Origin of the sequence: Streptomyces sp. NPDC006261, from assembly GCF_040613515.1 — a bacterium.
In the GTDB taxonomy this organism is placed as follows: Bacteria; Actinomycetota; Actinomycetes; order Streptomycetales; family Streptomycetaceae; genus Streptomyces.
Genome location: NZ_JBEXSI010000047.1, coordinates 1 through 54225, shown reverse-complemented (window position 1 = coordinate 54225; position 54225 = coordinate 1). Strand labels below are relative to the sequence as shown.

The following is a 54225-nucleotide window of genomic DNA, read 5'->3' as shown; positions in this document are numbered from 1 at the left end:
CCTTCGGCTACCTCACCCCGGCCGAGACCAGGCAGCGACATCAACACACCCTCGCGGCATAACGAACGAGTGTCCGAGATCACGGGGAAACTTCATGCAAGCCCTTAGGCCCGTCCTACGTCCACGCGCCCGTGCTCTGGGGCAGAGGCCTCTTACGAAGCCTGTTGATCACAACTAAAGACAGTCCCTAGCGGCCCTTCCGCACGAGGTCGGTGATGCGCTCGCCCTCGCTGATCGTGAGCGGGCCGGCCCCCTCCGTGTCGTCGCCGATCCCCAGCGCAGCCGCCAGCGTGCGGCCGTGCAGGTCGAGGGTGGCCTCGGTCAGGGTGGTGAGATCGGCCACGGCGGCGCGGGCGCGGGCCCATCCGGTCAGTCCGATGCCCGCGGCGACCAGCACGGCAGGCCACCACACCGCGGTGAGCAGGAGGTAGGGCACGGCCCAGGTTCCGGTGGCGACGGCGGCGGCGAACGCCGAGTGCGCGGCGGTGAGATCGGTCCGTGCGGTGTCGGGGAGCACCAGCCAGAGGCGGGACCAGCCGTAGGTCAGATCGAGTCCGTAACGGTGGTACGCGATGGACTCCACGGCGTGGATCCGATCGCCCATCCAGGTGGGTCTTCCCGGCTCGGCCATGGCCAGCCGGGTGATGCGCTGGGCCGCGGTGTCGATCCGGTCCTGCCGCTCGCGGGTGCGGGTGGCCGGGCTCACAGCTTCCAGCGCCCGGCGTTCCTCGACGAGCCGGTGCCACCGCGCACGCCGGCGCGCCGTACGCTCCGCCGCGACCGAGGCGAAGGGGCGGGGCCACGGCCCCAGCCAGACCCGCCGGGTGACCGCGGCCAGCGCCTGCACGACGAAGCCCACACCGGAGGCGGCCGCCAGTACGGCTACGACGAGGAGTGCCTGCGCGCCGCTCGGCAGGTCGGCGATCTCGGCCATGGCGTCCTCGGCCCGCCGGGTCAGCAGTGCGACATTCCACGCGTCGACATGGCTGAGGTTGACGGACAGCCACACCGCGCCGAGGAAGAACGCACCGGGCAGCACGAGCAGGCTGATCCACCGGTCGGCCAGTGTCTTGGCCAACTGCTGGAAGAAACCGCCCACCTGCGCTACCCCCGCTCCATGGGCCGGTCCATGACCGCGCAGCGCGGGATGGCGCCCGCCGGTGGCGGTACAGCCGTCCGGTCGCAGGCGCCGTCCGGGCAGCGGAAGTGCTCCTGACGGGCGGTGCCCGGCCCGGCTCCGGGCAGTCCCGTGGCGAACGTGCGCAAGGTGGTCTCGCGGTCGGTGTTCAGCAACTGGCCCAGCAGGGTGAGCACCGGGCGCCGGGCCCGCGCCTCGGCCACAATCCGTTCCAGCAGTTCCTGACGTGCCGCGGTGTGGAGCCTGGTCTCGCCGATCAGTGCGTCGAACTCCTTGCACAGCGTGGTCAGGGCCGATCGTTCGGCGTCCATCAGGGCTCCCCCTTCCGTCAGTTGGCCGATAGTCTCATGGGCGATGTCCTCCGACCACCGGCTTGATCCGGAGCAGGCAAATCACCAGGCGGTCGACCTTCTCAACCGGGCCACCCGAGCCGGTGACACGACCCTGCTCACCCGCTGTGTGCCGTTATTCCGCAGCATCCTCGCCCTGACACCGCCGCACCATCCGCACCGTGCCACCCGCCTGTACAACCTGGCCGAGACCCACCGGGCGCTGTACGCCCTGACAGGTCGGGAGGACGACGCCGACCAGTCGATCGGCATCGGGCGACAGGCCGTGGCCGCCCTCCACGTCGGCGACCCGAACTCCGCGCTGATCCTGGGCAACCTCAGCCTCACCCATCTCCTGCGGTTCCAGCGGGTCGGGCACCCGAACGACCTGGAGGGGGCCATCGAGTACGGGGAACGGGCCGTCGTCGCGACCGGCGCCGACCTGAACATGGCGTTCCACCTGGCCACTCTCGCCACGGGTCTCTTGCTGCGGTACCAGAGGAACGGGCACCTCGCGGACCTGGACCGGGCCGTGAACGCGGACGAGCGCGCGACGGCCGTCGCCACCGTCGACTCCCCGCACAGGCAGACCATCCTGACCGACCTCGCCGCGGGCCACCTGCTGCGCTTCGAGAAGACCGGGGACCGCACGGACCTGGACCGCGCCATCGACACCGGCGAGCACGCGATCGCTGTCATCCCCGCCGACTCCCCCAACCGGGCGACCACCCTAACCAACCTCGCCACCAGCCACCTGCGGCGCTTCGAAAGGACCGGGAACCGCACGGACCTGGACCGCGCCATCGACACCGGCGAGCACGCGATCGCCGCCGTCCCCGCCGACTCCCCACACCGGCCAATCATCCTGACCAACCTCGGCACCGCCTACTGGTCACGGTTCGAACGGGTGGGCCGACCGTCGGACCTGGATTGCGCCATCGAGTTCGGGGAGCAGGCCGCCGCCGACACCGGTAGCCCGTTTCGCGTGACCGTCTTGTGCAACCTCGCCGTCGCCCATCACGCCCGCTTCGAGCGGACCGGGAACCTGGTGGACCTGGACCGGGCCATCGGCCAGTACGAACAGGCGGCGGCCGCCGCCCCGGACGACGCGCCCGACGGGGCGGCCTACCTGTCCAACCTCGGCATGGCGTACCACGCGCGGTTCGAACGGCTCGGCGAGGTGGCCGACCTGGACCGGGCCATCGGCCACCTCGGCCGTGCCGTGGCCACGGCACCCCAGGGGTACCACCAGTTCGCGACGTTTCTGTCCAACCTCGGTGTCGCGTACCACGCGCGCTTCGAACGGCTGGGGGACGTGGGCGATCTGGACCGTGCCGTCGCGTACTACGAACAGGCCGTCGCCGCGACGCCCACCGACCACCCGGATCGCGGGCTCCGCCTGTCCAACCTCGGTGTCGCGTACGACGCGCGCTTCGACCGGAACGCACACCCCGCCGACATGCACCGGGCCGTCGAGAGCCTGCAAAGAGCCGTCGCCGCGATTCCCGCCGATCACCCGCTCCGCGCGACCGCCCTGAACAACCTCGCGGCGGCCCTGCGGGGACGGTTCGAACTGCTGGGAGACCTGGCCGATCTGGACCTGGCCGTCGCGCATCAGGAACAGGCCGTGGCCGACACGCCCACCGACCACCCGGATGTCGCGTACCGCCTGTCGAACCTCGGCCTCGCCCACTGGTCCAGGTTCGCCCGCACCGGGGAGTCGTCCGACATGGAAGCGGCCATCGACGCCGCCAGACGCGCGGTGGCCGCGACACCAGACGACCATCCGGACCTTGCGATGCGCCTGAACAACCTCGGCAGCGCCCTCAAGCAGCGGTTCTGGCACAACGGCAGCCTGCACGACCTGGACCGGGCTCTCACATATCAGGAACAGGCACTGTCCGCCACACCGGACGACCACCCGGCCCGGGCCATGTACCTGAACGGCCTCGGGGTCGCCTACCAGGATCGGTCCCAGCGCAGCCGTGCCGCGACCGACTTCGACCGCGCCGTCGACCTCGTACTCCTGGCGGTCGCGGCCACACCCGCGGACCACCCCGACCGCGCGCTGCGCCTGTTCAACCTCGCGCGGGCCCACCAGACACGGTACGAGCACTCGGGCGACCCGGCCGACCTGGACCGCTCCGTCGACCTGACGCGGAAGACGGCCGCTGCGGTCCCCACCGACCACCCGGAGCGCCCGCGGTATCTGTTCGGCCTCGGCTATGCCTACCGGCTGCGGTTCCAGCGGACCGGTGACGTGTCCGACCTCGACCGGGCCGTCGACGCCGCGGAACAGGCGGTCACGGCCACCCCCGGCGACCATCCCAACCGGGCGGCACGCATCTACCTCCTCGGGACCTGTTACCGGAGGCGGTGGAGCAGCGGCGGCCCCCTCGACCGGTCGCGGATCGTCCGACTCGCGCAGGATGCACTCGCGGCCACGACGTCGCCCCCGCACGACCGGGTCCGCGCCTGCTGGGCGGTGGGCCGGCTCGCCTACCTGCTGGACGAACCGCACACCGCCCGGCTGCTGTTCGACACGGCGGTGGAGCTGCTGCCGTCGGTCGCGGCTCGGGAGACCTCGTCGGCGGACCACGAGCACCGCCTCGGCGCGAACCACGGACTGGTCGGCGAGACGATCGCCGTGCACTGTGCTCTCGACGACCCGGGCGGCGCGGTCCAGGCCGGTGAGCTGGGCCGGTCAGTCCTGCTGGCGTCCCGGCTGGCGCTGCGGACGCCCCTCGCGGACCTGGCGGCGCACCCCGCACTGGCCCGTCGCCTGAGCCGCGTCCGCGACGCCCTCAACGCGCCGGATCCCCCGGCCCTGGCTACGCCCGACGGCCAGGACATCGATCACGTGGACCGGCGCAGAAGGCTGTGGGCCGAGCACGACGCCGTCCTGACGGAGATCCGGCACCTGCCGGGCCTGGACCGGTTCCTGCTCCCGCCGACGTGGAGCGAGCTGCGCACGACCGCCGCCGACGGGGCGGTCGTTCTGCTCAACGCCGGACTGCAGAGGTGCGACGGCATCGTCGTCACCGCCGACGGGCCCCCGCTGCTGGTATCGCTGCCCAACCTGCGGCTGGCCGATGCCGAGGCGTGGGCCGCCGAGTTGACGGGAGCGACGCACGACGCCGGGTCGTTCACCGGCGAGTTGCGCCGGCAGCGGGTGCTGACTGAACTGCTCGGCCGACTGTGGGACACGGCGGTCGAGCCGGTCCTCGACGCAGTCGAACACCGGCTCCGTCGGGACGACGGAGTACTCCCCCGCGTGTGGTGGATGCCGACGGGGCCGCTCGCACTGCTGCCGCTGCATGCGGCCGGGCACCCCGACCGGCCCGGGGCGCTCGACCGGGTGGTCTCGTCGTACACACCCACCCTGCAGGCCCTGGCCCGCTCCCGGGGACGTCCGGCCGCGACGGTCCTGCGCCGGCTCACCGTCGCCCTCGACCGGACCCCGGGCCTGCCGGACCTGCCGGCCACCGCCGCCGAGGCGGCGAGCCTGCACGCGGCCCATCCGGACATGCCGTTGCTCACCAATGAGCAGGCCACCGCCGCCCGGGTAACCAGCGCGCTCCCCGAGGCTAGCTGGGCGCACTTCGCCTGCCACGCCGGCACCGACCCCTACGCGCCCTCCGAAGGCGGGCTCCATCTCCATGACGGTGTGCTGTCCATCGCGGAGATCGGCCGCCGCGACCTCCACGAGGCCGAAATGGCATACCTGTCCGCGTGCTCCACCGGACACGTCGGCCGGCGGCACGCGGACGAGTCCATCCACCTTGCCTCCGCGTTCCAGCTGGCCGGCTTCCGGCATGTCGTCGCGAGTCTCTGGCCGCTGGACGACCGCGTCGCGGCCGGCGCGGCCGATCACTTCTACCGGCTGATGCCGGACACACCGTCCGCCGATGACGCGGCGACCGCGCTCCATCGCGTCATCCGGCACCTGCGCGCCGAGCATCCCGGTCGACCGCACCTGTGGGCGTCGCTGATCCACAGCGGGCCGTAACGGCGTTCTCCCCCGGGCACGGCCGGCGACGAACGCCCCGCATTCGCACAGGCGTAGTCCTCACGTGCACCCCACAGGAAACGGTCGCACTCCGTCGGGGAGGGGTCCGGGCTCGGGGTCGCGGTGGTGGGGGTGGCCGTGAGGGCCGAGCCCGCGTGGACGTGGGCCTGGCGGTGGGGGTCGACGCGCCGGGAGCCATTGCCCGCGAGGCACCACCGCTTGAGGTACTTGCCCACCCCGGGCTCGGTGAAGCGGACCCCGTACAACTCGGCCCATCTGGCCCCGTGTCCACAGCTGTGCGGGAGTGCAGGCCTGCGGTTCTGTGGCCGAGAGTCTGTCCACCGCCGTCATGACTCACCGTCACCACCGAATGTGAGACAGAGCCGAACGTTTTACAGTCCCCCGCCAGGGCATCCGCGACACACCCGACTTCGACCGCCTCGCCGCCTGGGACGCCCTGCGCTCCCGCTTCCTCTCCCTGCCCGCCGACCCCTGGACCGCAAGGGCAAGGGCTTCGCGCACAGCGGCTGACCGGACGGGCGCCCTGTGTCACGGCAAGCTCGCCGTGACACAGGACGCCGTGGATGTGTCGCGCTCAGGAGATGTTGGGCGGCAGGGAGGAGCGCACCTTCCGAGCCGCAGCGACCAGGTTCTCGAGGGATGCGCGGACCTCGGGCCAGCCGCGGGTCTTCAGGCCGCAGTCGGGGTTGACCCACAGCCTCTCCGGCGGGATGGCCTCCAGCCCCTTGCGGAGCAGGGCGGCCGCCTCGTGGGTGCTCGGGACGCGCGGGGAGTGGATGTCGTAGACGCCGGGGCCGGCCTCGCGCGGGTAGCCGTGAGCGGACAGTTCGCGGGCGACCTGCATGTGGGAGCGGGCTGCCTCCAGACTGATGACGTCGGCGTCGAGGTCGTCGATCGCCTGGACGATGTCGCCGAACTCGGCGTAGCACATGTGGGTGTGGATCTGGGTGTCGGGCCGCACGTCACTGGTGGTGAGACGGAACGCCTCGGTGGCCCAGGCCAGGTAGGCGGGGCGGTCGGCGGCGCGCAACGGCAGGGTCTCACGCAGGGCGGGTTCGTCCACCTGGATCACCGAAGTACCGGCCGTCTCCAGGTCGTTCACTTCGTCGCGCAGGGCGAGAGCGACTTGGCGTGCGGTGTTGGCGAGCGGCTGGTCGTCGCGGACGAAGGACCAGGCGAGCATGGTGACCGGGCCGGTGAGCATGCCCTTGACCGGCCGGTCGGTCAGGGACTGGGCGTATGTGGTCCAGCGGATGGTCATCGGCTCGGGGCGGGAGATGTCGCCGGCGAGGATAGGCGGGCGGACGTAGCGGGTGCCGTAGGACTGGACCCAGCCGTGCTGGGTGGCAAGGTAGCCGGTGAGCTGCTCGGCGAAGTACTGGACCATGTCGTTGCGCTCGGGCTCGCCATGGACGAGGACGTCGATGCCGGTCTTCTCCTGGAAGGAGATGACTTCGCGGATCTCGGTCTCGATGCGCCGCTCGTATCCGGCGGTGTCGATGCGGCCGGCGCGCAGGTCGGCGCGGGCGGTGCGCAGCTCGGTGGTCTGTGGGAAGGAGCCGATGGTGGTGGTCGGCAGCAGGGGCAGGCGCAGGTGGGCGTGCTGGGCGGTCGCTCGCTGCGGGTACGGCTGCGAGCGGCGGCCGTCGGCGTCAGTGACGGCCGCGGCGCGGGCGCGTACCGCCGGGTTGTGGGTGAGGGCGGATCCGGCCCGGGAGGCCAAGTCGGCGCGGTTCACGGCGAGCTCGGCCGCGATGGTGTCGGTGCCCTCGGTGAGACCGCGGGCGAGGGTGACGACCTCAGCCGTCTTCTGGCGGGCGAAGGCCAGCCAGCGGGCGACCTGCGGGTCCATCTCGCGTTCCGCCGTCGCGTCCAGGGGGACGTGCAGCAGGGAGCAGGAGGCAGCCACGTCCACCCGGTCGGCGAGGCCGAGCAGGGTGCCGAGTGTCGACAGCGACTTCTCCATGTCGTTGATCCACACGTTGCGGCCGTCGACGACTCCGGCAACGAGCCGCTTGCCGGGCATGCCGCCGGCGGCGGCGAGGTCGTCGAGGTTGGCGGCACCGGCGCCGGTGAAGTCAAGGGCCAGTCCGTCGATCGGTGCCTTGGCCAGGACAGGGAGGGCGTCGCCGAGCCGGTCGAAGTAGGAGGCGACCAGGAGCTTGGGCCGGTCGGTGAGCGTGCCGAGGTCGCGGTAGGCGCGGGCTGCGGCGTTCAGCTCGGCCGGGGTGCGGTCCTGGACGAGGGCGGGCTCATCCAGCTGGACCCACTCGGCACCGGCGGCCCGCAGGTCGGCCAGTACCTCGGCGTATACCGGCAGCAGCCGGTCGAGCAGTGTCAGCGGCTCGAAGTCCGCGGCGACACCGGGGGCGGACTTGGCCAGCAGCAGGTAGGTAACCGGGCCGACCAGCACGGGGCGCGCGGTGAGGCCGAGCGCGAGGGCTTCCTTCAGCTCGGCGACCTGCTTGGCCGAGTCGGCGGAGAAGGCGGTGTCGGGGCCGAGTTCGGGGACCAGGTAGTGGTAGTTGGTGTCGAACCATTTGGTCATCTCCAGCGGCGCGACGTCCTGGGTGCCGCGGGCCATGGCGAAGTAGCCGTCGAGCGGGCTGGCATCGACAGCGGTGCGGTGGCGGGTCGGGATGGCGCCGACCATGACGGTGGTGTCCAGGACGTGGTCGTAATACGAGACGTCTCCGGTGGGCACCTCGTGGATGCCGGTGTCGGCGAGCTTCTGCCAGTTGGTGCGGCGCAGGCCGGCGGCCGTCTCCTTGAGGGCGTCGGCGGTGACCCGGCCCTTCCAGTAGCCCTCGATGGCCTTCTTCAGTTCACGGTTCTGGCCTTGGCGGGGGTAGCCGTACACGGTGGCCCTGGCGGCCGCGGCTGCGGACTTGGCTGTCACGGAACTCTCCTTCGCGAGTGTCTCTCCGAAAGACCCGGGACGACTCGTAGGACGCGAAGGGATGGCACACCGGGCGGACCACGCCGCAGTGTCGTCGCGTGTGCCTGCCTGATATGTACGCCGACCCGCCCACGAGGTCACCGAGATCACCGTGCGCTCACGCACGGGCAGTGGCAGGTCTTCGGACTCGCGGGCACGTCTGCCGGGGGCAGACACCTACTGGCCGTCGCTTCCCAGACCCGTCTGTCGGGTCCAGTGCGTATGACGGCGGTCGTTCCCGCTCACCGCTGCGGGGCAGTCCCGGATTCCCACCGGGTTCCCTCTTACGACGCGCCTGCCTGGAGGACAGGGCGAACCAGCTGCACCCGCCACCCTAGGCGCCGAGCTCGGCTCCGGGCCAACACCGGTCACATGCCGGACGGTGAGATGAGACACCCGCCCAAGCCCCGGTAGCGCCGGGAACGGAAACGCGGCGGAGCGCGGAGCGGTTCCTCAGTCCTCGCTCCACGCCCGCCTCCACAGGAGCCCGGGCCCCTCAGCCCCCGGTCGTATGTGTGGAACCCCCGGCCGGTCTTCCGTCCGAGCATCCCGGCCTCGACCATCCGCTGGAGCAACAGCGGCGGCGGTACGTACAGCGGCTCCTTGAACTGCTCATACAGCGACTGGGCGCGATGGCGGCGACCGTGTCCAGACCGATGAGGTCGGCGAGCTTGAGCGGGCTCATGGGGTGGGCGCAGCCGAGTTCCATGCCGACGGGTGCGGGGCGGGGCGATGAGGGGATGCGGAGCGGGCAGCACGACCGGCACCGTCGGCGCGGCCGGGGCGTCGCCGACCGGCCGCGGGGACTATCCCCGCAGGCACCGAGTCCGGTTCCTGCTGCTCAGGTTGCGGGGCCGGTGAGCGGAATGGTCGCGGTGATGGTCCCTACTCCGCCTGTCCGCCGGGTGATCTGGATGCGGGCGATCTGACGCACGATGCGCCGCCTCAGTTCCTCCAGCCGGCTGGCTCCGGGGCGCAGTTCTGACGGGGACAACAGCGGCTGCGGCCGGGCTGCCGTCTCGTAGGGGCCGGTGACGCTGATCGTTACCTCGTACCGGCCGAGTGTGCAGGTGAGTTGGCAGGAGGATCCGGGCGGGCTGCGTGTCAGAGCGTCGGAAGTCAGTTCCGAGGCGACCAGTAAGGCGTCGTCCACTCCGCCCTGGTGTGCTGCGCGGAAGTGGGCGTCGGGGGCACAGAGCAAGGGGTGGAGGGCGAATTCCACTTCGCTGCGGGCATGTGCCGCCGAGTCCGGCCGACAGGTGTCCCCTCCGGGGTCATCCGAGGCGTCGGCGGACTGGGGGTCGGTCGGATCTCCATCCGCAGGGCTCATGCCCCCCGCCTACCCTGCCCCGCCGGACCATACCGAAGAAGCGCGGGGGAAGTCCTTGAGACGCAGACCCGCGCGTCTGCCTGTCCGGGTTCGTGAGCGGATGGCCGGCCCCGTCGTTCACGACGACGAGCTTGCAGGTTCCCCGCCATGCCTTCCCCAGCACTGCCATGAGGACGGAACGGAAGGCCCGAGCTGAGGGATGCTCACGCGCATACGGCCGGCAGCGGTTCGCCTTGGACGTGAGACTCACCATGGCGGTGTCATGATCGTTTGGGGATACTCCCTTGATGACGACTCATCAGCCGCAGCCCGGCGCGCAGGGCCCGCTTCCGGTGATTGCCCCGCAGGGTGACTTCGACGAAGACACCCTGGCCCCGCTGGAAGCGCGGATCAGGGAAGCCGTGCACGCCCACGGCGGGATGATCCTGGACGCCGGCAACATCACCTTCGGCGACTCAACCTTCCTGCGCCTGCTCCTGGCCACCCACCAGGGAGCCGACCTCCGCATCGTCGCGCCCTCCCCCGCGGTCACACGGCTGATCAGCATCGTCGGCGCCGACCAGGTGCTGAACATCCATCCCACCCTGGAAGCCGCCCGCAACGCCTGACCGACGCAACTGACACCAGCCGGTCGGCCAGCGTGGGCACCTGGTGCAGGTGGCAGAGCGCCCAACGAAGCCAGAAGCAGTCGAGTGTGGGGGCAGTGGTTCGGGGTACTCACCTGCCGGTATCAGCCGTCAGGGCTGAAGGACAGGCAGGTTGAACCGATGAGGCGTTCGGAGCTGGGGCGTGAGGTGGAGTGGGTGGTTGTGGACTGCCCGCCCCGGGACATGCCCCGGCGGTTGTGCCGGGTCCTGGCCCGGGGTCTGCCCGCGGACGGAGTGACGATGTCGCTGCTCACCGACACCCCGTCGCGGCAGATGTTGTGCGCGTCGAACCAGATGGCCACCGACCTCGAAGAAGCGCAGTTCACCGTGCAGGAAGGCCCATGCATCACCGCAGCTGAAATAGGTGACGAGGTGCATCTGACCGACTGGAAGGCCGGAGCGCGGGAATGGCCGCTGTTCACGGCCGCCTTCCGCGAACGGCACCCCGACGTCCAGGCGGTCCACGCCTTCCCGCTCTGGTTCGGTGACTACATCCTCGGCTCGGTCGACGTGGCCACCCGCACCCCGGGAGGTCTGTCCCGTGGCGCGATCGAGCAAGCCGTGGACGCGGTCGACGCGGTCGCGGACGCTCTGCTCCCCGCGCAGCAGCTGCTCCTGGAACAGGACGAGCACCCACCGTGGGAACCGGCCGATGTTGTGCGCGCGCACTGGTCGGACACCCATCGCGCCATCGGAGTCGTCGCCGTGAAAGAAGAAATGAACACCGACGACGCCCTCGCCCTCATGCGCGCCCGAGCCTTCGCCTCTGGCCAGACTCTGGCGGAGATCACCGCTGACATCCTGCGCACCTGACCACCCGCACCACTACCACGGCGCCCATCGCGGGAGGGGCCTGGCCGCCCTGCGAGGGGGGCTATGTGCAGCGCGGTTCTGGTGTGTGGCGTCCTTAAGCGCCATCGGGCGGAGCCGCGCCCCTTCCAGGGTCTTCTGCAGTGCCGGTCGACCTCAGGGGGCACTTCCCCGCCCTGTGCTGCTGATACGACCGCTTCGGCCACCATCGGCAGTCCGCGCGGCGGTCTACGGCCGGACGCACCGCGCCCGCTGGCCGTACCTCATGCCGCTGGAGTAGAGGAACCCCTGGCAATTGCGACCCATGAACTTGATGCCTTGGGTACGCCGCTCCACATGAGTCAGCCGGAGGACTTCAGTGCCCAACTCGGTCGAGAGCTCCAGGAGGTCACCGGGCTTGAGGTCCTCGGCGAGGACATCGATTGTCATGGCGGGGATGGTACGGCTTGATCGCGAGCCGCTCGGCGAAGGATGACTGCGAGATGCCTGAGCAGACCGGCCACAGTGGGATGATCTCGTCGTGGCTGCTGTGATCACGGCGTCAGAGCCTTCCTGGATAGCCCCCTTCACGGGCTGAGCCCGCGGCAGTTCGGCAAGTTGGTGGCCGCAGTGCAGCGCGAGAGTGCAGCCGAACCACGGACGGGGCGCCCGTGGGGCCTGTCACTTGAGGACCGTATTCTCTTGGTCGCGGCCTACTGGTGCACCGCCTTGACCTTGCGCCAACTGGCCCTGCAGTTCGGGATTTCGAAGTCGGCCGCCGACCGGATCATCGACCACATCGGCCCTCTGCTGGCCTTGCCACCCCGATGCCGGTTCGCGAGGGGCACTGTGCTGATCGTCAACAGGAGGATAAGCGGCGAACCTCTCGGTCTCTCAACCGCCCGCCTCAACGTTGCGGTACAACCCTTCGGCGTACACCTTCAGCGCTTCGAGCTCACGGTCATCGGCGGTGAGCTCCCAGCGAAGCCTGGTCGACACCCACTCCCCTATATACCGGCTGTGCCTCCGGTGACGGCGGCATCCAGTCGGCCGGGTCCTGGTCCGACTTCGACCTGTTGGTGCGTACGGTCACCGCGACGAGTGAAACGTACGACCCCCTGGTCGTTCGCGTACGCGAGCGCCCGAACCCGCAGAAACAGTCCCCCGGGTCACGGGCACTCGATCACTGGCACGGGCGGCTCGGTGAAGCTGCGCAGCATTCCCTCCATCTGAGCAACGCAGCCCCCGCCGACGAGCAGGGTGGTTCGAGAAGGGCGTCTACCGGCCGTCGGTCTCCTCGGGGACGGTGACGGAGTCCGCCGTACACGGGCCCGTCACGTCGTCGCCCCGGTCGCGTAAGGCGCTGCGGCGTGTAGTGCGGAACCGTACGGGCCAGGGCGCTGATACTGCGGAGTCGCCGATCGGGGACCGGCTCGGCGTCGTGCAGCACCGTGTGAAAGGTTGCACAGAACAAGTCCCCCAGGGCCCCCGGCCGCGCGCAGTCGATTGTTGACGAGTGGCAGGAGCTACTGGCTGGGCTCAGGCGGATGGTGCGTCCCCCGTGAGAGCTACAGGAGCTGTCCATACACGGGTGATTCCTGTGCGACTGCGGAGCTCTAGCGTGGTCTTCAGGTCGCCGCAGGGGGGACCCACCACCGCAAGGAGGCCACCATGGGCACGACGTCCGCCCTACGACACGACCAAGGCTCCGGCCCGGGCCGGCACCCCGACGGGGGCAGCGGCCGCTTCGGCCTGATCGCGCGTCATCCGCTCGGCTGGATGCTGGCGGGAATGGCCGGCGTCGGCCTGCTCTCCGGGCTGACGGCGACCGGACCCGGCCCCGTGCCTGCGCTGGGCGCGGTCGCCGCGGTGGCCGTGTACTGGTTGGTCATGCGTCGTGTGGCACGACGCTCCACTCCGGAGATCGCCCGGTCCGGGGCCGCCCGGGAGGTGCTGTTGGGCGGCACAATCGGTCTGGTCTTCATCCTTGTCTCCGCCCTCCTGATCAGGGCGTTGGGAGGCTATTCGTTCACCTGGGGGAACGACGGCGTCCTGTCGGTCGCCGGGACCGCGGTCGCGGTCCAGATCGGCGCTGCGGTCACTGAGGAATTGTTGTTCCGCGGTCTGGTCCTGCAGGCTCTTGAGCAGCTGTGGGGCAGCGGGGCCGCCATCGTGATCACCGCGCTGTTCTTCGGTGCCGCTCACATGGGCTCCGAGGGCGCGAACGCGTGGAGCGGACTGGCGATCGCTCTTGAGGCGGGCGTCCTGCTGGGAGCCGCGTTCCTGTGGCGACGTAGTATCTGGTTCGTCGTGGGGCTGCATTTCGCCTGGAACGTCACGGAGCAGCTGCTCGGCATCCCGGTCTCCGGACACGCCCCCAACGGCCTGTTCATCGTCGACGTCGACGGCTCCAACCTTCTAACCGGTGGCAGCTTCGGCCTGGAGGCATCGATCATTCCCGTCGTCATGAGCATGACCATCGCCGTTGTGATGCTCGTCCACGCCCACCGGAACGGTGGCATCAAGTGCCGACGACCCGCAGGCCGCTGAGTCAGGTCGACTGGAGGGGAACCGAAATGATGTCGCGTCAGGCGCCCTGCAGCAGGTGCATGCTGCTGCTTCGGGCGTCGCTGGACCGGTGGAAGGAGCGGGACGCTCTCGTCAAGGACGGCGCCCTCGCCCTGACGCTCGCCGTGCTGGCTTTCGTACCGCCCCTGTCCGAGATTGGTGCGCAGATCGGCGATCTGCCTGAGCGGCCGGCGAACTTGCTGAGCGCCGGTCTGGCTCTGGCCCAGACCGTGCCGCTGGCAGTCCGCCGCAGATGGCCCGCAGTTTGTCTGGCCGTCATCGCGGGCGCGTTCGCCGTGCACCAGGCGCTGGGCTTCGCGACAACGTTTGCGAGCATGGGGCTGTACCTGGCCTTGTACTCCGCCGGGGCCCACCAGGTCCGCTTCAGGCGCGGCCCGCTCATCGTGGTGAGTGCGGGTTACGCCGTTCTGGCCGTTGTCCTGCATCGTCTCGGCTCACCGAATTCGCTACCGGACTATCTCGCGTTCTCTCTGGCTCTGGCCGCGGCCTGGCTGGTGGGGAGAACTGTGCGCACACGGCGGACGGAAGAGGCGAAGCGGCGGCGGCTGGCTGCTGAGGTGGCCACGGCCGCCGAGCGTGCGCGGATCGCCCGCGAACTGCACGATGTGGTCACCCACCACGTGACGGCTATGGTGGTCCAAGCCGACGCGGCGCAGTTCTTACTCACGTCCGCGCCGGAACGCGTCGGCGAGGGATTGACGGCCGTGAGCGACACCGGCCGTCTCGCGCTGACGGAACTGCGGTATTTGCTCGGTGTCCTGGAGGCGACCGGCGAGGCGGCGTCCGCGACCTCAGAGCATGCAGACCGGACGCCCGCCCTCGGACGTGTGGGGGACATGGTCGAGCAGACTCGCAGGTCGGGCCAGCCGGTCGAGTTCGGCGAGCAGGGTGAGCGGCGGCCGCAGAGCGTAGATGTGGAGCTGGCCGCGTACCGAGTGGTGCAGGAAGCGCTCACCAACGCCATAAAGTATGCGCCAGGGAAGCCGACATGGGTGCTGCTCCGGCACAGCGACGAGCACATCGAGATTGTGGTGACCACCGACGGATCCGCGGCCGCACCGCTTGTGCGGAAGCCGGGGCCCGCGGGTGGACGCGGGCTGGCCGGGCTGCGTGCACGGGTGCGGATGCTTGATGGTGAACTGGAGACCGGTCCCCGGCCCGGAGGCGGGTTCGAGGTCCGTGCCACGATTCCGTCCAAGCCCTTTCGGGAGTGACCCCTTGAGTGATGCGCGACCACTGATCCGTGTACTCGTCTGCGACGACCAGGCGCTGGTGCGGACCGGCTACGTCACCATCTTCTCCGCCCAGCCCGACATGGAAGTCGTCGGAGAGGCCGGGAACGGGCATGAGGCGGTGCAGACCGCGCGGCGACTGCGTCCCGACGTGGTCGTGATGGACATCCGGATGCCGTTGCTCGACGGCATCCAGGCGACGCGGCAACTGGCGGGTCCAGATACCGAGGACGCGCCTAAGGTACTGGTCGTCACTACCTTCAACGTCGACGCCTACGTCTACGACGCGTTGCGCGCCGGAGCCAGCGGCTTCCTCCTTAAGGACGCGCCCCCAGCGGAGCTGGCCAACGGCATCCGGACCGTTGCCCGGGGCGAGGCCCTGCTGGCACCCGCCGTCACCCGCGACCTCATCGGCCACTTCGCCCAGCATCTGCGACCGGCCGACTTCTCAAGGCCGGCCAGACAGGACGTCGTGCGAGCGCTGACCCCCCGCGAGCTGGAAGTCCTCCAACTGATCGCCGAGGGGCTATCGAATGCGGAGATCGCCGCGTCAATGTTCATCACGCCCGAGACCGTCAAGACCTACGTGTCGCGCATCCTGGCTAAACTCGGCCTGCGCGACCGCGTCCAAGCCGTCGTCCTCGCCTACCGGGTCGGACTGGTCCCCGGCACACCGTGACCGGCAAACGCGCGTGCCCCGTAGCGGCACCTGCCGTGGCCCACACGTCATACGCATGATCCGCCGGCCAGACAGCCACGCCCTGAGATGACCGGCCACGGATGGCTGGGGCGGCGACACCCCGAGTTCGTTGCCGCGTCCGCCATCGGCCTTCTGAATGCGGCGCAGCGTTCAACGCGGCCGGGTGGACTGCGATCCGGGAGGCGTCCTGAGGATTCGGCCGATCTGACGACCGATCTTTGCCGCAGCTCTCCAGGGCCGACCCGAGAACTGCGATGCGGAGTGCCCTGTTCCTTGGCAGCTCCGACGCCGGGAGACAAGTCACTCACTCCTGCTCGGTCGGGTGGTCCAGCCTCTAGGGCAGCCCCACCCAGCCCCAGCTCCGGCGAGCAGCCTCCATGACTACTGCGCCCATTCACGCAGAAGGTGGGCTTCGCGTACGGTGCGCACATCGGTTGCCGGGTTTCATAATGCGGTACATCGCGTGCCGGTCAGTCAGGAACCTGGCAGCCCTACGTGACGCTGCCGGAGCGCGCTGGGTTACGAGGCGGCCGCTTCCTCGATCGTCCGTCGGATCTCCAGGACGGTGTCGACGCCGGTGATCTCGCAGAGGCGTCGTACCTGCGCGGAGGGTGCGACGACACGCAACGTCCCCATCTGATGGGTGAGGATCAGCAGGTTCAGGAACGTCGAGTCGGCGAAGGTGACGGCGGAGGCCTCGAGGACGACTTTCGGGTACTGCCTGGCCGCGGTGTGCAGCGCCTCCCGCAGCGGAGCGATCGAGCCCAGGTCGTACTCGCCGAACGCGGCGATCACCCGGGCCCCGCGGTACTCGTACTGCCGAATCTCCGGGCCGTACGAGGTGTCCCCGGTGATCCGCTCCGGGGTCAGCGTCCCGCTGGCGCTGCTCGTGCACATCGACAAGGCGGCCTCGTTCCAGAACACCTCGGGCTCCTTCTGCGATTCTCCCGTGTGGGAGCACGTCATCGGTTACCGGAAAAGTATGTCATGCAACGTGCTTCCGGCAACCTGCGTCCCCTAAGATGCTGGGCATGGCCGCAGTACCTGAGTCCCACACCGGATGGACGTTCATCACCAACCACGCGCGCGTGCTGGCCGCCATCGCCGACAATCCGAACATCCGCATCCGAGAGATCGCCGCCCACTGCCGGCTCACCGAGCGTGCCGTCTCCAGGATCATCTCCGACCTGGAGCAGGACGGATACCTCTCACACACCCGTGAAGGACGTACGAACAACTACCGCGTCGATCCGGACAAGGTGCTGCGCCATCCCGCCGAAGCCGGCCTGCCCGTGGCCTCGCTCCTCTCCCTGCTCGTACAGGACGAAACCGAGCGCGCTGCTCCACCGACCGCCCACGAGCTGCCTCAGAACAACGCCCCCGCCGCGAGGTAGCGCGGGATCCTCCCGGACTCAGTGCCCCTGGTCCGTCAGCACGGCACCTGATGACACCGGGCAGCAGTCAGCAATGACTAGAACGTCTCGATCGGATGACGACCGGCACCGCAGCGTTCCGAAGAACCCATCCCTCAGCGTCGGCGAAGCGTAAATGGCACCGACGGATCAAATGGCCCCGCCCACCCGGCCGGCTGTCTCGGCGCCTACTGGCTCGACCGGCCGGAACACGAAATAGAACTGTGCAGGCACTGCCGAGCGCTGTTCGAACCGCCGCATGAGGTCTCTCAACCCGCTTGGGTGGCTATCTCCTAACCGGCCTCGCGGCTGTGAGTGCCTTTGGATCTCGCTCGCCGTCGCCCTGGTCCGGTGCCCGTCCGTCATCGCCGAACAGTGCACACCTGCGACGCAAGCACGGACTGTCCGAGACAGATAGTTCCACCGGCACGGGGGAAGCGCTGCGCACTACCCCGACCTGCCCGGGGTGCTGATCCGAGCGAGCAGCGTGCAGGAGCACCCCTTGACCACGATCTGACGGCAGCAGACAGCGAGGGCCACAACGCCGACGCGCTCCCCGCGAGGCGGCCCTGGCCGTGCTGCGCATGCTCCTGGTCTCTTGTCGGCGATCTGCCGCTGAGCCAGGACCACGCCGTAGTGGTCCATCGCGGCCAGCAGTTGGATAGCGGTCGCGGTCCGGGGACGGGAGCCTCGCAGGGGCTTGCCGTCGACGGCGACGGCCCGCAGGGCGGGCCGCTTCGGGGGTGGTTAGGGTGGCGCTGGTGGTGGGGTTCTGGTCTGCAGGTATGGGCCGTGGCCGCGTCCAGCGCGTCGCCGTCGACTTGCTGGAGCAGGCGGCGGACGGTGGTGGCGTGCGGCACCGTCCGCAGGCCGGTGAGCGGTCAGCCGCAAAGCAGAGGTTGCCCAGGACGTGCTGCTGCGCATCTGTGCGCGGAGATTCGTTCGCGGGGCAGACCGGACGAACCCGCCCCTCATTCGGAATCGCCCCGCTACAATCCCCACGCTCAAGCCGTTGACCTGGGCATACACCGAAGTCCGGCCGGAGTACTAGGTCTCAGTCGCCGCCCCCGCCACACCCACTGCCGCAGGAGTGGGTGTCAGCCTCGTCGGCCCAGTTGCCCCCGTCGCCGGGACCCTCACCGTCCGTACGGCCCGGGGCCCGGCTCCCGCGTGATGCCCGCGGGAGACTCGGCTCGAATTCCCTCTTGCGCACTGCGGCGAGTGTCGCGGGCGGGACCCTCGCCAGTTCGGCGTCGGCCTGTTGCCGGCAGTGCTGGTTGAAACGTCGCCAGCGCCGGGTCAACCAGCCCGGCCACGCGGCGGAGAGCAGCGAGAGGAAGGCCCAGACGATCAGCTGTGCGAAAATCCACGCGGCCACGTCGTCCTCGGGGAGGAATGGCACCGGCGCCCCGGTTGGGATGGACTGGAAGGCCATGCCGAGGCTGGCCAGCAGCCCGGCGCTCAAGGAGAGGACCCGGCCGGGCTCCGCGAACCGGCGGAGACCTGTTTTCTCCTGGGTCAGTGCGGTCCGGTAGGGCTCGAAGTGGGGCTCCCGTCGCAGCTCGTACAGCTGTGCTCCCTGGGGACCGCGGTCCCCGATGCAGTGGGCGAGCGCGCGCAGTGTGGGACCGGCCGGTTCCGGAGCGCCTGGGACTGCGGTCAGAATGCCCTCCTCCGACACCTCCACGGCCCCGTCGGCGGCGAGGACGCACACGGCGACCCGTGCGGTGTACTGCTGGTCGTCCACCTGCTCCGCCGCGGCCACGGGGCCGATGCCTTCGGTCAGGTACCGGCGGATGGTGGCGCGGTCGGGTCGGCCGCGTCTCCGGAACAGGGCCCCCAGCGCGCAGTTCGCCAACACGAAGCCCAGCAGCCAGCCGGCCACTATGTTCCATTCGTCGGGTATCCACCCCATAGTCCGTCCCCCGCCCTCAGTCAAGCGCTGTGTGCCCCGTTCCGGGAGTGGTCATGCCGTCGCGGGGTCATGTGCCCGGGGCGGGAGCCCGGACGCCGCGGGCCACTGCACGTCGGTCCGACACCGCCCACGGCTGTTGCCCCGATGGCCGGATCGCTGACGAAAGGGCATCTGTGGCTACATGACGACATCAACGCCCGCCGAGACCCCGATAGCTCCCTCGTCTCGTGCGCCGAGTCGCTGAGCATCGTCACCCTGCCCGAGGCAGGAGTTCGACATCGACGATGACGCCACCGGCGAGGAGCCGGAGCCGGCTGACGTGATGGCCCTGTTCAGACCCGCATGGCCCAGTGATCTGCAATAGGCCCTGACCTGCGAGGATCGCCCGGGAAGTAATCACCCGGGAGGTGATCACCCGGGATGGCCTATCATTCGCCACTGCACTCGGCCGGATGATCTGCCATCGGGGTCCCACTTGATCAGCGTTCTTGCGTTCGCCGTCCTCGCGTTCGCTGGATCCCGGGGGCACAGCTCGTCGTCCACGACTCGATCCTCGATCCGGTCCGCCTACGCGTCGACCTCTGGCAGCAGAAGCGCCCCCAGTCCGCGTTCCGGGCCGCCCTCGTCCCCCTGATCTCCCGCCTCTACTGCTCCGGCTGGTGGGTGTCCGGCTGACATGATCTTTTCCTGGCCGACGTGGTAGCGCACGTACTTGTCGCCCTTGAACAGGAACACCTCGTTGCTGCTGCCGGGCTTGTTGACGGCGGCGTCGATGTCGGACTCGAAGATGTTCCCCCGGGGACCGCGCCAACCTTCCGCTCATCGTTCCCTGACTGGTGATCTCCTCGCTACGGAGGCTGCAGCGGACGTACTGACGCCGGTCGACCGTCTCGGACTGGAGCTTCTCCCGCGAGACGCGGCGGACCTCGCGCCCCCAGAAGGCGCCAGGAAGAAGCCGAAGCGGTACCGGCGGCGGGGCGGAGAACGCTGTCTCTCCATCCCCCTCCGGTGATAGCTCCCGGGCATCAGCCGGCGGAGCCCGAGCGCTCTTCATCCTGGATTCCCCGGGTCTTCAACGGGTGAGCAGGGCCTTCAGGACGCCGGTGACAATGGCGGTGCCGAGGAGGCCGCCGGCGAGCGTGCCTACGCCGACACCCATCGCTGCCAGGGGTTTGATGTCCGGTTTCAGCAGCGTTCTGCCCCCGAGGTGCCGGAAGGCGACGACCGTGGCGAAGCCGCCGGCAACGAGAGGGAGCGAGGTCAGGAAGAGGAACCCCGTGAAGTTGTGGTCCGGTTCCTGCGCGGAGGTCTCCCGCTGGCCCTGGAAGGTGACCTCGACTATCTGGCCGTCCCAGTAGGTCGCGGTGACAGTGTCGCCGGGCTGGGCGGCGCTGTAGACCGGATGACTCCCTCCGCCCATCCGTACCCACTGCGCCAGCCGGCCGTCGCGGGAGAACAGCATGTAATGGGGGCGGTTCTTGCCCGAGTTCCGGCGCTCCTTGTCGACGAGCGTGACCGGCGTCTGTGACAGGCAGCCCGGCGCGGGCTCCGCGGTGGGACACGTGGGCGCCGAATCGTACGCCTGCTGCTTCTCCAGCTTGCCGGGCAGCAAAAGGACGGCGAGGGCGAGACCGACGAGCAGGAGGACGCCGGCGATCGCGGCCGACAGTGCGGGCCTGGGCCTGTGCTCGGCAGCCAACCTGATCCCCTTACGGCCCGTGGCGTGGTTGGCGAGGATCTTTACATCGCGACGCGAGGGCGTCAATGAGACTTGTTCATCCTGGGCTGTCGGGTGAACCCGGCCGGTCAGGGGCGGAGACGTGGCGAAGCCCCTCGTCGTTGGTGTGGTGATCTCACTCAACACGCCGACGGCCGGGGGCTTCGTTGGTTCCGTATCCTTCCACGCTCGATGTCCCGCACAAACTGGTCGAGCATGTCGCGTGCCTCATCTACACCCGAAGGTGTGAACAAGTCACTCGTTGGCGTAAGTTGCACTGCCTCCAACAGGCCCTGCTCGAGCCCGCCCACCTGCGCAAGAACGAGACGTTCGCGCAGCTCGGCGCCGAGTTCGGCATCTCCGAGGCGACAGCCTGGCGGTACGTGGACGAGACCGTCGATGTCCTTCCTGCCTGGGCGTCTGGCCTGCGCAAGGCCCTGACCGGCCAGGGCGAGGACGACTTCGTGATCGTGAACGGCACTCTGATCCCCACCGACCGGATCGCGGCCCTGCCCGGACGCACTGAGAACCCGACCGCCGCCCGCGCTCATGGCGTGATCGAGAACTGCCTCACCCGCCAGATCCTCATCCTGGCCGACCGCGCCTACCAGGGCGCCGGCGCCACCGTACGCACCCCCTACTACCACCACGAACTGCCCAGGCACCACCAGCGGTACAACCGGAACCACGCCCGGCTCCGCGCACCAGGCGAACGCGCCTTCGCACAGCTGAAGACCTGGCGCCTACTTCGTCGAGGCCGCTGCTCGACCAACCGCATCGGACGCATCGCCGCCGTCCACACCCTCCTGATCTGCGGATACAGGGGATGGGATGAAAGAGGTTCAGTGAGCTTCTTCGAGTTAGCCACCGGTCCAGTGATCGTGACTGAGCGCTTCGCTTGGCGAGTGAGCCCTTGAGTGGGTGGCTGCACCGTCCGGTGCCAGCTGCTGGGTGAGCCGGGACAAGGGCCCACTCGAATTTGTCGGCCAGAACGCAAACAGGGCGGGCAAGGCCGATGAGGGACGATCAAGCTGTTGTCAGTGGCTGACTCTAGGGTCGGCCCTATGACATGAACTCGTAGCCCGAATTCGTCACTTCCTTGCTCCAGGCCACTGGCCGTATCAAGAAAAGGTGATCGCCTGGGCACCCGCCCAATCTCAGCGATGTTCGCCCCTGGTGACTTCCAGGCGGGCTACCGGGCCTCGTGGTGGACCACCAACGAGGACCGCGCCAACGCCAAGCCTCCTGTCGATCTGTTCTGCAACGCGTCGAACAACTGTGTTCCTTCCAAGATCGGCGACAACGACTCCAACGACCCGGGCCTGGGTGCCTGCACGCTCGACCCGGGCGACAGCGACACCGATCCACACTGGCTGCATTGCTGGTGGCACGAGGAGACCAGCAAGGAGCAGTGGAAGGACTGCGAGCGACTGGCCGAGTGCGGCAACGGGGGTGCACCGCTTCAGTACGTCGTACGGTGAGCAGGCCGACGCTGGCTCCTGTTGATCAGAACCTCATGGGGCTCTCGTCCAGGGCGTAGCGGACGTGTGGGCCGCCGAAGTAGCTGCGGATGCTCTGTGGCTGACGTTGTCGGAGGTGGAAGAACCTTCGAGGTTGGGCCTTGACCCAAGGCCGAGACCCGGACACGCCGCAATCTTTACAGTCCGTCGCGAACCAAGTCAGATGGTTGGGGCCCTTGCGGCCCTGCTGCACCAGGTAACCACCATGTCCCGTGCACGAGAGGGCATGATTTGAAGTCAGCCAGAAACCGAGTCAGACAGTTGCGAACTCTCCGCCCGCACGCGCCCACGACCCACTCCCAACCAGCCTCGAGCGGCTCATGACGCTACCGACGCTGATTCGTCGGAGTTTCACCGACCAGGGGTTCGGTTATCCCTTCCGTTGATGTCCCCCGTACGCAACCGATCACTCCTTCGACCGGCTGCCGAGCACCGTGCGTCCGGCCTCGCCCACCCGCCAAGCGGCCGTGCCCGCGTTCAGGAGGTTGACCGTGGCCCGTGCGTCGCATCGGGAAGACCGTCTTCGCACGGCACCCCTCTGTCTGCATGATCTTCTGGCCGTCCTACGCGATGTCGCTCCCGAAGCCCGGCTGGTCACCCGGCCCGACGGCGGGCGGGTGCGGGTGCACGGGGTGTCGTTGGACAGTGCCGATGTCGTGCCCGGCGACCTGTTTGCCGGCCTTCCGGGGAGGCTTCGCCACGGGGCCGACTACGTCAGCCGGGCCGTCGCAGCCGGGGCTGTCGCCCTGCTCAGTGATCGCCCCGACCATCGCCTGCCGTCACTGGTCGTCGACGAGCCCCGCCAAGTCCTCGGCCATCTGAGCGCCCGGCTGTACGGCATGCCCTCCCACGCCCTGTCCGTCTACGGCGTCACCGGGACCAACGGCAAGACCAGCACCGTGCACCTGCTGGCCGCCGGACTGGAGGCTGCAGGGCGCCGCACCGGTCTGGCAGGCAGCCTGGAGACACGTCTGCCGGACTGCGCCGGGCAGCCGGCCAAGCGCACCACCGCGGAAGCGCCCGCTCTCCAGCGACTGCTCGCCCGCACCCGCCAGTCCGGTGGAACCGACATAGTGCTGGAAGTCTCCAGCCACGCCCTGGAGCTCGGCCGGGTGAACGGCACCCGCTTCCGCGTCGGCGTGTTCACCAACCTCAGCCCCGACCACCTGGACCTGCACGGCGACCTTGACCGGTACTACGCCGCCAAGGCATCCCTGTTCACCCCGGACCGCTGCGAACACGCTGTGATCAACATCGGCGACCCCCACGGGCGCCGCCTGGCCGCCGAGACCCGCTGCCCTGTGACCACCTTCACAACAGGCCCGGAACCTGCCGACTGGAGCGTTCGCACCATCGCAGCCGATGCCATCGGCACTCGTTTCCGCCTCCGCGGACCGGGCGCCGAGCAGCAGGAGGTGCGGTTGCGGCTGCTCGGCGCCCACCAGGCCGATAACGCGGTGGCCGCAGTCGCGGCGCTGGCCGTCGGCGGCGTCGACATGACGGCAGCTCTGAGCGGGATGGAGAAGCTCACCACTATTCCCGGGCGACTTGAGCGTATCGACGCCGGACAACCGTTCCTGGCGTTCGTGGACTTCGCCCACAACACCGGCGGCCACCGTCGGCTCCTGCCCTTCCTTCGCTCCCTCACCGACGGCAGAGTAATTGTTGTCGTGGGCGCCACAGGCGAGCGCGACCCCCGCAAACGGTCGGACCTGGGCGACATCGCCGCCCGCAGCGCCGACCTCGTGGTCGTCACTGACGAAAGCCCGCACGCCGAAGACCCCAGCACACTGCGTACCGCCGTCGCAGACGGCGCCCGCCGCACAGGACTTGCCCCGGTCCACGTCGAACCCGACCGGCAGCTCGCGTTCGGTGTGGCCGTGTCCGCAGCCCGGCCTGGAGACGTCGTCGTGGTCGTCGGACGCGGAGCCGACCAGCAGCAGACCTCCACCAACGGTTCGCGTCCCTTCGACGACCGAACCGCCCTGCGCACCGCCCTCCTCCAGCACGCCGCTGCCGCGGGCCCGTGACCGCCGCCTTCCGGGAACAAGCTGGCCGGCACCGTGAGGCACCAGACCCAACCATGCGCGTGCTGCCCCAGGTCTGCTTCTTGATGGTTTGCCCTTTGTCGTTCTCTGCCCGAGTGGGAAAGCACTGTCCGGGTACCCAGCGGCTGGGAGGGCGCCAATCGGACCATCCCTGACACCACCGCACGAGGAGCGATCGATGAGCGAGCAAACACCGTCACAGGCCGAGGGCGACCGCGGACCGGACACCGAGCCGTCGGCGTCCGACCATCCCGCGGTGGCGCGCACCACACCGTCCCAGGCCGAGGGCGACAGGGCTGAAGGGGACGAGACTGAAGCCGCAGACTGAGAGGGCCTGCTGACCGACGAGGGATCGCTCTGAAGTCCGCCGGCTCTCGCCGTGGCCTGGGTCGGCACGGCTGGTCACCGCCTGGGCAGCCGATGCAGGGCGACCTCGTCAAGCTCTCCGTTCCGGGCGGTGCACGTCATGTACGTGCAGTGCGGCTGCCGTCTGCGGTCTGTCGGTGACCCCGGGTTGAGCAGGCGCAGCCCACCTGGTGCCCGTGTGTCCCATGGGGAGTCCCGCTTCTGGAGACGGGACAGCGCAGTGAGAAGGGGCTCAGGCGTCGAGATGAGAGTCAGCGAACGGCCCTGCCCCGACAACTGCAGGGTTCGTCGCGCAGCCGCCCGGACCCTGCTGTTCAGGCCGTGTGCCGGGCAAGGGAGACCGGCCGTGGCTGTGGTTCCGCTCCCGCAGGCGTCGGCGGTAGACGTCGAAGTGACCGCGATCGGCGTGGAGCCTCCGGGGCCGGTGGCGGGGGCGTCCGCGCCTGCCACGGATGTGCGGGACCGCGTCGATGAGAGGCAGGAGCTGGGTGACGTCATGGCGGCGGCCCCGGGTCGGTGACACACGCAGCGGGATGCCGTTTGCGTCGGCCAGGACGTGGTGGTTGGAGCCCGGGCGCCAAGGTACGGAACTCGCCCGGCGGCTGGGCCCATGGTTCGGGCTCCTGTGCACCAGGACACCTACAGCGTGATTGCCGTCGTCGTTGAGCGCGTGCCTGTACGAGACGGACCGGCGCGGCCTCAGGAACGGGTCGTGCACGGCGGCCGCGTGGCCGAATCGCAACCGCTCACGCCCGATGAACCGCTGGTTCACGCGGTCGGGCCCGCGCCTCCGTCCAGTCGCCGTCCCATGTAAAGGTGTGTGGGTAAGGGCGGAATAAAGGGGTACCTGCCGAGTCTGAATCTGCCGGACCATGCGGAGCGAGAGCCCGTCTCGTGACAAGGAGTGCTGGAACATGACTACGGACCGTCGAGGAGCGACGAAGTCCCCCGTCCAGAAAGCCGCCCTGGCGGTAGGCGTGGTCTTTCTTGTGGTAGGTGTCCTGGGGTTCATCCCAGGAGTCACGAGTGATTACGACACGATGAAGTTCGCCGAGCACCATTCCGAGGCGAAGCTCCTGGGTGTGTTCCAGGTATCGATCCTGCACAACATCGTCCACCTGCTGTTCGGTGTCGCGGGCATCGCCATGGCCCGCGCGGCCTCGACCGCCCGCACCTACCTTCTGGCCGGCGGGGCCGTCTACCTGCTGCTGTGGCTCTACGGCCTGTTCATCGACCACGACAGCGCCGCCAACTTCGTCCCCTTGAACACGGCCGACAACTGGCTCCACTTCTTCCTGGGCATCGGCATGATCGCACTCGGCGCCCTGCTGACCCGCACCCGTACCCACACCGCGCGGTAGCAGGGCACACGCGGCCCCCTCAGCTTCTCTTCCTTCCCGCCGTGACAGGAGAAGGAGCCGAGGGGGCCGGACACGGTTGGGGACGGCAATCTGAGTTGTACGGAGATTTTTGGAGTCCCTGATGCCAGGGTTCCGGTCCTGGCGAAGGGCACCGCGCGTCCATGCCGAGCTGCGGGCGAGGGGGCGGGGTATCAACCGCAAGCGGGTGACCCGGCTGATGCGGGTCAATGACATCGTCGGTCGGCACCTGCGGAGGAAGAAGCGGACGACAATCGCGGACATGACCGCGCCGCCCGTGCCGGACCTGGTGATGCGGGACTTCACCGCGGACACGTTGAACACCAGGTGGTGCGGTGACATCACCTATATAGCCGTCGGTTCGACGTGGCTCTACCTCGCCACGGTGATCGACATCTGCTCGAGGAAGGTCGTGGGCTGGTCGATCGCGGACCATATGCCGACCTCGCTGGTCACCGACGCGATCGAGATGACCGTGGCCTCCCGCAGCGGCCGGGTGAACGGCGTCGTGTTCCACACCGACAGGGGCGCCCAGTACAACGCGGCAACCTTCGCCGAGGTCTGCCTGCGGCATGGCATCCGCCGCAGCATGGGCCGCGTCGGCTCCAGTTACGATAATGCCCTCGCAGAGTCGTTCTTCCAGGGCCTCAAGCGCGAACTGCTTCACGGACGCCGCTGGACATCGAAGGCACAGACCCGGCTCGAGCTGTTCCGCTGGCTGCCGTACTACAACCGGCGCCGTCGCCACTCCGCACTCGGCTACCGCACCCCAGCCGAGTCCGAACAACAACTCAACACGACACGTACGCTGTCACTCGTCGCATGAAACCCGGTGTCCACTCCCCGGGATCAACCTCAGACCACCTCCACCCCGGGCCGTTTCACGAGCCAAGCGGCCAGGCTGGACGCCTCCCGGTCGGGCAGCAGATCGATTGGACGCCGGCTTTCGACGTCGACCAGGACGGTCCCGTAGTGACGGCCTTTGCGGTCGCGTGCTCATCGACGCCGACTACCCGCGGTGCCGGGACTTCGGGGTCGGGCAACGCTTCGACCAGCCGCAGTACTGTGCTGCGGCTGACGGAAACGCCGATCACGCTCGCCATGCGGGCACCGGCGCGACCGGCGAGCGCGAGCCCAACCGCGGCCAGCGTCGACCGCAGCCGCTCGGTCCGCCGACCGTACCGACGGGTCAATCCTGGCAGCTGTTCCGCGAAAGTCCGCCTCCCGCACGAGATGACCGGACAGAGGAACCTGCGGACTCGCAAACGGAGAGCGACCCGTCTACCGCCGCTGGGCACATCAGCAGGAAACCGCAGGTAGAAGCTGTGAATCCGTCGTGACAGGATCCCGCATCCGGGACAGATGGCCCCAGCCGCTGTGCTTCGGGCCTCTATGCGTACCGCCTCGTCGTTCACGGCGACCGACAGCACCGCCACGTCGGCAACCGACGGGAACAGCAACTCCTCCAGCCGGAGCACCACTTCTTCCACGGGCAGCACTGTCGGCCACACTGCACCCGGTCCGGGCCAATTCCGGGCAACTTCCCCGCGGCCGCCTCGCCCGAGACCCGTCACTCAGCGTGCATGCTCCACGGAAAGTGAGCCAGAACCCCACTTCGGGAGGCACCTGCCTCCGGCTCTGTTCGATTCATGGCTTGGGGGATCGTAGCTCCGGGATGAGGCGGCCGCGATGGGCTGTCAGTCCCTTCTGTGCGATACCTCGCGAGTCGCCGTGGTTCTTACCGGAACTGGGAGCCCCTGGCCTGAAGCTTCTCTCTCGTCACGTGATCGGCCCGTCAGTGACGTGACTTCGGTATTCGTCGCACTGAGGCGCTTGAGTCTCCAGCCGCCGGAGGGTCCAGGATATTACCCATGAACGACGAACGCCCCGACGTGCTCACCATTGGCCAGCTCGCGCACCGCACCGGATCTCCGGTACGAACCCTGCGCTTTTGGTCGGACGAGGGGGCGGTGCCGCCTGTGGCCCGCTCCGCGGGCGGCTACCGGTTGTACGACGCCGAGTCCGTGGCCCGCGTCGAGCTGGTCCGCACCCTGCGGGAGCTGGGCCTTGGGCTCGACGACGTGTGCCGTGTCCTGAGCGGCCGCACCACGGTCGCCGAGGTCGCCGACGCGCATGTGGCCGCGCTCGACGCGCAGATTCGCTCACTCAAGGTGAGCCGGGCCGTCCTGTCCACCGTGGCGAAACGAGGTTCAAATGTTGAGGAGACGGCACTGATGAACCGGTTGGCGCGGCTTTCCGCCGCCGAGCGCAAGCAGATCATCGACGTGTTCAGGGAGGAGGTGTTCGGCGGCCTCGACGACCCGCGCCTGCGCGACCGCATGCGCACCTTCAGTATCGAATTGCCCGACGATCCCACACCTGAGCAGGTCGATGCCTGGATCGAACTGGCGGAATTGCTGCGGGACCCTGTCTTCCGCGCCCGGTTGCGCACATGGACGCCCGTTCCGGAGCAGGGCCGTCCCGCCGGGGCATCCATCTGGTGGGCCAGACAGATCGTGCAGACCGTCACGGAGGTCAGAAAAGGCGGGGTCGCTCCCGAGGGACCGGCAGCGGCCGAGGTGCTGTCCGAGCTGTTCGGAGACGCCGATCGGGCCGCCGTGCTGCGCAGCCTGGAGGCCGGGATCGAGGCAGGAGCGGACCACTACCGCAGGCTCGTCGCCCGCGTGCGCGGACAGGTATCGTCGCCCGACACGACCAAGGAGCTGGAATGGCTGGCGCGGGCCCTGCGCGCCGCGGGTCAGACCTGACCGCCTTGGCACACCGGCGACGACTGGTGGGACTGATCCCTCCGTCCTGCGCAGTCGTAGGTCGCGGACTGTTCGAATCCTTGGTGCCTCCCGAAGTGGGGTTCTGGCACAACTTCTGTGGTGACAGCTCGATGCTCAGTGCGTCGGGACGCTGGGCCACGAGAACCTGCAAGTCAGAGCGTCGGCCCGACGTGGCCCCGAGCGCCCAGGGTATGCGCGGCGCCGCCTACGCCACCGGGGCCGGCATCGTCGGACTCCTCTTCTGGACGATCCAGCGGGGTCTGTAGAAATAGGGCATCCGGCTCAGTCGTGCCCGATCGAGTATCCGAGCCGTGGCCCGAGGCTGCTCGCGGGGGTTCGCCGCGCGTACGCTCCGGCCCATGACACCTACCGCAGCGTTCCCCGCACACCGTCAGGAGCCGGACCGCGGCCGGGGCTTCACCCCCGCACTCTGAACACCCGGAGGCCCTCACCGATTGCCGATCGGTGAGGGCCTCCTGCTGTGCCACGGCCAGCTGGTCACCCTCCAGGCCACGGACGACCGCAGACCGGTGTGCAGCGGTGGTGTCAGTCGCCGGTCTCGTGGGGCAGTCCGTCGTCCAGGACGATACGGATGCTCTGGCCTTCGCCGTCGACGGCGGTGAGTTCTGCGGCGATGCGGTTGTAGGCGGTCGTAGCCAGTGCCCAGTCCGCTTCCAGAGGGGTGGCGGCGGAGCGGGTATCCCACAGCTTGATGAGCAGGCCGATGAGGGAGCGGCCGGAAAGGACGGTCTGGACGCGGCCTTCCTTGACGTCCTCGACCGAGGGCGGGGTGCGGAAGTGGTCGTGGTCGACGGCCAGGGCGGTGAGCCATTCCCAGGTGTCGCGGTGCGCGACCAGGTCGACGGAGGCCACCCCGGCGGCCTTGAGCAGCAGGACACCGTGGGTGACCCGGGGGTCCTGTCCCTGGCCGGTGGTCGGCGGGGCGGTGGCGGAAGGCTGGGCCGTGGGAGTGTCATTGCCCTGGTAGGCGGCCTCGATCGCATGCTTGAGAGCGTCGTCCTGCTCCCGGTTCTGGCGCTCCGGTTCCGGCTGTGGCTGCTGCTGGTTGCTCTCCATGGTTCCCCCCTGGGAGTCGGTGTCGGATGAGGTGGGCGGTGCCGTTGCCGAGGCGGCGGGCTCGTGGTTGGGCTCCGGGGCCGCGGGCTCCACCGGTGTTGGTGCGCCGGGGTCGGGTTCGTCGGCCGGCCTCTGGAGTTCCGCGAGGGGGCGGAGGGTGTCGGCGAGTTCCAGCAGCTGGCGGAGCTCGCCGCGGGTTTCGTTGAGGTCGCTGATCATCCGGTCCTGGCGGCGGCGTACCTCGCGGTTCTCCTCCTGCAGTCCGGTGACACCTCCCTGCACGACCTCCAGGATCTTCAGGCGGGTCTGGGTGAGCTCGCCGTGCAGGGCGGTCAGCCCGACCGTGGCGTCATCGAGACGGGCGACCGGTGCCAGCAGGGCCCGTATCGCCTCCAGTTCCTTCATTGCGGCACTGAACGCGTCTTTCCACTTCACGTAACCCCCTGGTTACTCAGAGCTGTAACCGGCCGTATCTCCCCATAAGCACTCCATGTGACGCGCCGATTTCCGGCCCTTCCCCTGGCCGGGACTACACCCCCCCTCTCCGAACGGCGGGGGCACTGCGGTGTGCCAGCCCCCGGCGTCAACCTGCCGCCTGCCTGGACGTCCTTTCCGGTGACATCCGGCCCAGTTTCCGTTTGGGGGGAGTGCGTTCGTGGCCACACTCGCGGACGTGACAGACCCTCTCGGCCTCGCCCCTAACGACCTCCCCGTCACGGCCGGGCCCGCCCGGTAGCCTCCAGCACCGGACGGGTCCGGCTTTCGATGACCCGGTGGCTTCTCGCCCCGCGCACCCTGTGGCACGCGCGCCGCCTGGCCGCGGCCGCCCGCCCCCGGAATGGACGCGCAGACCGCGTGAGTGGTGGCCCGTCTCACCCGTCACCCCGATGAGTACGCCTATGCCCTGGCCCATCCCTGCTCCTACGCCCGCGCTCTGGCCCACCTGGACGACAGGCCCGGCCGGGTGTGACCGTTCCGGCCAACTCCTGCGGACGTACGGCGGGGTGCGATCCGGCTGCGATGATCAGAACCCGCTGAGCTGTCCGCGAGGGAGAGGGTGAAGACGTTGCTGGTTCCCCGGGTGCATCAACCGGCTTCGTTCGCGCAGCTGCTGGAGCGGCGGCTGAATCTCACGCCGGGCTTCGAGGCCGGGCGCCTGGACGCGGAGCAGGTGGCCAACCTGCCGCTGCTGACCGTCGCTGAGGCTCCCGCCTACGCGGGTACGGCCCGGCTGGTCGCACTGATGCGGAGCCTGCCCGTGCCCAGCGAAGAGCCTCAGGACTTTTGGTCAAGCTGTGGACCGCGGACGCCGATCCGGTCCTGCTGCCCGGCAACCTCAGGCACCAGTTGCTGCGCGCCGTGGACGGTGACGGTGCCGCGCTGGTCGACCAGCTCCTGCAAGCGATCACGGAGATGGACGGCGAGCAACGCACCGCGGCCGCCGTGGTCATCGGTGAGGTGATCAGCACGGATTTCCTGCGCGGCTACGAGGCCGGCTACGTCGGCGAGCTGTGGCTGCGCGAGGTCGAGAGCACCGCCTGGCAGGTCCTGTACGCCTACGACAGCGGTACGTGGGAGGAGCACCAGGAGTTCCTCCAGGCGTGGAAGGACGCCTGAGCCCCGGGACGGAGAGAGCAGCGGATATGAGCACTCAGCGGTCCTCACCCGATGAGCCCTGGCCCGGCTGGATGGCCAGCGAGGCGGCGCGGGCCCTCTACGGGAAGCACCTGGCGCGTATCGGGCAGCTCATCCCGGCTGTGCTGTACGCGCACGTGATGGACCGCCAGGGCTTCGCGGCCGCGCACAACGCCGGCCGCCAGGACGTGGTCGACGCCCAGGTCGCCAGCGTCGCGTTGGAGTGCCGCGACGACCTCCTGGAGGCGGAGGTCGTCCTGGACGCGCTCGCCCTGTGCCACGGGCACGGCAGCTACCTGCCTCGCCCCTACCAGGAGACCAGCATCTCCGCCCCGAGAGACGTGGAGCTGCGCACCGACGCCTCGGACGTCGCCGGTGAACTCGCTCGCCGCGACCGGCAGTACGGGACCAGCACCACGGGCGACGTCCCCGCCCCGCTGGAGGACGGCTGCACCGACAACGACCGGAACGCCGTCCGCGGCTACGCGCGCCGGGAGTGGATCACCCGGCAGGAGCGCTGGCCCGGCATCCGAGGTGGCCAGCGGTTCGCCCGGCGGCTACTCGCCGCGAGTTCGGCGCACAGCGCTCCGTGACAGCGGATCAGGGCGCCCGCGACGCCCCAGACCGCATCGAGCGGGTGACCGGACACGGCGACCTGCACTGGGCCAACCTCACCGGCGACCTACTTACGGGTGCCGGGTCTACGGCGTCGACCACGACCATCCGGGCCTGGCGAGGTCCGTGCTTCCTCGCACGTGGCGGGATGTGCGCGGCGCCTGGCGGGTTTTGGCGCGCCGGCACACCGGGGGCGGTTGGGCGTGACCCTGTCGATTGACGTGGCGTCAACTGCGGGGAACCGTAGGTCGAGTTGGTGGCGTCCGCTGCCGTGGTGCGGCAACGATACTGTTGGGGGGACTGGGTGATGAGCGTGCAGCAACTGGGCAGCGGCGGGACGGGGTCGGAGGGCGTGACCGTTGCACTGCCAGCCACCATCGGACCGTACGTGGTGATGCGGGAGCTCGGCAGCGGCGGGATGGGCGTCGTATCGCTGGGTCGGATGGCGTCGGGGCGCCTGATCGCGGTCAAACAGGTACGTGAGGAGTACGCGGACGACCCCGCCTTCCGCAGCCGCTTCCGGCGTGAGGTGGCCGCGGCCCGCCGGGTCAGCGGCGTCTACACGGTGCCGGTCGTGGACGCCGACACCGAGGGCCCGCGTCCCTGGCTTGCCACCTCGTACCTGCCGGCCCCCTCGCTCGACCAGGCCGTCCGGCTCTGCGGCAGCTTCCAGGAGCCGGCGCTGCGGGCGCTGGGCACCGCCCTCACGGAAGCGCTCCAGGCCATCCACGCTGCGGGAGTGGTGCACCGCGACGTCAAGCCGGGCAACGTCCTGCTCTCCGCGGACGGCCCGCGGGTGATCGACTTCGGCATCAGCAAGGCCCTGGACTCCGGCGGCACCCGGCTGACCGGCACCGGCACCGTGATCGGCTCCCCCGCCTTCATGGCGCCCGAGCAGATCGCCTCCTCCCACGACGTGGGGCCGGAAGCGGACGTGTTCGCGCTGGCCGGTGTGCTGGTCTACGCGGCCTGCGGCGAGGGCCCGTTCGGCCCGGGCGACGAGGGCACGCTGCACCGCGTTCTGACCGCCGAGCCCGACCTGCACGGTGTGCCGCGGGCCCTGCACCCGCTGCTCTCCCACTGCCTGGACAAGACCCCGTCCCGGCGGCCCCGTCTGGAGGAGATCCTGGCCGCACTGGCACCCGCCGCCCCGGCGGACCTCCAGGTCCCGGCGCTGCGCGAGGAGTGGGCACGCCGGGCGAAGGAGGCGGAGTTACTCGCGGTGGCCCCGCCGCCTCCCAGGACGTCACCCGGCGGCCCGCAGCCGGCGCGTCCCGGCCGCCGCAGGTTCCTCATCGGCTCGCTCGCCGCACTCGGCGTCGTGGCCGCCGGTTCGGCGACCGCGGTGTACCTGACGGGCCGCTCCGAAGACTCCCAGGGCTCCTCGAACTCCCCCCAGGCGAAGGACAGCGGGAAGCCGCTGGGCCGCAAGGTCTCCACCGTCACGCTCACCGACCCGCCCGAGCCACTGTGGTCGACGCCGCTGCCGATCACCGTCACGATGCCGAAGCTGCACGCCTACGGAGGGACGCTGCTCCTCCACGAGGGCGGTTACGCGGCCGTCGCCTTCGATGCGGCCCGGGGCAAGGTGCGCTGGCAGCACGGCGGGCTCGGCAGGAAGCCCGCAGCCGGCTCCCCCGGGCCGGAGCCCCTCGGGAGCGGAGCAAGGGTCGTCGGCCCTGTTGGGGGAGGCGTCCTGGTCTCGGGCATGAGCGCCGATCTCCGCTCCGCCGGGCAGTACTACGCGGCGGTCGCCGACCCGGCCACCGGCCGGATGAGGACCAAGGTCTCCCTGGGCAGGACGGTCAGTAGCATGCTGCTCGCGGCGCACGGGACTGTGGCGTACTGCACGGTCATGAGCTTCGAGGGTGATGTCAAGCTGCCCTCGCCCGGCCAGACGCCGGAGTTCGACTACTCCCAGAAGATCGCCGCCATCGAACTGGACAGCGGGAAGGTCCGCTGGCAGAAGGACCTCACCTCCGGTTCGATCTTCGGCATGGGCTTCGCCGCTGACCGGCACGGCTTCTATTACGGCGAGGGCACCGAAGAGGGCCTGACCCTGCACGCTCTGGCCGCGGCCGACGGAAGGTCCCGGTGGTCCGTGAAGGTGCCCGCCGATCCCGACAGCAGTCTTCCGGCGGCCATGCAGGCCGGCGGAGGACAGCTCGTCTCCTCGCTCACGGCGGCCGGTGACCTGCTCCTCGCGGTGAACCTCAAGGGGGGTCTGACCGCGCACGACGCGAAGACGGGGACCCGGCGCTGGTCGGTGCCGATGACTGCGGCCTCCGCCCCGAGTGTGGTCGGCGACCTGGTCCTTACCAGCGACCTCACCCAGGTGCACGCCGTCGAACTGCGGACCGGAAAGGTGCGCTGGCGCATCGCGAGTCCGGTCAACCTCGCCCCGTCCCTCGGCTTCGGCCCCACGCTCGCCGCCACCGAGGACGTCACCGCGGTCCTGTTCACCCCCATGCAGATCGACGCGAAGGGCGGCGTCACCATGGACGCGAAGAGGGGTGCCCTCGTGCTGCGTACCGCCGATGGCAAGCAACTGTGGGCGCTCCGGGAGAATCCGGCGTCCGCGCCCTCCCCCACGCCCTCCGGCATCGGCAGCGGGGTGCCCGCGGGATACGAGGTGTGGGGCATCGCCGCCCACGGCAGCACCGTCTTCCTCGCGCATAGCGGCCGGGTCCGGGCCTACCGGGCCGACACGAGGTGACCACGCCACCGGCGGCTGAGCCCCGGCACCCCTCCGCCATCGGCCCCTTCAAGGTGGTCCGGCTGCTCGGCTCCGGCGGCATGGGCCGGGTGTATCTGGCGGCGACCAGGGCCGGACGTCCGGTGGCCGTGAAGGTCGTACGGGAGAGCTACGCCCAGGACCCGCGCTTCCGGGAGCGGTTCCGGGTGGAGACCGAGGCGGCGCTGAAGGTCAGCGGCGCCTTCACCGCGCCCGTACTGGCCGCCGACCCTGACGCCGCGCAGCCTTGGCTGGCGACGGCCTACCTGCCCGCGCCCTCCCTGAGCGAGGCGGTGAGCGTGCACGGGCCGATGGCGGACGCGACGGTACGCACGCTGGCCGCGGGCCTCGCGGAGGCGCTCACCGCCATCCACGCGGCGGGCCTGGTCCACCGCGACCTGAAGCCGTCCAACATCCTGCTCACCGACGACGGCCCCCGGGTGATCGACTTCGGCATCGCCCGCTCGGTGGGCAGCGAGAAGCTCACCGGCACCGGCCAAATTCTCGGCACCGCGGGCTACCTGCCGCCCGAGCAGATAGCCGGACGGACCACCACGGCGGCCGGTGACGTCTTCTCGCTGGGCGCCACCCTGGTCTTCGCCGCCACCGGGCGGGGCGCCTTCGGCGCGAGCGGACTGCACATCCTCCTGTACCGCACCACGTACGAGGAACCCGACCTGTCCGCGACCCCCGAGGCCCTGCGCCCGGCACTCGCCGCCTGCCTGGCGAAGGAGCCCTGGAACCGCCCCGAGGTCCCGGACCTCGCCGAGCTGTTCGGTGCCCCGCGGCCGCCGGGCACCGGCTGGCTTCCGCGAGACGTGGAGCAGGAGGTGCGACGCCGCGAGCAGGACATACGGGAGACCATCGCCCCGCTCGCCCTGGCCGCGCGCCGAGGAAGACGCCGGTTCCTCGCGGTGGCGGGCGGCACCCTCGCGGCGGCACTCACCGGCGGCTGGCTCCTGACCCGCGGGAAGTCCGCCCGCACCGCTGCGGCGCCGAAGCCGCTGTGGCGCGCGGCCCTCCCCGAGGGGTTCACCCACGTACGGCGGGCGGGCGACGGTCGGCTGCTCGTCACCGGCAGGGACGGCGCAGGCGCGGCTGTACTCGACGCGGATACCGGCACGGCGTGGTGGCAGCGCCCGCCGTACGGCACCGCCGCCACCACCTCGGCCGGGAACACCGTATACGTCATCGAGCTCGACGGTGCCCTGCACGCCCGGGACGCGCGGACCGGCGAGCAGCGCTGGCAGTTCACTCCGCCCGGCAACCCGCAGCACGACGCCACCGACCTCACCACGTACCCGGGCGACGAGGGCTGGGTGTACGTCACCTCGCAGCAGACCGGCGAGCTGTACGCCCTCGACCCGGCCGGCAGGACCCGCTGGCACCGCGCGGCACCGCGGGCCGTCGTCCATGCCCTCGGCCGGGTGGTGCTCTGCGTGACCAGGGAGGAGGGCGGCACGGACAGCCGCCGCTCGGTCCACGCCGTCGACGCCCGCACCGGCGAGCAGCTGTGGGTGTACTCTCCCGCCGTCTACGGTCTGGGCCCGAACCCCAGCACCCGCCTGGCACTGGCCCTGCGCCACGACACGGCCGATCTCGTCGCGTTGCGCGTGTCCGACGGGCGGGTCCTGTGGACGGCGCCGACCGGCTTGGACCCCGGCCAGGGCATCCAGAACGTCACCCTGGCCACCACCGCCCGGCTCAGCGCCGACGGCTTCACCGCGTTCTTCCAGCAGAGCCTCGCGAACGGCAGGTTCGCCGCGCTGAACACGGCCGACGGCAAGATCCGCTGGCGCGGGGACTCCGAGAACCTCCGGCAGCTTGTTCCGCTGGGCGGGACCCTCTTCACCGCCCCCGCACCGCCGGTCGGCACCGACCTCACCGGCGTTCGCGGCCCCCTCACGGCCTACGACCTCACCACCGGCACCCGCCAGTGGCAGACCCCCGACCTCGGCGAGGGCCTCCACCAGGTCCTGCGCACCTTCGGGGGCCTTCTCCTGCTCGGCATCACCGGTGGCGCCGACCCGGGCCTGTACGGCCATGCGCTCGCCGACGGAAAGCAGGCGTGGAAAAGGGCGCACGAGGTGGACATGCTGTCGCAGCCCTGGTCCGCGGTGAGCTCCGGGGACCGGCTATGGGTGGCCAACGCGACCGAGATCATGGGCTTCGAGGCAGGCTTCTGACAGAAGGGCCTGGGCATCACTGATCGTGTCAGAAAGAGTCGAGCGGCGCGTCTTGTGCTTGGCGATCTTGGTCGACAGAGTGTCCGGGTGGGTGCTGATCTTGTACCCGATGACCTGTAGGAGCGCATCGCTCCACTGCTCCCTCTCAGGTCCGGCTCCTGGCGGTTGCCTGCGTGGTCAGCGGGATTGTACGGCTGCTCGCGGACGACCCGGGCACCGAGATCCTGCACAGCCTGGTGACCCGGATGTGCGCCACCCTCGACCACTGTGGTGCCACCCTCGGCCACCGCCGCCGCTGAGCGTGTCGCCCTGAGACTTCACCCGTCCTGGATCATCGGGCCGCTTCGCTCGGTCCGCTGTGCGAGTCTGGCCGTGACCGTGAGTCATCTGCGTCATTCATGGTTGCCACAGGCGTATCGGCTCCGGGTTCCTCCGGCTTCGGTGACCAAACGAGTGGCTGTCTTGTCGTGGTAGCCGAGGGCCTTCGCGATGACCGGGGCCGGGATCTGGAGCACGAAGTGGCGGATCGCGGAGGTCCTGCCGCGCCGCGGCGGGATGCCGATCTCTCGCGGGTGGACAAGGTGAGCGGATGCTGCGGTTCCGGATGCGGCTGGAGTTCAAGGGGGGGCGGCCGGCGGAAGTCGGCGCCCACCGGCCTGGGCGGGATCCAGCTCGCCGCTCGGTGTGCCAGCGCCTCCACCTGGACAGTGGTCGTAGCCGGCCCGCCTCACGCCTCGGATACCGTGTTCCTCTACGGGGTGCCACACGGGATGTGACGCCCCCCTCCGGAGGTAGTCAGCGTATGAGTTCAAAGCGCAGCAAGAATCCAACCCTGCCCGTACTTGACGACGCATTTCGACTCGCGTCGGTCAAGGACGCCGAAGAGTCCACCCGTGACTTGGCCGCGCGGCTGGCCACCACCGAGCTGCGCCGCGTTTCTCACCCGGGCCGGGTCACCTGGGAGCCCACCGATCAGGCCGAGCCCGTACCGGTCCCGCCGACTGTGGTCGACGGTGACGGGGACCTGTGGCTGCGGGACCGGGGCACTGGCACCTGGACGATGCCCGAGTTCAACCCGAAGGAGTTCCCGGCCCGCTGTGGCGAGGTTCTGACGTGGAACGAGCTTGCCCGCGAGTTCGGCCCGCTCACCGGACTGGCCGACGACCGGCGCATCGGCGGCGGCCGACGCTGACCGCCCAGCCTTCTGGGATGACCGGCACCCCCTCACCAAAGGCGCGGCCCTTCCGCCCGGGGGCGACGGCATGCGTTACCTCGCCACAGGCACCACACCCCCGCCACACGCCCTGGTCACCGCTTAGCACGCCGCTGCGCGGGTCACAGGGGGGTGTGTTGCCCAGTACGGCTTGTTCATGTGTCGTTTGTGATGACCTGTCCTCTTGATCGGTCATGTCGTTGACCGGGTTTGCTGAGTGAGGAGTTGGCTGCGGTCCGGTGTGATCTGGAGGACTTCGCGGCGGAGATGTTCGAGCCGTTCGCGCGGGCGGACCAGCGGCGGTGGGGCGGGGTCTATCTGCGGGGCCTGCCGCTGGACGGCGGGCGTAAGTCGGTGGAGCCGAAGGCCGCCCGCCTGGGCGAGGAGGGGAACCGGCAGGCGCTGGCCCACTTCGTCACTTCCAGCCCGTGGGATGCGGCGCATGTGCGGGCCCGGCTGGTCTGGCGCATGCAGCCGGTCATCAACCCCACCGCGCTGGTCATCGATGACACCGGGTTCCTCAAGGACGGGACCGCCTCGGCGTGCGTGACCCGGCAGTACACCGGCACCGCGGGCAAGGTCACCAACTGCCAGGCCGGAGTCTCCTTGCACCTGGCTTCCCGCGGTGCCTCGGCGGCGGTGAACTGGCGTCTGTTCCCGCCCGGGAGCCGGGACCCCGCCTCGCCAAAGGCCGACCGTGCCCAGGTCGCCCGCCGTGACAAGTGCGCCATCCCTGCCCAGGTGGGGCATGCCGAGAAGTGGGAGCTGGCTCTCGACATGATCGACGAGACGCGGTCCTGGGGCATCGAGGTGCCCCAGGTCATCGCCGACGGCGGCTACGGGGACACCGCCGCCTTCCGGCTCGGCCTGGAGACACGCGGACTCGACTACGCGGTGGGCATCTCGACCACACCCACCGCGCAGCCCGAGGCCGAGACGGCGTCGGCATGAGCCACTACCGAGTCATCCGCGACCTGCAGACACTCCTCGCGACCTGGACCGGCGCCTGCCCCACCTGTCACGGAGACATGCCAGACCCCGCACCAACATGACCAAGCACTACTGGAACTCATCTCGGGACGAAACATCGGGCGAAAAGCGACCTCTCAGCTGGAAACCGCTTGGAGGGGCAATATGACGACCGAGTAAGCCAGGAGTGCAAAAGGCACGGCTGCCGCCAGGGTGAGGGCTCGCTCCCGGTGCGTTCGGGCCATGAGTAGCGGGATGAGCGCGAAGGCCGCGAAGCAGGCTGCCGCCTGGGGTGTGTAGTGCAGGTCCCAGGCATACATGATTCCTTCCATCCCGAAGAGTCCGGCGAGCGCGGCGAGGCCGATGACGCGGCGCCGCGCATCCTTGCCACGTTGCGACCAGTGTCCCGCGATGCCGAACAGCGGCCCCGCCACACATGCCATGGCCAGCCAGACCAGCGGGAAGACCGGCGAGCCCATGCCCTCGCGGCCGAACTCGGCATAGCCGTAGTACCCCACGACGAGTCCGGCCTCCGTGACCAGCCCGCCGACTGCGGCCTGGATCAAGGTTTTTCGGCGCGCGAGCAGGGCTCCGGCGATGAAAGCCGAGGCAGACCATATGGCACCGGAGTTGGCGAGCTGGTTCCAGGCTCCCGGAAGCCATCCTTGGGCCAGGTTGGTGAGGACTCCCAGCAGCAGTCCACCTGCTGTCGCGGCTGCCAGAGCGGCGCCCCGCCTGCTGGTGGCACTGCTGGGTTCTGTCAGTTGCTGGGGGGCGTTGGTTGTCGCCATGTCGGCCTCCGCGTCCATCGTTGGATTTGCCACTGTCGGGCTCAGCGCACTATACACATGACGTATAGACGCGATGTATAGCTACGGGGTTGCCACCCGGAACCCGCGATCCGCAGGCACAGGCCGGCCGAAGCTCAAGAGGGTTTCGGCGGCTTCGAGTTGATGGGGCAGCGATGAGCAGAGCGCCGACGGGGGCCAGGGCCTTGCTTGTGGTCGGCGCGACGGGACAAACGCACACGTGCACGGCCGGGCTCGGCAGGAGGGGATCCCGTCAGGCCGGCCGTCTCGTTTCCGGCCTTGGGGTGCAGCGGTGCAGCGGGTACTGAGGTTGGGCTCGTGTTGTCGCTTCATTGGTCAAGCAGGTTCGATGGTCAGCCGATCTCGGCGAGGCAGCCGGAAGACTGCACGCCGCGGGAGGAGCTGTGCGAGGTTCACCTCGCCCGGCTCGCCGCCCAGCGCCCGGCCGTCGCCTGATGCCCCCCGCAGCTGCCGTGCCCGGGTCGCGTTCTCCGACTCCGCCGCCAAGCGGCCGGACTCCATCACCAGCTCAGCCAAGGGCCTGCTCCGGCAGGGCCCGGGGCGCCGGTGCCCCTCCTGCCTGGCCCCGTGGCTGTCGGGCGGCTGGCCCAGGAGGCCGGTCTCGTAGCCGCGGGCGACGGCGTGGGGGAGGGTCCGGGCTCGGAGAAGGATGCGGGGACGGTTCAGCAGATGGCTCACGGTCTCCGGCCGGATCCGCAGGGTCCGGGCGATCTGGACCTGCGTACGGCCCCGGACCAGGAGGCGGAGCACGGCCAACTCGTGCTTGGTGAACAACGCCCGGATCACGTCAGGATCGGCCGGTCGATGTGCCGGTGCGTCTCCACTCCAATGCCGGCGGCATGGAGCCGGGCGGCGAACTCCTCCGCGACGACGGAGCTTTGCCGGATTGAGGAATCGATCACAAGGCGGTTGTCTTCAGCACTCGGGGGGTGCCTTATGACTTTCGTCGAGCCGGAGTTGGTGATGCGACGGCTGCTTCGGGGAGGCGTGGTCCGTGGAGGTGCCGTCGCGGAGCATGGCGAACGGGAAGCCCCGGTGACCGCGAGCGAGGGTTCGCAGCACATTGGCCACGTGACAGCACAGTACCGACTGGACGGTATGCAGCCCGTCCGGGTTCTTGTAGCCTGCTGCCCATGCCGCCCGCCCGCGCGAGCCGGCCAGCTGGTTCCAGACCCGCTGATGCGACAGGACGACGTTCCACGACACGCGACGACAAGGAGACGCCCATGGCCGTCGATCCATCCGGCGAGGCCCTCGCCGAACTGCGCGAGCAGAACTCCGCGGAGCCTGTCGTCATGCTCAACCTGCTCCGCTTCGCACCGGGCGGACACACGTCGTACGAGGAGTATTCGCGTCGCGCTGCCGAGTTCCTGCACCGGTACGGCGGCGAACTGCTGTACGCAGGCGACGGCGGCACGCCCCTCGTCGCGGAGGAGGGACAGGGGTGGGACGCCGTGCTGCTGGTCCGCTATCCCAGCCGGGACGCGTTCACCCGCATGGTGGCCGACCCGGAGTATCAGAAGATCACGCCGCTGCGGACCCGTGCGTTGAGTGAAGCCGTGCTCCAGCCCACCACCCCCTGGACCCGGCGCGGCCCTGCTGCGTCGTAGCACGACTTACGGCGTGTTCTTACGGCACCCGGACCACGGCTGCGGCTGCGGCTGTGGCTGCGAGTGGGCCTGAAGGGGCAGCCGGTAGACCTGTCGGGAGCCGCCCTCCGACCCCGGGCCTGCGGGCTCGCCGGGCCGGAAGCCGAGCCTCTCGTAGAAGACCCGGGCCCCGTTGTCCACGGCCCCGGCTGGTCGGGGCCGGGTGACTACGTGGACGGCGCCGGGCCCGGTAACGTACCGGCGCAGCGCGTCCGCCAGGTCAACCGCGGCCGTCGCTCGGTTCGCTTTCGCTGTTGTTGCGGTCGGCACCGCGGGGGGCTCTGCGGCGTGCTGTCTCTTTGTCGTCGGGGATACCGACGAGTTCCTCGACGTCGAAGATGCGGGCGATCGGTACGTCGGTGCTGCTGTGGGCCACGATGGAGAAGGCGATGGTGACGGCGATCAGAGTGAATGCCTCCTCCCCGCGAGGGATGCCGGCCTGGAGCACCAGCAATCCGTAGACCACGGACGCGAAGCCCTTGGGGCCGAACCAGGCCGCCGTGAGTTTCTCCCTGCGGTCGAAGTCGGTTCCGGCCAGCGACAGCAGGAGCGAGGCCGGGCGGATGAGGACGATGGACAGCACCGCCACCGCGTAACCGCCGAGCGGCAGGTCGCCGAAGAGGTGGGGGGTCAGCAGTGTGCCGAAGACCAGGAGCGCGGCGAACTTCGCCAGTTCGGCCAGGGCTTCGCCGAGCGGCTCGAAGGCGGTCTTGGCTTCGGGGGCGAGTGCGACGGTCACCACACCTGCGGAGAAGGCCGCCAGGTAGGGGTTGGCATGGGTGAGGTGGCAGGCCGCGTACAGGGTGATCCCGACGGCGAGCGGCAGCAGGGCCTGGAGCCGGGGTTCCGCTCCCAGCAGCCGGAAGCGGACCAGGCGGTGCACCAGGAACGGAAGCGTCACGCCGAAGAGCACCCCGAGGATGAGCTCCCCGGCGATCGAAACCACGCCGACGTCCTCGGCATGGCCTGCGGGTGCGGCGGCCGCGATGAGGATGAGGACGAACGGCAGGGCGATGCCGTCGTTGACGCCGCTTTCGATGTTGAGCAGCTGCCGCAGCCGGGCGGGGACCTCCTTACGGCCCACGATGGCGGAGGCGAAGACGGGGTCGGTCGGGGCGAGGACCGCCCCGACCAGGAAGGAGGTGGTCCAGTCGAGGCCGACGAGGAAGTGGGTCAGCAACGCGACGCCGAGGAAGGCGAGCGGCATCCCCAGGCCGAGCGCGCGTGCCGGGTTGCGCCAGGAGCGTCGCAGGGCCGGTACGGAGACGTGCATGCCGTCGGTGAACAGCACCGCGAAGAGGGCCAGGTCGGCGGTGACCCTGACGATGTCGCTGTCCGGTGTGATGTGGATCAGGCCGAGGAAGCCGTCGCTGACGACCGCGCCTCCCAGCAGGAACAGCAGGGAGGTGGACAGCACCGACCTGGCGGCCAGTCCGGACAGCAGCACGGCCACCAGGAGTGCCACTCCGAAGACCATGACAAGTACCACGTGACGCGCTCCCTGCTGTCGATCGACCGCCGCCGATGACCGGTGCCAGTCCGGCGGACGCCCTTGCGAGGTCCGCAAGGACACAACCCTTGGGCCCCTGCCCGCCCAGGCTCAGGCCACTCGTACGAGCCCGCACGGATCGACTCGCCCTCGACGCCGCTCCGCGATGCCCTGGCTGCACGTATCGAAGCGTGCGTGACCTGCTCCCAGACGTGTACGGCGTGTGCGGACGCCGCTCTGGCCGAGGGCATGGTCGCCGAGTTGACCAAGTGCATCCGCACAGACCTGGACTGTGCCGACGTCTGCGCCGCCACGGCTGCGGTCCTGTCCCGTCGCACGGACTACGACGCCACCGTCACCCGGGCAGTACTCCAGGCGTGCGCCGCGATCTGCAAGACGTGTGCCGACAAGTGCGACGGCCACGCCGAGAGCCGAGATGCACGAGCACTGCCGGGTCTGCGCCGAAGCGTGCCGCCGATGCGAGCCGGCGTGCAACGCACTTCTGGCGGGCCTGGGCTGATGACAGCAGGGGTCAGACAGCGAAGGACGCCGGTCGGCGGATCCGCGTACCAAGGCCGGACGCCTGCGCCCCCCTACTGGCGCCGCCTGCGCCCCGATCTCACCCCCGACCACCCTGGCTGAGTTGCGCTGCGCCCGCAGCCGACGCGGGCTGCCGAGTGCTACCTCGCGTGCGTCAGCGAATCCTGCCCTCGCCGTCCGTGCCGGGGCCGGGAGCCGGCGGGACGCCGGGGCCGGCCGGTCGAAGCGTCAGCGGTCGCGGACGGCGACGAGCGCGGAGTGCGTCGTCTCCTCCACCGTGCCGCTGATGGGAACGATCGCTCCTCGCTCCTCGTCGGTGAGTGGCTCCAGCGCGTCCAGTTGGGACCGGAGAAGCTCCAAGGGCATGAAATGTCCTCGCCGGGCAGCCATGCGCTCGGCGATGAGCTCGGCCGGGCCGTCCAGGTGGACGAAGAACACCCGTGGCGCCGCCGAGACGAGACGGTCGCGGTAGGGCCGCTTCAGAGCCGAGCAGGTGATGACTCCTCCGTCAGGGGCGTGCTCTCGGAGCCACCCGGCGATGACGTCGAGCCAGGGACGCCGGTCCTCGTCACTGAGGGCGATCCCCGCACGCATCTTGGCCACGTTTTCCGGGGGGTGAAAATCGTCGGCCTCAGCGAACAGCACGCCCAGCGACCCCGCCAGGGACTGGCCCACCGTGGTCTTGCCGGACCCTGACACACCCATCACCACGACCAACGGAGCGTTCCCATTCTGCGCCATCGCATCAGGCTAACGCGGCGCGGCCCGCGGGGCTCAGGGCCGGTCGGCGACGTCGGCGCGGGCCTGCGCCCGGTCCGCGTTGGCCAAGGCACTCCCGGAGCCGCGCTGAGAACGAGGGATCACGCTGAAGGTGCCGTCCGTCTCCAGCACCACCGCGTGCACCAGCTCCAGCCCTCCGGTCCCCTGCGTACGGACCGCCTGGTGCACTTCGTCCACCGTGACCCGCTGGCGTCGCAGCGCGTCGTGCAGCACCCGGCCGTCGCACAGCAGCAGTGTCGGTTCGGCCTTGACCAGTCGCCGTACGTGCCGGAAACGGACCGAGGCCCAGGCGGTGACGAATTGCAACGCGACCAGGGAGCCGAGCGCGAGGGCTCCCTCCGCCAGCGCCACCTGACGGTTGAGCAGGATGGTGGCCAAGGTCGATCCCAGGGCGACCGTGACCGCCAGGTCGAAGGCGTTCATCTTCGACAGGGTCCGTTTGCCCGACAGGCGTACTGCGGTGATCAACAGAAAGTAGGCGAGCCCTGCCATGGCTGGGACACGGAGCAGTTCATTCCAGGAGTCGTAGAACACAGGCTGACGGGTACCCCGCGGGTTGGGTTCCCCAACCAGGAGATCGGCGGCCGGGCTCTCACCCCTCCAGGTCGATGACCACCTTGACGTCGTCCGGCCGGGACTCCAGCGCCTCGGCAGCGCGTTCGAGGGGGACTCGCCTGGTGATCAGCCGTTCCAGCCAACTCCTGTCCGCCCGCGCCAGAGCGGCGGCGGCCTGCCGGAAGTGGCGCTGGTTGGCGTTGACGGAGCCCACCACGGCGTCGTTCTGCAGCACCATTTCCCGGTTGATGGTGCCGGCGTCCGCGGTGATGCGACGGCCGGCGGGCGAGACACCGGTCAGGCACACCACCCCGTACGAGGCGGTTCCGGTCAGCGAGGCGAAGACCAGGGTGCTGGCTCCGGTCGCTTCGACGATGACGTCCGGGCAGACGTCCTCGATCACCCGCTCCGCGTCGTCGGTGTGGTAGGCGGCGCCGAGATCGCGGACCAGCGAGGGTTTGGGGCCGTCGCTCACGCGGTCCAGAACGTGCACCTCCAGCCCTCGCTGAACGCCGAGGAGGGCGGCAAGCAGTCCGATCGGTCCCGCCCCCGTGACGAGGACCCTACGCGGCTCGAACCAGGAGCGCCCCCCGACTCGGTCCACCTGCTCCCAGGCCTTCGCTACCACCGAGGCGGGCTCCATGAGTACGCCGACGCTTGCCAGGTGGGGCTCCAATCGCACGGCGTAGTCGGGCTCCACACACCACGCCTGGGCACCGAAGCCGTCGAGCTCCTTGATTCCGCGTTCGGTGTAGCGTCCGTTGCGGCACATGTCGAACTCCTGCCGGACGCAGGCGCCGCAGGGCACGGGGTCGGGTCGGCGCACCACCCCGGCCACCAGGTCACCGGTCGAGAAGCCGCTGCCCGACGGGGCCCGCTCGACCCTGCCGAGCGACTCGTGGCCGAGGATCAGCCAGTCCCGGCCCAAGGGCGCCTTTCCGTACTGGCCTCCGGTGATCTCACGGTCCGTCCCGCAGACGCCCATGGCCAGGCCGCGTACCAGCAGCTCTCCGTCGGCCGGGGACGGGTCCGGCAGCTCCCGCACGTCGAGGCAGTCCTGTCGGCCAGGCTTCACGGTCAGTGCGCGCACGGGTGTGCCGCCTTTCTCACGGTCGTGCCGGTATCGGTTCGCGGCGGGCGATGACGACCGTGGGGCGGTGCCGTCCTGCCGACGCCAGGTGGGCCGTCGGTGCCCGCGGGCCCGACGGCGGCGAGGAGGCCGAGCGGAACGCCCAGTGCTACGTATACCTGCCTGGTCGACCGGTAAGCCTCCCAACGCGCCGGGAGAACCGGCGCACGACGCCTAGACCATGAAGGGGGAGCTGCGGCCCGGGTGGAAAGACACCGGCCCGGGCCCGGCAAGGTGGAAAGACACGCGATCACCCGGTCACCGATGCGGAGCTCGGCCGTTGGAGGTATTAGGCCGCCAGGAGGGCATTCCACCACCGGATCGGGTAGTTGCTCCGTCATGCTCGATGTTCTGCTGACCGTGGTCGGTTCCTTGGCCCTCGTCGTCGCCGCCCTCTCCCGGTGGGTCCAGCGTGCGCCGCTGAGCGCGCCGCTCCTGGCTCTGGTGACGGGCATCGCTTTCGGCCCCGAGGTGCTGGGGGTCCTCGACCTGCCCACCGTGCTGGAGGGGCACGAGGAACTCCACGAGTTCTCACGTCTGCTCCTGGCGATCTCGGTTATGGCCGTGGCCCTGCGCTACAGGTTCCGTGATGTGCGCGCGCTGACGCGGCCGGCGACCGTCCTGCTGATCGGGGCCATGGCCGCCATGGCCGTGGTTACGACCGCGGTGTCGGCCGCCGCTCTGGGCATCGGCTTGGGCGCGGCGGCGCTCCTGGGCGCGGCCCTGTGCCCCACCGACCCGGTGCTCGCCTCCAGCGTGGTCTCCGGCGAGCCGGCGGAGAAGAGCGTCTCCCCCCGTACCCGGCGGCTGGCCTCCCTGGAGTCGGGGGCCAATGACGGTCTCGCCCTTCCCCTCGTGCTCGTCGCCGTCGCGATCGCCGGACCGTCGGGGGGCGGGGAAGCACTGCTGGAGTCGCTCCGGCAGGTCCTGGGCGCCGCTGTCCTCGGAGTCGTGGCCGGGTGGCTGGGCGGCAAGGTGCTGTCCGTCGCCGAGCGGCACCGGACCATGCAGTCCGGTCCGCTGTTGGTCTACACCCTTCTCCTCGCCCTGCTGGTGCTGGGCGCTTCCGGGCTGCTGCACGTCGACGGCGTCCTGGCGGTCTTCGTCGCTGGCCTGGCCTTCAACGCGACCAGTTCCTGGGAGGAGCGGAGGGATGAGAACAAGATCGACGAGGCGGTCAACCGGTTCATCGTCCTGCCGTTGTTCGTCGCACTCGGCGCCATGATCCCCTGGCGCGAATGGGGCGAGCTGGGCTGGTGGCGAGGTCTGCTCCTGATCCTGGGCACGCTGCTGCTGCGCCGTCTCCCTGTACTGCTCGCCCTCAAACGCCCACTCTCGCTGACCTGGCGGGACGCACTCTTCCTCGGCTGGTTCGGGCCCATTGGCGTCTCGGCCCTGTTCTACCTGACCATGGAGGCCCATCGGCTCGGCATCAATCCGACCGTAATGGCGGCGGGAACTCTGGTCGTCGTGGCCAGCACCGTCGCCCACGGCGTCACCACCGCGCCCGGCCTCGCCCTCTACCGCTGGATGAGCGGGCGGGCCCAGGACGAGAGAGGCGCAGATCAGTGAGAGCTCGCCCCGGCGACTCTTACGTCTCGGCGAACGAACTCCCAGAGCCTCGCGTCCCTGAGCTCCTCCGCATGGCCGCACGGCTGCGACGTTGGCCAGGGAGACCCGTACGGAACGAACGAAGCTTCCTATAGAGGGGTTCTCGACCAGGACCACCTCACGGCGCTGGTGATTCGGTTCGCAGGGTGCCGTCCCAGATGGCGAACGCCTTCTTCCGGATCTCCACATTGCCGCGGACAGAAACAGGACGCTGGCGACCGATGTGCCGGCAGCTTCACGTATTGAAGTGACAGTCGCGATTCCGACGCCGAATCCGGCGGCTGGGCGTAGGTGTCAGCGCACCGAAGGTAGGCCAGAGTGACCAGAGCCTGACGCGAGGTGGAGAAGCGCCGCCAGCGCGTCCCGATCCCCCGTCGCCGCCTGGTCTTCAGTTGCCCGGTCAGGAATGGCAAGGTGCGGCTGGACTGTCCGAGGACGAGTAGCCGAGCACACGAGGCTTCTGGCGGACAAAGGCCGTTCCATCGTCGCGAACCTGGGGAACGCTCGTGTCGCCGCCAGCCTCTTCTGTTCACGGCAAGTGCTGCCCCAGGGCCGCTTCGAGACGAACGAAGGGTATGCGCAGGCCGGCCGGCCGATAGGAGTGCGGACTGCCATCGGGGACCTGCACTTTCATGAACGCGCACAGTCGGCGGACTGCACGGGGATGAGAGCGGGCGTATCGGGCCATGAGTTCACCGCCCTCGTCGGCGCTCGGGAAGTGCGCGGTGACGGCGTAGTGACGGTTGCCGACCTGGATGGTGGTCTTCGGCGCTGCTTGCAGGTTCCGGTACCAGGCTGCGGCGGGCCCGAAACCGGAGGCCAGAATCCAGGTTCCCCGCTCGGGGTCGTGCGCGACGACCGCCAGAACCGCGTACCGGTCGAGACCGCTGTGCCGACCGGTGTGGCGCAGAAGCAGGAGCCTTCGGCCGAGAGCCGGGCCGAGGCCGACACGGTAGAAAGCTATGGGCAGTCGAGCGAGGCGTCGCCTCCAGCCACGGGGCAGGCGAGGACGCCGGGGCTCACCATGTGCCTGCGTCACAGCCATGCCTCCTGGGAGCGCGGAAGGGAACCGATCGCATAACAGAGGTGTGGCCCAACCCTTAGTCTAGGAAATCTTTGCATAATCTAAAGCTTAGGGGCAGCCCGGCTGAGTCGGGCAGAAGCCATCGCACTGCTGGGAGCATCATGATTACTGCAAAGCGTCGAGGCGATCCGGTGGTGCTTTCCTGGCTTCCGATCGTGGTGATGGCCGTGGTGGCTGCCATGGACCTCACGGCCGGACCGCAGGCAGGTTTCCTTCCCCTCGTCTCGCTCGGTCCTGCCTTCGCCGGGTTGATCGGCACTTGGCGGCGCACCGTGCTCATCGGCTGCGCGGCGTTGCTGCTGTGCGCCGGCCTGGGAATGTATGACGGCCTTTTCGACACCCGACGTGGCTACACGGCCATGGCGTCGGTCGCCGGAGTGACTCTGGCCGGCGCCTTGGCGGCGGGCACACGCATGCGGCGCGAAGCGGAGCTGGCCAGCGTGCGCTCCATCGCCGAGGTGGCCCAGCGCGTACTGCAGCGTCCCGTACCGCGCCAGGTCGGCCCTCTTGAGGTTGCGGCTTCCTACACCTCGGCGGTTGCCGAGTCACGTATCGGCGGTGACTTGTACGAGGTCGTGGTGTCGCCGTACGGCGTGCGCGTCATCGTCGGGGATGTCCAGGGCAAAGGGCTCGCCGCGGTGGAGACAGCGGCCCTGGTTCTGGGTGTCTTCCGTGAAGCGGCGCACGATGAGCCCGACCTGGCCGCCATCGCCGCGCGGCTGGAGCGCACGGTGGCCCGCGAGGCGGACGGGGAGAAGTTCGTGACCGCCATCCTCGCCGAGATACACACCGATGAGAAGGCCATTGCCTTCCTGAACTGCGGCCACCCGGCCCCGATGATCATCCGCGCAGACGGCTCCGTCCACATCCCGCCCCCATCCGTCTACGCACTGCCCATCGGGATGGGCTCACTCGGAGGTGCCCCACCCGAGCCCTACCGCGTCGACTTCGGCCCAGGCGAACAACTCCTCCTCTACACGGATGGAGTGACCGAAGCGCGGGACGCAGACGGCGCCTTCTACCCGCTGGAGGAACGAGCCGGATTTCTCGACATCTCCGACCCTGACGCAGCGCTCGAAGCGCTGCGCACGGATATCGTCCGGCACGCCAGCGGGCCACACGACGATGCTGCCATGCTTCTGCTCCGCTACCGCCGTGAGTGAAACGTCAGCACCAGAAGAGAAGGTCGAGCGTGACCAGGAACGAGGTAGAAAGGCGCCATGGCCAGGGACATAGCTCCGCCGGAGCGCATGAATGATGTGGATGCGGTAACCCAGGCCGTGCTGACTGCCTCTCGGCTGCTGGTCGCGGTATCGGCGCGCTCGCTGGCACAAGTCGAAGAGCGCGTCACCCTGCCGCAGTTCCGGATGCTGGTGGTGCTCTCCACTCGCGGAACCGCCAAACTCGTGGCGTTGGCAGAGCTACTGCAGGTTGCGCCTTCGACGGCAATGCGCATGGTCGACCGGCTGATCGCAGCAGGGCTCGCCGACCGGAAGACCAACCCGGAAAACCGCCGCGAGACACTCCTCCGACTCACCGACGAAGGACACCGCACAGTCGAGAACGTCACCGCACGCCGGCGCGAGGAAATCACGTCGATCGTTCAGCGGCTCGCTCCGCACCAGCGAACAGCCCTCATCAACGCGCTCACCGACTTCAACGAAGCAGGCGGCGAGCCGTCGGCACCGCTGCTGGACGAAACCACCGGACCACACCCAGCAGTGCTGGGCCTCCATCCCTCACATTCCTGGTGACGGTCGCCTTCTGCATCGGGGGGCTGCACTGTTGGGCATCGCCCTGATAGCGACGTTCAGCCCGCCGGTCGGCCGGGAAATCGTCCGGCGAGCCAGCCCATCGGTGTCCTGTCTCGCGACGTCGGGGACCGTCTCCCGGGTGGGCACCGCGCTCCACAACGATTCGCCGTAAGAGCGGATGAGCCTCGCGTACAGCAACGCCGTGGACGGTGTCGCGGCGCAGCCCCCAGCCCCCGGCGCCTTTCTGCGGAGAGTCAATCTCGAACACCGGTCGGGCTGATTCGCTGAGGCGCTGACGGCGGGCATCACGACGTCCCGTAGACGTTCCCGGGCGAAGAGCACGGCGCCGAACAGGGACTCGCCCCATCCGGTGCGGTCGGCGAGGGTAGCGCCCTACTTCCGGGGCGATGACCAGATCGTCGGCCAAGGGCCCAAGAACCCAGTCGTAAGGGTCCTCGGAATCAGCCGAGGTAGTTCTCGGGGTGCGTCGGCTTCTGCAGTATCCAGGAGCGGCCCGAACAGCCTGACGGGAGAGGCGGGAAACGGTGCCCCTTCACATCAGTGCTCCAATGGTGTTCCCCGCCGCAGTCGCACTTGTAGATCCCGCTGGCGGGCACGATCTCACCAGGGTGCCAGCTCACCGTCTCATCGCTCATGCTCCCTGCCTACGACCCAGCCTCGCGTCACGCAACCTGAAAGCGCCTCTCCGTCGGGCGCGGCTGTGCCCGCTGACCAGTGCGGACGCGGCACGGTTCCTATCCCTGCTGACGCCACTGGGTTCGGCCAGTTGGCCGGGACCGTCGAAAACGAAGCGCCGATCGCTCACTATTTCGCTGACTGACTTCACGCCTAGCGAGTCGTGCCCCGCCGGACGCCGGCCGTTCACATAGTGGGGAGAATCTCCAGCGCGTGGGTGTCGGTGAGTTCGGCATCGTCTCAGCTCTCTGCATGGCCTGGGTGCGTGGCCGAAACCACGGCTACCGGGCACAGGGCGGTATGCAGCACCTTGCCGCTCACCGAGCCGAGCAGCAACCTTCTCAGCCCGGTGCGTCCATGGGAGGCGACCACCAGCAGATTTGTGTGCCGGGAGGCATCCAGCAGAGCCTGTGCGGGTTGGTGCCGCTTGACGCGCCCTCATAGGTCCAGGCCGGGGTGGTGAGACCGGTAAGGGGCCAGCAACTTCTCCAGCCCCTCCTGCGTGCTGCTGGAGACCGCCTCGTCGTCCATGAGCGCAGGTCCAGTGGGGCCGGTACCCAAAAGCTCTGGTCGGGTGGCCACATAGACCACCTCAAGCGCAGCGCTACGGGCCTCCGCCGCCTCCAGCGCGAAGTCCATCAGACCGGACGGGAGAGCGTCCACATCGACGTCTACCACCACTCGGTTCTCCTTCGGCTCCTCACGCTCTCCCGGCCTCACCACGAGCACCGGATGAAAGCACTCTGCGTCACCACCGAAAGTGAGACAGGGCCGCTCGTTTGACAGACCCCTCCCCGGGTGGATAGAGGCAGTCTGAGCTGACGACCTGCCCAGTCTGCACACCCTCACGAACGGCCTCGAACGCGACCTCGCGGCCGTCACCGCGGGTCTGACCCTTCCCTGGAGCTCAGGCGTAGTGGAAGGCCACGTCAACCGCATCAGAATGATCAAACGCCAGATGTACGAATGCGCCGGCTTCAAGCTCCTACGCAAGCGGGTACTGCTTACTTCGTGCCCTCGCTGTCGGTGGCCAGTGCGAGGACCCCAGACGGCTACACGAGGAGATCACGTGGGTACCTGGGACGTCGGCCCCTTTGACAACGACACCGCCGCCGACTTCGCCCGCGACCTGGACGAGGTAGCCGCAGAGGAACGCGAGCCCATGATCCGCAGCGTGCTCAAACGCGTCGCCGACCCTGCGGACTACTCGGACGCCCCCGACGCCGAGCGAGCCGTGGGCGCGGCAGCCCTGGTTGTCGCACAGCACCCTCACGGCGAGCCAGCGCCAAACGGCGCCAAGACATCACCCGCCTCCGCGACGACCTTGCCGCTCCGATCCCGCCGCAAGAGGAAGCCCTCTTCGCGATCTAACCGGTGACCCACAGTCACGAACCACAGAACTTGAGCCAGAAGCCGAAGTCATCGATATCCGACGCGGGCGGCGCCTCCCGAACTGTCCGAGGAACGCTGCTCCTCGTCATCGACAGAGCGAGCCGGGAGTCTGCCGCCCTTTGAGGCGGCGTTACGTCAGGAGCGGTTCAGCTCGTACAGTTTCCGTCCGGTCGAGGAGTAGACGAGTGCGTGGTCGGTGCCGTCGAACCGGACTTTGTACGCTGCCTCGTTGGGGCTCTGTACGACCGTAAGTGTGTGCTGCCCGGCTTCGTCCGGCTGTGTGGACAGGCTGCATCGCATCGGGCCGCCGATGTCGAGTGGCTTTCCGTTGTTGTAGTAGAACCCTGTGCACTGTCCGTCGTCGCCGAACGTCTTGATCCCGGTGTCGTCACTCGATGTCCACGAGCCCGCCAGGGGCGGCGAGCCGGTCGCGTCATCGGAGGAGTCGCCACCGCCTGCCCAGATGAAGAGGCCGGTGATGAGTCCCAGTAGGGCGATGGCCCCGAGGGCCGTCCACACCTTGTTGCGCTCGGCCGCGTGGATGATGTTGGTGATGACACTGTTGTCGACCTTGGTGTTGACCTTGTTGTTGTCCCCCGTCACGTTTGTCGCGTTGGCTCCGCTGTAGTTCGGCCCTCTCGAGCGGTCGTTGTCACCCTTGTTCTCCAGCGCCTCCCGAAGCGCTGCCGCGAGGTGGTGGTCACGGTCGACCGCGGCCTTGACCGCGTTCTCCGCATCCGCGCGTGTCGTAGAAGATGCTTCTCCCTGCTCCTCGGATTCGGCTAGCAGCCGCCGGATCGCGGGGTCACCGCCCAGCTTGGTCACGATGAGCTCGCGGACGCGTTCCGCGGCTGCATCCAAAGCCTGATCGGTGAGTCCGTTGAACTGCACGCCGACGCGACGGGACTTTCCTGCGGCCCATACGACCAGCATTCCGACCGTCGCGGAGATCAAGTCCATGGTGCGCTTCTTTCTGTCAGCTGCCCTGATGCCAGTGAGCTTGTCGTGGGCAGGTGAGATCCCGCCGCGCTGGAACGGCCCGGCCCTTGACGGAGGTCCGGAGAGCGCCGTCCCGACCATGGCGGGGGCGGACCTACCGGCCGCGTTCCCGGTCGCTGATCTTCTTGCCCATGGCGACGCCCCCTACGCCGACCATGGCCAGCACACCGTAGGTGAGGAACAGGACCATGCTGGTGGTCCCCTGGCGCAACAGGAAGGCCATGACCAGGAACAGAACAACCCCGGCGGCCATCAATGCTTTTCCGTTGCCCATGCCGTACCCGTTCTATCGGCACCTCTCGCCCTCGAAGCCGAGGCGCAGGGAAAGCTAGTGTCCTGAGTCGTTAATCCGTGTGCAGTATGCGGCGAGGGTGTCGAGGATGTCGTCGGCGGTCTTCGTCCAGACGAACGGCTTGGGGT

The 54225-nt window shown here is 69.3% G+C and carries 43 protein-coding genes, 13 pseudogenes and 1 riboswitch; of the genes and pseudogenes, 29 read left to right on the top strand and 27 right to left on the bottom strand.

What is annotated here, in order from left to right:
* Nucleotides 1-187: 187 nt before the first annotated feature.
* Nucleotides 188-1099, bottom strand: a complete 912-nt coding sequence (locus tag ABZ154_RS26525; RefSeq protein WP_356836627.1) for a hypothetical protein — start codon at nucleotides 1097-1099, stop codon at nucleotides 188-190.
* A gap of 5 nt (nucleotides 1100-1104) precedes the next feature.
* Nucleotides 1105-1449: a hypothetical protein gene (locus ABZ154_RS26520; protein ID WP_356836625.1), complete on the bottom strand. Its 345-nt coding sequence runs from the start codon at nucleotides 1447-1449 to the stop codon at nucleotides 1105-1107.
* 43 nt (nucleotides 1450-1492) lie between these two features.
* On the opposite strand from ABZ154_RS26520, the gene ABZ154_RS26515 reads away from it, so the two are divergent.
* Nucleotides 1493-5476, top strand: a complete 3984-nt coding sequence (locus tag ABZ154_RS26515) for a CHAT domain-containing protein (RefSeq protein ID WP_356836623.1) — start codon at nucleotides 1493-1495, stop codon at nucleotides 5474-5476.
* Between the two features lie 595 nt (nucleotides 5477-6071).
* Here the strand turns inward: ABZ154_RS26515 and metE are convergent.
* From metE to ABZ154_RS26500, 3 genes and pseudogenes are all read right to left on the bottom strand, one after another.
* Nucleotides 6072-8396 (bottom strand): 5-methyltetrahydropteroyltriglutamate--homocysteine S-methyltransferase, encoded by a 2325-nt coding sequence (gene metE / locus ABZ154_RS26510; protein ID WP_356836622.1) that lies wholly within the window; start codon nucleotides 8394-8396, stop codon nucleotides 6072-6074.
* Between the two features lie 171 nt (nucleotides 8397-8567).
* A riboswitch (cobalamin riboswitch) is annotated at nucleotides 8568-8754 on the bottom strand.
* A 181-nt stretch (nucleotides 8755-8935) separates the two neighbouring features.
* Nucleotides 8936-9147: pseudogene (locus ABZ154_RS26505) on the bottom strand (3-hydroxyacyl-CoA dehydrogenase family protein); the annotation flags it as partial.
* Nucleotides 9148-9276: 129 nt separating this feature from the next.
* Complete coding sequence (locus ABZ154_RS26500) at nucleotides 9277-9765, bottom strand: hypothetical protein (RefSeq protein WP_356836620.1); 489 nt, start codon at nucleotides 9763-9765, stop codon at nucleotides 9277-9279.
* 287 nt (nucleotides 9766-10052) lie between these two features.
* Between ABZ154_RS26500 and ABZ154_RS26495 the strand changes: the two genes are divergently transcribed.
* Nucleotides 10053-10373, top strand: coding sequence for an STAS domain-containing protein (locus tag ABZ154_RS26495; RefSeq protein WP_356836618.1), 321 nt, complete (start codon nucleotides 10053-10055; stop codon nucleotides 10371-10373).
* Nucleotides 10374-10532: 159 nt separating this feature from the next.
* Complete coding sequence (locus tag ABZ154_RS26490) at nucleotides 10533-11225, top strand: hypothetical protein (RefSeq protein WP_356836616.1); 693 nt, start codon at nucleotides 10533-10535, stop codon at nucleotides 11223-11225.
* Nucleotides 11226-11450: 225 nt separating this feature from the next.
* Here ABZ154_RS26490 and ABZ154_RS26485 read toward each other — a convergent pair whose 3' ends face one another.
* Nucleotides 11451-11651, bottom strand: a complete 201-nt coding sequence (locus ABZ154_RS26485) for a hypothetical protein (protein WP_356836614.1) — start codon at nucleotides 11649-11651, stop codon at nucleotides 11451-11453.
* Between the two features lie 91 nt (nucleotides 11652-11742).
* Here ABZ154_RS26485 and ABZ154_RS26480 point away from each other — a divergent pair.
* Nucleotides 11743-12065, top strand: a pseudogene (locus ABZ154_RS26480) (transposase family protein); the annotation flags it as partial.
* Nucleotides 12066-12095: 30 nt separating this feature from the next.
* Here ABZ154_RS26480 and ABZ154_RS26475 read toward each other — a convergent pair.
* Nucleotides 12096-12337, bottom strand: a pseudogene (locus ABZ154_RS26475) (HNH endonuclease); the annotation flags it as partial.
* Nucleotides 12338-12872: 535 nt separating this feature from the next.
* Between ABZ154_RS26475 and ABZ154_RS26470 the strand changes: the two are divergent.
* The 3 genes from ABZ154_RS26470 to ABZ154_RS26460 are packed head-to-tail and all read left to right on the top strand — an operon-like array spanning nucleotide 12873 to nucleotide 15701.
* Nucleotides 12873-13751: a CPBP family intramembrane glutamic endopeptidase gene (locus ABZ154_RS26470; RefSeq protein WP_356836612.1), complete on the top strand. Its 879-nt coding sequence runs from the start codon at nucleotides 12873-12875 to the stop codon at nucleotides 13749-13751.
* A gap of 26 nt (nucleotides 13752-13777) precedes the next feature.
* Nucleotides 13778-15004 (top strand): histidine kinase, encoded by a 1227-nt coding sequence (locus tag ABZ154_RS26465; protein WP_356836610.1) that lies wholly within the window; start codon nucleotides 13778-13780, stop codon nucleotides 15002-15004.
* A gap of 4 nt (nucleotides 15005-15008) precedes the next feature.
* The gene (locus ABZ154_RS26460) at nucleotides 15009-15701 is read left to right on the top strand and encodes a response regulator transcription factor (RefSeq protein ID WP_356836608.1); all 693 of its coding nucleotides are present in this window, start codon (nucleotides 15009-15011) and stop codon (nucleotides 15699-15701) included.
* Nucleotides 15702-16241: 540 nt separating this feature from the next.
* Here the strand turns inward: ABZ154_RS26460 and ABZ154_RS26455 are convergent.
* On the bottom strand, nucleotides 16242-16646 hold the full coding sequence (locus ABZ154_RS26455; RefSeq protein ID WP_356836606.1) for an STAS domain-containing protein: 405 nt from the start codon (nucleotides 16644-16646) through the stop codon (nucleotides 16242-16244).
* Between the two features lie 107 nt (nucleotides 16647-16753).
* On the opposite strand from ABZ154_RS26455, the gene ABZ154_RS26450 reads away from it, so the two are divergent.
* On the top strand, nucleotides 16754-17116 hold the full coding sequence (locus ABZ154_RS26450; protein ID WP_356836604.1) for a helix-turn-helix domain-containing protein: 363 nt from the start codon (nucleotides 16754-16756) through the stop codon (nucleotides 17114-17116).
* Between the two features lie 1072 nt (nucleotides 17117-18188).
* On the opposite strand, the gene ABZ154_RS26445 is transcribed toward ABZ154_RS26450, so the two are convergent.
* The 3 genes from ABZ154_RS26445 to ABZ154_RS26435 form a co-directional block, all read right to left on the bottom strand.
* Nucleotides 18189-19049 carry a hypothetical protein gene (locus tag ABZ154_RS26445; protein WP_356836602.1) on the bottom strand — a complete coding sequence of 287 codons (861 nt, stop codon included), beginning with the start codon at nucleotides 19047-19049 and terminating at the stop codon, nucleotides 18189-18191.
* 567 nt (nucleotides 19050-19616) lie between these two features.
* Nucleotides 19617-19823: a hemopexin repeat-containing protein gene (locus tag ABZ154_RS26440; RefSeq protein ID WP_356836631.1), complete on the bottom strand. Its 207-nt coding sequence runs from the start codon at nucleotides 19821-19823 to the stop codon at nucleotides 19617-19619.
* A gap of 298 nt (nucleotides 19824-20121) precedes the next feature.
* The gene (locus ABZ154_RS26435) at nucleotides 20122-20748 is read right to left on the bottom strand and encodes a hypothetical protein (RefSeq protein WP_356836600.1); all 627 of its coding nucleotides are present in this window, start codon (nucleotides 20746-20748) and stop codon (nucleotides 20122-20124) included.
* Between the two features lie 145 nt (nucleotides 20749-20893).
* On the opposite strand from ABZ154_RS26435, the pseudogene ABZ154_RS26430 reads away from it, so the two are divergent.
* From ABZ154_RS26430 to ABZ154_RS26415, 4 genes and pseudogenes are all read left to right on the top strand, one after another.
* A pseudogene (locus tag ABZ154_RS26430) lies at nucleotides 20894-21593 on the top strand (transposase family protein); the annotation flags it as partial.
* 286 nt (nucleotides 21594-21879) lie between these two features.
* Nucleotides 21880-22266: pseudogene (locus ABZ154_RS26425) on the top strand (hypothetical protein); the annotation flags it as partial.
* 652 nt (nucleotides 22267-22918) lie between these two features.
* The gene (locus ABZ154_RS26420; protein ID WP_356836598.1) at nucleotides 22919-24316 is read left to right on the top strand and encodes a UDP-N-acetylmuramoyl-L-alanyl-D-glutamate--2,6-diaminopimelate ligase; all 1398 of its coding nucleotides are present in this window, start codon (nucleotides 22919-22921) and stop codon (nucleotides 24314-24316) included.
* A gap of 196 nt (nucleotides 24317-24512) precedes the next feature.
* A complete protein-coding gene (locus tag ABZ154_RS26415; RefSeq protein WP_356836596.1) occupies nucleotides 24513-24662 on the top strand; it encodes a hypothetical protein in 150 nt (49 codons plus the stop codon).
* Between the two features lie 74 nt (nucleotides 24663-24736).
* Here the strand turns inward: ABZ154_RS26415 and ABZ154_RS26410 are convergent.
* Nucleotides 24737-24889: pseudogene (locus ABZ154_RS26410) on the bottom strand (YfcE family phosphodiesterase); the annotation flags it as partial.
* A gap of 169 nt (nucleotides 24890-25058) precedes the next feature.
* Nucleotides 25059-25277: pseudogene (locus tag ABZ154_RS26405) on the bottom strand (transposase); the annotation flags it as partial.
* A gap of 337 nt (nucleotides 25278-25614) precedes the next feature.
* Between ABZ154_RS26405 and ABZ154_RS26400 the strand changes: the two are divergent.
* A complete protein-coding gene (locus ABZ154_RS26400; protein ID WP_356836594.1) occupies nucleotides 25615-26061 on the top strand; it encodes a DUF4383 domain-containing protein in 447 nt (148 codons plus the stop codon).
* A gap of 148 nt (nucleotides 26062-26209) precedes the next feature.
* Nucleotides 26210-26905, top strand: a pseudogene (locus tag ABZ154_RS26395) (IS3 family transposase); the annotation flags it as partial.
* Between the two features lie 55 nt (nucleotides 26906-26960).
* Here ABZ154_RS26395 and ABZ154_RS26390 read toward each other — a convergent pair.
* Entirely contained in the window at nucleotides 26961-27569 is a 609-nt protein-coding gene (locus ABZ154_RS26390; protein WP_356836592.1) for a transposase family protein, read from the bottom strand.
* Nucleotides 27570-27950: 381 nt separating this feature from the next.
* Here ABZ154_RS26390 and ABZ154_RS26385 point away from each other — a divergent pair, with 381 nt between their 5' ends.
* Nucleotides 27951-28847 (top strand): MerR family transcriptional regulator, encoded by an 897-nt coding sequence (locus tag ABZ154_RS26385; protein ID WP_356836590.1) that lies wholly within the window; start codon nucleotides 27951-27953, stop codon nucleotides 28845-28847.
* 567 nt (nucleotides 28848-29414) lie between these two features.
* Here the strand turns inward: ABZ154_RS26385 and ABZ154_RS26380 are convergent.
* A complete protein-coding gene (locus tag ABZ154_RS26380) occupies nucleotides 29415-30350 on the bottom strand; it encodes a hypothetical protein (protein ID WP_356836588.1) in 936 nt (311 codons plus the stop codon).
* Between the two features lie 879 nt (nucleotides 30351-31229).
* Between ABZ154_RS26380 and ABZ154_RS26375 the strand changes: the two genes are divergently transcribed.
* The 7 genes from ABZ154_RS26375 to ABZ154_RS26345 all read left to right on the top strand — a co-directional run bounded on the left by ABZ154_RS26375 (nucleotide 31230) and on the right by ABZ154_RS26345 (nucleotide 39279).
* A complete protein-coding gene (locus ABZ154_RS26375; protein ID WP_356836586.1) occupies nucleotides 31230-31562 on the top strand; it encodes a hypothetical protein in 333 nt (110 codons plus the stop codon).
* Nucleotides 31563-31588: 26 nt separating this feature from the next.
* A complete protein-coding gene (locus tag ABZ154_RS26370) occupies nucleotides 31589-32173 on the top strand; it encodes a hypothetical protein (RefSeq protein WP_356836584.1) in 585 nt (194 codons plus the stop codon).
* Nucleotides 32174-32502: 329 nt separating this feature from the next.
* The gene (locus tag ABZ154_RS26365) at nucleotides 32503-34911 is read left to right on the top strand and encodes a PQQ-binding-like beta-propeller repeat protein (protein WP_356836582.1); all 2409 of its coding nucleotides are present in this window, start codon (nucleotides 32503-32505) and stop codon (nucleotides 34909-34911) included.
* Nucleotides 34908-37115 (top strand): PQQ-binding-like beta-propeller repeat protein, encoded by a 2208-nt coding sequence (locus tag ABZ154_RS26360; RefSeq protein ID WP_356836580.1) that lies wholly within the window; start codon nucleotides 34908-34910, stop codon nucleotides 37113-37115. The genes ABZ154_RS26365 and ABZ154_RS26360 overlap by 4 nt, the downstream gene beginning before the upstream one ends.
* Nucleotides 37116-37288: 173 nt before the next feature.
* Entirely contained in the window at nucleotides 37289-37414 is a 126-nt protein-coding gene (locus ABZ154_RS26355) for a hypothetical protein (protein ID WP_356836578.1), read from the top strand.
* 503 nt (nucleotides 37415-37917) lie between these two features.
* On the top strand, nucleotides 37918-38307 hold the full coding sequence (locus ABZ154_RS26350; protein WP_344489582.1) for a hypothetical protein: 390 nt from the start codon (nucleotides 37918-37920) through the stop codon (nucleotides 38305-38307).
* Nucleotides 38308-38553: 246 nt separating this feature from the next.
* Nucleotides 38554-39279 carry an IS701 family transposase gene (locus ABZ154_RS26345; RefSeq protein WP_356836576.1) on the top strand — a complete coding sequence of 242 codons (726 nt, stop codon included), beginning with the start codon at nucleotides 38554-38556 and terminating at the stop codon, nucleotides 39277-39279.
* A 155-nt stretch (nucleotides 39280-39434) separates the two neighbouring features.
* Here the strand turns inward: ABZ154_RS26345 and ABZ154_RS26340 are convergent, their stop codons facing one another.
* Nucleotides 39435-40088: a DUF6518 family protein gene (locus tag ABZ154_RS26340; protein ID WP_356836574.1), complete on the bottom strand. Its 654-nt coding sequence runs from the start codon at nucleotides 40086-40088 to the stop codon at nucleotides 39435-39437.
* A 1265-nt stretch (nucleotides 40089-41353) separates the two neighbouring features.
* On the opposite strand from ABZ154_RS26340, the gene ABZ154_RS26335 reads away from it, so the two are divergent.
* Nucleotides 41354-41737 carry a DUF1330 domain-containing protein gene (locus ABZ154_RS26335; protein ID WP_356836572.1) on the top strand — a complete coding sequence of 128 codons (384 nt, stop codon included), beginning with the start codon at nucleotides 41354-41356 and terminating at the stop codon, nucleotides 41735-41737.
* A gap of 6 nt (nucleotides 41738-41743) precedes the next feature.
* Here the strand turns inward: ABZ154_RS26335 and ABZ154_RS26330 are convergent.
* Nucleotides 41744-41995 (bottom strand): annotated as a pseudogene (locus tag ABZ154_RS26330) (hypothetical protein); the annotation flags it as partial.
* Between the two features lies 1 nt (nucleotide 41996).
* The gene (locus ABZ154_RS26325; protein ID WP_356836570.1) at nucleotides 41997-43265 is read right to left on the bottom strand and encodes a cation:proton antiporter; all 1269 of its coding nucleotides are present in this window, start codon (nucleotides 43263-43265) and stop codon (nucleotides 41997-41999) included.
* A 138-nt stretch (nucleotides 43266-43403) separates the two neighbouring features.
* Here ABZ154_RS26325 and ABZ154_RS26320 point away from each other — a divergent pair.
* Nucleotides 43404-43785: pseudogene (locus ABZ154_RS26320) on the top strand (four-helix bundle copper-binding protein).
* A gap of 248 nt (nucleotides 43786-44033) precedes the next feature.
* Here ABZ154_RS26320 and ABZ154_RS26315 read toward each other — a convergent pair.
* The 3 genes from ABZ154_RS26315 to ABZ154_RS26305 all read right to left on the bottom strand — a co-directional run bounded on the left by ABZ154_RS26315 (nucleotide 44034) and on the right by ABZ154_RS26305 (nucleotide 46230).
* Nucleotides 44034-44546, bottom strand: coding sequence for a gluconokinase (locus tag ABZ154_RS26315; protein WP_356836568.1), 513 nt, complete (start codon nucleotides 44544-44546; stop codon nucleotides 44034-44036).
* A gap of 33 nt (nucleotides 44547-44579) precedes the next feature.
* The gene (locus tag ABZ154_RS26310) at nucleotides 44580-45077 is read right to left on the bottom strand and encodes a YetF domain-containing protein (RefSeq protein WP_356836566.1); all 498 of its coding nucleotides are present in this window, start codon (nucleotides 45075-45077) and stop codon (nucleotides 44580-44582) included.
* A gap of 100 nt (nucleotides 45078-45177) precedes the next feature.
* A complete protein-coding gene (locus tag ABZ154_RS26305) occupies nucleotides 45178-46230 on the bottom strand; it encodes a glucose 1-dehydrogenase (RefSeq protein ID WP_356836564.1) in 1053 nt (350 codons plus the stop codon).
* 378 nt (nucleotides 46231-46608) lie between these two features.
* Between ABZ154_RS26305 and ABZ154_RS26300 the strand changes: the two genes are divergently transcribed.
* Entirely contained in the window at nucleotides 46609-47841 is a 1233-nt protein-coding gene (locus tag ABZ154_RS26300; RefSeq protein WP_356836562.1) for a cation:proton antiporter, read from the top strand.
* Nucleotides 47842-48132: 291 nt separating this feature from the next.
* On the opposite strand, the pseudogene ABZ154_RS26295 reads toward ABZ154_RS26300, so the two are convergent.
* A pseudogene (locus ABZ154_RS26295) lies at nucleotides 48133-48293 on the bottom strand (IS5/IS1182 family transposase); the annotation flags it as partial.
* 116 nt (nucleotides 48294-48409) lie between these two features.
* A complete protein-coding gene (locus tag ABZ154_RS26290) occupies nucleotides 48410-48925 on the bottom strand; it encodes a nitroreductase family deazaflavin-dependent oxidoreductase (protein WP_356836560.1) in 516 nt (171 codons plus the stop codon).
* Between the two features lie 140 nt (nucleotides 48926-49065).
* On the opposite strand from ABZ154_RS26290, the gene ABZ154_RS26285 reads away from it, so the two are divergent.
* Together ABZ154_RS26285 and ABZ154_RS26280 are read left to right on the top strand one after the other, a co-directional pair.
* Nucleotides 49066-50127 carry a PP2C family protein-serine/threonine phosphatase gene (locus ABZ154_RS26285; RefSeq protein ID WP_356836558.1) on the top strand — a complete coding sequence of 354 codons (1062 nt, stop codon included), beginning with the start codon at nucleotides 49066-49068 and terminating at the stop codon, nucleotides 50125-50127.
* 87 nt (nucleotides 50128-50214) lie between these two features.
* Nucleotides 50215-50718, top strand: a complete 504-nt coding sequence (locus tag ABZ154_RS26280) for a MarR family transcriptional regulator (protein WP_356836629.1) — start codon at nucleotides 50215-50217, stop codon at nucleotides 50716-50718.
* Nucleotides 50719-51654: 936 nt separating this feature from the next.
* Here ABZ154_RS26280 and ABZ154_RS26275 read toward each other — a convergent pair.
* Nucleotides 51655-51831, bottom strand: a pseudogene (locus ABZ154_RS26275) (universal stress protein); the annotation flags it as partial.
* A 21-nt stretch (nucleotides 51832-51852) separates the two neighbouring features.
* Complete coding sequence (locus tag ABZ154_RS26270; RefSeq protein ID WP_356836556.1) at nucleotides 51853-52095, bottom strand: hypothetical protein; 243 nt, start codon at nucleotides 52093-52095, stop codon at nucleotides 51853-51855.
* A gap of 172 nt (nucleotides 52096-52267) precedes the next feature.
* Between ABZ154_RS26270 and ABZ154_RS26265 the strand changes: the two are divergent.
* Together ABZ154_RS26265 and ABZ154_RS26260 are read left to right on the top strand one after the other, a co-directional pair.
* Nucleotides 52268-52426 (top strand): annotated as a pseudogene (locus ABZ154_RS26265) (ISL3 family transposase); the annotation flags it as partial.
* Between the two features lie 57 nt (nucleotides 52427-52483).
* A complete protein-coding gene (locus ABZ154_RS26260) occupies nucleotides 52484-52792 on the top strand; it encodes a DUF4259 domain-containing protein (protein ID WP_356836554.1) in 309 nt (102 codons plus the stop codon).
* A 149-nt stretch (nucleotides 52793-52941) separates the two neighbouring features.
* On the opposite strand, the gene ABZ154_RS26255 is transcribed toward ABZ154_RS26260, so the two are convergent.
* Together ABZ154_RS26255 and ABZ154_RS26250 are read right to left on the bottom strand one after the other, a co-directional pair.
* Nucleotides 52942-53886 (bottom strand): hypothetical protein, encoded by a 945-nt coding sequence (locus ABZ154_RS26255; protein WP_356836552.1) that lies wholly within the window; start codon nucleotides 53884-53886, stop codon nucleotides 52942-52944.
* Nucleotides 53887-53899: 13 nt separating this feature from the next.
* Nucleotides 53900-54058 (bottom strand): hypothetical protein, encoded by a 159-nt coding sequence (locus ABZ154_RS26250; protein ID WP_356836550.1) that lies wholly within the window; start codon nucleotides 54056-54058, stop codon nucleotides 53900-53902.
* Nucleotides 54059-54225 lie beyond the last annotated feature (167 nt).

Excerpts from the sequence above, each read along its gene's own strand:
- ABZ154_RS26520 (WP_356836625.1), bottom strand. The coding sequence starts at position 1,449 with ATGGACGCCGAACGATCGGCCCTGACCACGCTGTGCAAGGAGTTCGAC.
- ABZ154_RS26515 (WP_356836623.1), top strand. The coding sequence starts at position 1,493 with ATGTCCTCCGACCACCGGCTTGATCCGGAGCAGGCAAATCACCAGGCG.
- ABZ154_RS26500 (WP_356836620.1), bottom strand. The coding sequence starts at position 9,765 with ATGAGCCCTGCGGATGGAGATCCGACCGACCCCCAGTCCGCCGACGCC.
- ABZ154_RS26495 (WP_356836618.1), top strand. The coding sequence starts at position 10,053 with ATGACGACTCATCAGCCGCAGCCCGGCGCGCAGGGCCCGCTTCCGGTG.
- ABZ154_RS26490 (WP_356836616.1), top strand. The coding sequence starts at position 10,533 with ATGAGGCGTTCGGAGCTGGGGCGTGAGGTGGAGTGGGTGGTTGTGGAC.
- ABZ154_RS26485 (WP_356836614.1), bottom strand. The coding sequence starts at position 11,651 with ATGACAATCGATGTCCTCGCCGAGGACCTCAAGCCCGGTGACCTCCTG.
- ABZ154_RS26470 (WP_356836612.1), top strand. The coding sequence starts at position 12,873 with ATGGGCACGACGTCCGCCCTACGACACGACCAAGGCTCCGGCCCGGGC.
- ABZ154_RS26465 (WP_356836610.1), top strand. The coding sequence starts at position 13,778 with ATGATGTCGCGTCAGGCGCCCTGCAGCAGGTGCATGCTGCTGCTTCGG.
- ABZ154_RS26450 (WP_356836604.1), top strand. The coding sequence starts at position 16,754 with ATGGCCGCAGTACCTGAGTCCCACACCGGATGGACGTTCATCACCAAC.
- ABZ154_RS26445 (WP_356836602.1), bottom strand. The coding sequence starts at position 19,049 with ATGGGGTGGATACCCGACGAATGGAACATAGTGGCCGGCTGGCTGCTG.
- ABZ154_RS26415 (WP_356836596.1), top strand. The coding sequence starts at position 24,513 with ATGAGCGAGCAAACACCGTCACAGGCCGAGGGCGACCGCGGACCGGAC.
- ABZ154_RS26400 (WP_356836594.1), top strand. The coding sequence starts at position 25,615 with ATGACTACGGACCGTCGAGGAGCGACGAAGTCCCCCGTCCAGAAAGCC.
- ABZ154_RS26385 (WP_356836590.1), top strand. The coding sequence starts at position 27,951 with ATGAACGACGAACGCCCCGACGTGCTCACCATTGGCCAGCTCGCGCAC.
- ABZ154_RS26380 (WP_356836588.1), bottom strand. The coding sequence starts at position 30,350 with ATGAAGGAACTGGAGGCGATACGGGCCCTGCTGGCACCGGTCGCCCGT.
- ABZ154_RS26370 (WP_356836584.1), top strand. The coding sequence starts at position 31,589 with ATGAGCACTCAGCGGTCCTCACCCGATGAGCCCTGGCCCGGCTGGATG.
- ABZ154_RS26365 (WP_356836582.1), top strand. The coding sequence starts at position 32,503 with ATGAGCGTGCAGCAACTGGGCAGCGGCGGGACGGGGTCGGAGGGCGTG.
- ABZ154_RS26350 (WP_344489582.1), top strand. The coding sequence starts at position 37,918 with ATGAGTTCAAAGCGCAGCAAGAATCCAACCCTGCCCGTACTTGACGAC.
- ABZ154_RS26340 (WP_356836574.1), bottom strand. The coding sequence starts at position 40,088 with ATGGCGACAACCAACGCCCCCCAGCAACTGACAGAACCCAGCAGTGCC.
- ABZ154_RS26335 (WP_356836572.1), top strand. The coding sequence starts at position 41,354 with ATGGCCGTCGATCCATCCGGCGAGGCCCTCGCCGAACTGCGCGAGCAG.
- ABZ154_RS26315 (WP_356836568.1), bottom strand. The coding sequence starts at position 44,546 with ATGGCGCAGAATGGGAACGCTCCGTTGGTCGTGGTGATGGGTGTGTCA.
- ABZ154_RS26310 (WP_356836566.1), bottom strand. The coding sequence starts at position 45,077 with ATGGCAGGGCTCGCCTACTTTCTGTTGATCACCGCAGTACGCCTGTCG.
- ABZ154_RS26300 (WP_356836562.1), top strand. The coding sequence starts at position 46,609 with ATGCTCGATGTTCTGCTGACCGTGGTCGGTTCCTTGGCCCTCGTCGTC.
- ABZ154_RS26290 (WP_356836560.1), bottom strand. The coding sequence starts at position 48,925 with ATGGCTGTGACGCAGGCACATGGTGAGCCCCGGCGTCCTCGCCTGCCC.
- ABZ154_RS26285 (WP_356836558.1), top strand. The coding sequence starts at position 49,066 with ATGATTACTGCAAAGCGTCGAGGCGATCCGGTGGTGCTTTCCTGGCTT.
- ABZ154_RS26280 (WP_356836629.1), top strand. The coding sequence starts at position 50,215 with ATGAATGATGTGGATGCGGTAACCCAGGCCGTGCTGACTGCCTCTCGG.
- ABZ154_RS26255 (WP_356836552.1), bottom strand. The coding sequence starts at position 53,886 with ATGGTCGGGACGGCGCTCTCCGGACCTCCGTCAAGGGCCGGGCCGTTC.
- ABZ154_RS26250 (WP_356836550.1), bottom strand. The coding sequence starts at position 54,058 with ATGGCCGCCGGGGTTGTTCTGTTCCTGGTCATGGCCTTCCTGTTGCGC.